Below are 57,378 nucleotides of genomic sequence, written 5' to 3'. Positions count from 1 at the left end.
AAGCTCAGTTATAGAATTCTTCGTTTCATTGTTCAGCACAAAAAAAGCAACAACCTTCAAAAGAGTTCACGTAAATTCCAAAAAACCTATTGAAAAAAGAAATAGTAAAATTGTTACCAAAGATAAAACGCAGCAACAAATTGACGAAATCTTAGATAAAATCAGCAAATCGGGTTATGACAGCTTGACCACAGAAGAGAAAGAGTTTCTTTTTAGGACTGGCAAGTAGTTTTATTCTTTGCATATTTGTTTAGTTTTTTTATATTGGAATTTGTAATTTTTAAATTGTAATTTTTTTTGAAAAAATTGTCGTGGTTTAATAAAGTGGTATTCGCATTCAATATAGTGTTGACTGTATTGACTTTTATTGCTTATGTGTTACCATTTTTGGCACCAAAATTATTTCCATTACTTTCGGTTTTGACCTTAATTTTGCCTTTGTTTCTCATTTTAAACGGCTTGTTTTTTCTCTATTGGTTGCTTCAACTGAAACGACAAGTTATCCTTTCGGGAATGGTATTGTTACTCGGAATAACTTTCATCAATAAGTTTTATAAATTTTCCTCAACCAATTCAGCTGAAGAGGAAAAGGATTTCACAGTGATGAGCTACAATGTTCGACTGTTTAATATTTTTAAATGGATTCCCGATGAAAATGTTGGCGAAACTATTTTGACTTTTATCAACGAACAAAATCCAGATATTTTGTGCATACAAGAATATTCCGAAAATGCCAAAGTTGATTTGAGAGTCTACAAATACAAAGCCATATTTATGTCGGGCAAAAAAATCAAAACGGGTCAGGCCATTTTCTCTAAATTTCCAATTTTTAATCAAGGGGATTTTAAAATTCCCGAAGCCGGAAATAATATAATTTATGCCGATATTCGAAAAGGGAAAGACACCATCAGAGTGTACAATATTCATTTGCAATCGATAAAAATTTCCCCTGATGTTAATGAAATTGAAGATAATGTCGATGTAATTGACCAAAGTAAATCCCAACTGCTTTTTGGTAGAATTCGAGACGCTTTTAAAACACAAGAGCATCAAGCAGAGATTTTAGTCAAGCATAAAAAGGAGTGTCATTATCCTATTATTATATGTGGCGATATGAATAATAGTCCGTTTTCGTACGTTTACAGAAACATCAAATCCGATTTAAACGATTGTTTTGAAGAAGCCGGAACTGGTTTTGGTCAAACATATAAGTTTAAATATTATCCAGCACGAATTGATTACATCTTTGCCGAAAAGAAAATGAAAGTAAAAAGTTTTACCAGCTTTTCCCAGTTTGAAAACTCCGACCATTTTCCTATAATGACACGGCTTTCTTTTATAGAGTAGTAAATTCCTGCCGCTTCAAATACGCCAAAGCATGCCTCCCTTCGTTAAACAACAAATCCAAAATAGAGAGATTATTCAGATAACCGTGCTTTTCACCAAAAACTTGAGTGTATTTTTCAAAAGTTGAAGTATCTTTTTTTCCATTCACCAAGTAGCGCAAATCCTTTTTATGAGCCACTTCGTGAAAATATTCAGTTGTTTCAGTATAGTCAAAATCCAAACCCAAACACTTAGAAACTACCGACATAGTTTCTAGGTTTAAGTCCATCAAAAAAGTATGTTTCTTTTGAAAAATGGGCAGAATAGCATCTTCAAAATATTCAAAGAAAGGAGAAGTTCTATAAGCCGCCTCAAGCGATTTGAAATGTTGCTTTTGCCAATCAAAAGCCGTTTCAAGTTTGACATCTTTCGTTTTTTGATGCCCTGTTTTGGAATGTTTGATAGGAATATTGAGCAACTGAACACCATTCGGACTGTAAATATACATTCGGTTCCTATTGGTTTGTTTTTGAAAATGATCATCCATTTCAAAAGTCACTAAGCCACTTTGTGCAATGGCCACAAAATGACTGATAGAGGGAAAGTAGGAGGGATGGATTAAAAGGTTCATTTCGGTTTGTTTAAAATGGTTTAAAGTTGTTTGATATGGTTTAAGGTTGTTTTACGGTAACATTCAACAATTTAAACTTTTAAACAACTTTAAACTTTTAAACAACTTTAAACTCTTAAACTATAAACATTTAAACTTTACTTGCTTTTCTCTTTTTCCAAAAATATTCCCCCACAAAATACAATACCAGTAAACCAAGGAAATACTTAAAGTAGGATTGAGGTTGACCATCGCCACTTACAGTTGTAAATAATCTGTCCCAACGAATTTTGTTGATACCTTTTCCGTTTGTATCCCAACTCATCCAAATAAAAACAGGTTTCCCTACGATATGATCATCGGGAACATACCCCCAATAGCGACTATCTTCTGAATTGTTTCTGTTATCTCCCATCATCCAATAGTAATTTTTTTGGAACGTATAGGAAGTCACTTTTTTATCATTAATGTAAATATCATTTCCAACAACCTTTAAATCATGTTTTTCATAAACCGAAATAATTCTCTTATAAAATGGTAGTGTTTGAAGATTTAAGGCTACTGTTTTTCCGGCTTCTGGAATGTAAATAGGGCCAAAGTTGTCACTATTCCAATTTGGATTATGACTAAAGATATTACTTTCACCTTCTTTTGAAATCGCTTGTGTCACTGATTTTATTCCCGGAACATTTCGCAAACGGTTAGCACCTTCGGCTGTCAACGCTCTTAAATATAAAGTGTCTCGAGCTTCATTTTTAAATCCTGCACCATCTGTAGAACCAATATCTTTTAATAAAAATTCAAAATCAATAGGCACATTCATATCATAAGTTACAAAATAGGAATACTGCGTTTTTGCTCTTTCAGGTAAAATTAATTCCTTTCCATTAATATATACTGTTCCGTTTTTGATTTGCAAAGAATCGCCTGGTGTTCCTTGACAACGTTTTACATAGTTTGATTTCTTGTCAATAGGTTTTAAAATACTTCTTCCTGAAGTGTCAAAGAACTTGTAAACTGTGTCTGCTGGCCAGTTGAAAACAACAATATCATTTTTCTGAATTTTTTGAAAACCAGGAAATCTAAAATAGGGTAGTTGAGGCCAACTGGAATAGGATTTTATTTTAACTAATGGCAGTGTGTCATGAACCATTGGTGCAGCTACAGTTGTCATAGGTGTTCTAGCGCCATAATGAAATTTACTCACAAAAAGAAAATCACCAACCAATAATGATTTTTCCAATGAGGAAGTTGGAATGGTATACGGTTGCATCACATAAGTATGCACCAAAGTAGCCACAACAATCGCAAAAAGCAAAGAGCTAATTGTGTCGCCAGTTTTGGTTCTAGCCATTAAACTTCTATCGGTAATGAGAGTTACGTCTTGAGTATAGTTGATATAATAGATATAAAATCCAAAAGTAAAAATTCCTAAAAGTGTATCCATTGTTGAGTTTTTGCCAAAACTTCGTAATGTTTCTACCCAAACCACCGGAAACATTATTAAGTTGATAATAGGAATAAACAATAAAACGGTCCACCATGTTGGTCGATTGATGATTTTCATTAATACGATGGAATTGTATATAGGAACAAAAGCTTCCCATCTTTTTCTTCCTGCTTTTTCATATAATTTCCATGTTCCTAATCCGTGAATTAGTTGCACTATAAGGAAAAATATAATCCAGTGATATGTTGTCATGATGTTATTTTTAAAAGGTTATAAGTGTATAAGTTTGTTTATGATAAAATTTGTTACAGTTTTTGTTATTTGGAATTTGTTATTTGGAATTTAAATCAAGTACATCCTTCATCGAAAAAACACCTTTTTTACCAATAATCCATTCGGCAGCAACGACAGCACCTAAAGCAAATCCCTCTCGATTGTGAGCCACATGTTTGATTTCAATAAAATCCACTTCAGAATTGTAAGTAACAGTATGTGTTCCTGGCACATTTTCAATTCGTTTGACGTCAATAAACAAATCATCTTCTTTTGGGTTTTCGATAGCCCAATTGTTTTTATCGGAATGATTGATAACCGCATTCGCCAATGAAATAGCGGTTCCGCTGGGTTTGTCAAGTTTTTCGGTGTGATGAATTTCTTCCATAGAAACCTTATATTCTTTGAACTTCGACATTATTTTAGCCAGATAATCGTTCAATTCAAAAAACAAATTTACACCCAAACTAAAATTGGAACCATAAAGAAAGGCGGCATTTTTTTCTTCGCAAAGTGAAACCATTTCATGATAATTTTCTAGCCAACCTGTAGTTCCCGAAACAATAGGAATTCCAGCATTAAAACAGGCAGAGATATTGCTTACAGCTGCATTAGGAACACTAAAATCAATAGCAACATCGGCAGATAATAGTCCTTCAAAAGTATTGGTGTCGTCTTTTCTCAGAACAATTTCGTGTCCTCTTTCCAAAGCAATTCTTTCAATCACTTTACCCATTTTACCATATCCTAATAAAGCTATTTTCATTTAGAATTTGTAATTAAAAGTTAGACCTATGTTCGGTTTTGCCGTAAATTCATTTTGATAAATATCGGGTGCGAGTGATAATTTTTCACTTACATTGAATTGAGTTAAATGGGCATCAACATTGGCATCCACAATGTTTAAAACGTAAAAAGCGATGGTCACCAATAAAGATAAATCTCTATTTCGTTGGTAAAATCGTTGTGCTGCTATTAGTCTTGAGTCATCAAGGTAATCATATTCATCTTGAAGTCCGAGTAATCTCTTTTTATAAGCATCACGGTAACTATGGTATTTTTTATTGTTATCCAAATAAAAATACATACTAGTTCCAATAGCTCCGTAAACTAGAGGTATTTTCCAGTATTTTTTATTATATGCTTGGCCCAATCCAGGTAAAATGGCTGAATAAAACGCCGCTTTGGAGGGTCTTAGTGGATCTATTTCTTGAAGTTTTGTGGTGTCTTTTGCAATGATAACATCGCCGATTTCTTGAGAAAAAACATTTTGATTTCCAAATAGAATAAAAAATAGAGCTATGTAAAGTAACCTATTCACTAACCTTTTATTAATTTGATAATGCGGTTAAAATCTTCCTCCGAATGAAATGGAATGGTGATTTTCCCTTTTCCATTTCCAGCTACTTTTACGTCTATTTTGGTACCAAAGAAATTTCCAAACGCCTTCTTTTGCTCATCATCAATAGTAAAAGTAGTGTTTTTTTTAGCTTTAGCTGGAGTAGGTTTTATACTGTCTTGATAATTTTTTACTAAAGCTTCTGTTTCACGAACAGATAGATTTTGACTGACTATTTTTTGGTAAATATCGGTTTGAACCTCTTGGTTATCGATATTGATAATGGCGCGACCATGACCCATGCTGATAAAACCATCACGAATTCCGGTTTGGATAATCGGGTCTAATTTCAACAATCGAAGATAGTTAGCAATAGTTGAACGTTTTTTTCCAACTCTATCGCTCATTTGTTCTTGTGTCAGTTGGATTTCGTCAATTAATCTTTGGTAAGAAAGCGCAATTTCTATAGGGTCTAAGTCATGACGTTGTATGTTTTCTACTAATGCCATGATTAATGAATCATTGTCATTGGCAATTCTAATGTAAGCTGGAACAGTAGCAAGTCCAATTAATCTAGAAGCACGCAAACGTCTTTCTCCTGATATTAATTGGTATTTGTTGAAATCCAATTTTCGTACAGTAATGGGTTGTATAACTCCTAATTCTTTGATGGAAGAAGCTAATTCTTGTAATGAATCTTCATTGAAATTTGTTCTCGGTTGAAACGGATTAATTTCAATCGCATCAATATCTAGTTCGATGATATTCCCAACAACTTTATCGGCATTTTTATCACCTATGGATTTAATATCATTTTCAGGATCTTTTAATAGAGCAGATAATCCTCTTCCTAACGCTTGTTTTTGTATCGCTTTTGCCATGGCTTATTTGCTGTTTTTTTTGATAATTTCTTGTGCCAAACTTAAGTAATTTGAAGCACCTCGGCTTGTTGCGTCAAAGTTAATAATACTTTCTCCAAAACTTGGCGCTTCGCTCAATTTTACATTTCGTTGAATAATAGTTTTGAAAACCATATCGTTGAAGTGTTTTTGCACTTCTTCCACCACTTGATTCGACAAACGCAAACGCGAGTCAAACATGGTTAGTAAAAGACCTTCAATATCTAAATCGGCGTTGTGAATTCTTTGTACACTTTTAATCGTGTTTAATAATTTGCCCAAACCTTCCAGAGCAAAGTATTCACATTGAATTGGAATTAGAACACTATCGGCAGCGGTTAAAGCATTTAAGGTTAGTAAACCCAATGATGGTGCGCAATCAATAATGATATAATCGTATTGGTCTTTGATGGTTTCCAATGCTTGTTTGAGCATGTATTCGCGGTTTTCTTTATCTACTAATTCAATTTCTATCGCAACCAAATCAATATGCGCTGGAATTACCCAAACATTGGGTGAAGAACAAGCAATAATGGCCTCTTCGGGAATATTACTATGTTCTAAAATCTGATAAGTACCAATGGTAACATTTTCCACATCAATGCCCAATCCCGAACTTGCATTGGCTTGTGGATCTGCATCAATTAATAACACTCTTTTTTCTAAAACTCCCAGTGATGCTGCAAGATTAACCGAAGTGGTTGTCTTCCCAACACCGCCTTTTTGATTGGCAATAGCAATGATTTTACCCATTTATTTTTTGTAGATTTTGAGCCGTAAAAATACAATTATTTATGGCTTTGCCAACGGAATTTTGTTAACAATGTGGTAAATTTACGAGTTACGAGTTAAAGGTTTCGAGTTGTCAATTGATTGTAAAGATTTTGAAGTTTTTTAAACTCGCAACTTGTAACCCGAAACCAAAAAAACTATTTATTCCCTTTATTCTTAATCATTACTTCCAGCATATCCCACATTTCCTGAGGGATTTTTTCAAGGATATTAAATTGTCCCGCGCCTTGCAACCATTCGCCACCATCAATAACAATCACTTCACCATTGATATAGGCAGAGAAATCGGAAACTAAATAGGCAGCCAAATTGGCTAATTCTTGATGGTCACCAACTCTTCGTAACGGCACTTTTTTCGCCATGTCAAATTTTTCGGCTAAATCGCCGGGTAATAATCGGTCCCAAGCGCCTTTGGTAGGAAATGGTCCAGGAGCAATGGCGTTCATTCGAATACCATATTTTGCCCATTCTACCGCCAAACTTCTCGTCATCGCTAATACTCCAGCTTTGGCTGTAGCACTTGGTACTACATAACCCGAACCTGTCCAAGCATAGGTAGTCACGATATTCAAAACATTGCAGTTGGTTTGTTTGGTTGCTATCCAATGTTTTCCGAAAGCCAAAGTACAGTTTTTGGAACCTTTCAGGACAATATCAATAATGGTATCAAAGGCATTGGCCGATAATCTTTCGGTAGGTGAGATGAAGTTTCCAGCGGCATTGTTCAGTAAAACATCAACTTTACCAAAGGTTTTTAATACTTCGGCAAGCATAGCTTCTACTTGGTCATAATGACGAACATCACACTGAATAGGGAGGCATTTTCCACCCGTTTGTTTTTCGAGTTCCGATGAGGTGATTTTTAATTTTTCTAAATCTCTAGAAGTGATGGCCACTTTGGCACCAAGTTCTAAAAAATATTGGGTCATGGCTTTGCCCAAGCCACTTCCGCCACCAGTTACTACTATTACTTTGTCTGATAAAGCATTATCACGAAGCATTTTTGCTGAAAAATTCATAAGTTTTATTTTTTAGTAAAGATATAATTTTAATTATAATTTTCGCAATCGTTCTGCGGCTTGTATCAAGGTTTTATCGTCTTTGGCAAAGCAAAATCGTATGTATTTATTGTCTTTATTATTGGCATAAAAAGTTGAAATAGGGATAGTTGCCACACCAAATTCGGTAACCAATCGTTTGGTGAAATCTATATCATTTTCATTTGAAATTGAAGCATAAGAAGCCACTTGAAAATAGGTGCCTTCGCAAGGCATAAGTTTCAATTTAGTGTCTTTAAGTAGGTTTTGGAAGAAATCTCTTTTTTGTTGGTAAAACTTTCCAATGGCATTCACATCGACCAAATTGATATATTCATTGATGGCATGTTGAGCAATACTGCTAACGCTAAAAACCAAGAACTGATGTACTTTTTTAATTTCTATCATTAAGTTTTCGGGAGCAATAACATAGCCGACTTTCCAACCCGTAATATGAAATGATTTTCCGAAAGAGCCAATGATAATGCTTTTCTCCCAAAGTTTAGGACGATGATGCACCGAAATATGTTTTTGTTCAAAAGTGATGTATTCATATACTTCATCCGAAAGTACGTGTAGGTTAGGGTAGGCATCCACTAATTTTTCTAGTTGTAAAAAATCATTCTCTGTCCATGTTTTTCCAGTTGGATTATGCGGATTGTTGATAATAATGAGTTTGGTATTTTTATTGGTAGCATTAGCTATTTTTTCCCAATTGGGCGTAAAATCATCACTAAGTGAAATCCGAATAGGTTTGGCATTACTTAATAAAATAGGGGCTTCATAGCAGTCGTAACAGGGGTCAAGGATAATTACTTCGTCGTTTGTTTTTACCAAAGCTTGAATGGTGGCAAAAATTCCTTCGGTAGCACCAGCAGTAATTAGAATTTCTTCTTTCGGTGAAATAATTCTCTGATAAGATTGATTTGTCAGATTGGTTATTTTTTCCAAAAGTGAAGGCAAACCACTCATGGGAGTGTATTGATGAATATTTTCTTTGGCTAAACCAGTAAGAATTGAGGTCAATCTTTCGTCAACTGGAAAATTGGGAAAACCTTGCGAAAGATTGATAGCATTATGTTCTGAAGCCATTTGCGACATTACGGTAAAAATGCTTGTGCCAATATGTGGAAGTTTAGACATATATTGTAATTGGTTTTAAAAGTACTATTTTTATTAATTTGGAACAAAAAAAGCACCTCATTTTAGAGATGCTTTTTTTAGTAAAAAGAATATTTGCTTTTTAAATTATTTTTTTTCTTTTTCTGCTTCTTCCTTACTTTCTAATCTTCTATCTGATGCAGACATATCTCTAACGCAAAGATATTTACCATCTATTTTTTCAAAAACAGCAATATAATTTCCAGTATACAAAGCTGTGCTTGTTGAGTCTGAAACTCTATAGTTACCTATTTCCACCACTTGTATTCCATCAGAGGAAGGAAAAATTTCATTTACTACAAACGCAATTTGGTATCCTTTTGGAAAACCAGCTAGGTCTTCTTTAATAGATTTCTCGATATCAAATCTTCCAACAATTGGTGGTTTGTTTTGAGAAAAACTTACGGCATTTACATCATAGTAATGAGACGCATTTACATTTCGATCATTAAACATTTCTGCCATCTTGTTTTCGATGGCTTGTATTTCGTTTTTAATTTGTTCTTTATCTATTCCAATTGGTTCTTCTTTTTTGGGTTGACAGGCAATAAAAAGAATAGTTAATGAACATAAAATCATCCTTTTAAAAATTTTGTTTTTCATAATAATAGAGATAGATTAATACTAATTTTAGATTACTTACAAAGTTTTACAAATGTTAAAGATAATAAAATTTGTTTTTGTTTAAACTAATTTTTAATATTTTTATTCTGCTAATAGCACTTCCAAAATAGTTATAGCTGCTTCACTAATTTTTGTTCCAGGACCAAATACAGCAACAGCACCAGCATCAAAAAGGAACTGGTAATCTTGGGCAGGAATTACGCCGCCAACAATCACCATCATATCTTCGCGTCCGAATTTTTTTAATTCTTCAATGACTTGTGGAACTAATTTTTTATGTCCGGCTGCCAATGAGGAAACGCCAAGAATGTGCACATCATTTTCTACAGCTTGTTTGGCAGCTTCTGCTGGAGTTTGAAATAATGGTCCAATGTCTACATCAAAACCTACGTCGGCATAACCGGTTGCAACTACTTTAGCACCCCGATCATGTCCGTCCTGTCCCATTTTGGCAATCATAATTCTAGGACGACGACCATCTTTCTTAGCAAAAGCGTCGGCTAATTGTTTTGCCTTTTCAAAACTCTCATCATTCTTGATTTCTTTACTATACACGCCGCTAAAACTTTTAATTTGTGCTTTATATCTTCCGAAAACTACTTCCAAAGCATCACTAATTTCACCCAATGTGGCTCTATTTCGTGCTGCTTCTACAGCCAAAGATAATAAATTGTCATTCAGATGACTATTAGAATCTGTAGTGTTTTCCGTTGACTTCTTTGCAGAAGCAGTTAATTTTGTCAAACATTCGGCAACTTTTGTGTTGTTTCGAGTGGCTTTTATTTGGGTTAAACGCTCAATTTGTTGCTTGCGCACCATATCGTTATCAACATCTAAAATTTGTAATGGATCTTCTTTGTCCAAGCGGTATTTGTTGACGCCTACAATAATATCTTTACCACTGTCAATTCGAGCTTGTTTTCTTGCTGCTGCTTCTTCGATACGTAATTTTGGAATTCCGGCTTCTATGGCTTTCGTCATGCCACCTAGTTCTTCTACTTCTTCAATTAATTTCCAAGCGTTTTGCGCAATTTCGTTTGTCAAACTTTCTACATAATAACTGCCAGCCCAAGGATCAACAGTTTTGCAAATTTTAGTTTCTTCCTGTAAAAATATTTGAGTATTTCGGGCAATTCGAGCTGAGAAATCGGTTGGTAAAGCAATTGCTTCGTCTAACGCGTTGGTGTGTAACGATTGAGTTCCTCCAAATACCGCTGCTGCTGCTTCAATTGTAGTTCGAGCCACATTATTAAAGGGATCTTGTTCGGTTAAACTCCAACCCGAAGTTTGGCAATGGGTTCGAAGCACTAGGGATTTTTCATCTTTTGGATTGAACTGTTTTAATAATTTTGCCCACAACATTCTACCTGCTCGCATTTTGGCAATTTCCATAAAATGATTCATCCCAATTGCCCAGAAAAAAGATAGGCGAGGTGCGAATTCATCGATTTTCATTCCTGTTGATAAGCCAGTTCGAATGTATTCTAAACCATCGGCTAGGGTGTAAGCCAATTCAATATCGGCAGTGGCTCCCGCTTCTTGCATGTGATATCCCGAGATAGAAATTGAGTTGAATTTTGGCATTTTTTTGCTGGTGTATTTAAAAATATCAGCAATGATTTTCATGGAAGGCGTTGGTGGATAGATATAGGTATTGCGCACCATAAACTCCTTCAAAATATCGTTTTGTATCGTTCCCGAAAGTAATTCTGGAGCAACACCTTGTTCTTCGGCAGCTACAATATAAAAAGCCATAATGGGTAAAACCGCACCATTCATGGTCATGGAAACCGACATTTCGCCCAATGGAATTTGGTCGAAAAGAATTTTCATGTCCTCTACGGAATCGATAGCAACCCCCGCTTTTCCTACATCGCCAAAAACACGTTCGTGATCAGAGTCGTAACCTCTATGTGTAGCTAAATCGAATGCTACAGACAATCCTTTTTGTCCAGCTCCTAAATTTCTTCTATAAAATGCGTTACTTTCTTCGGCAGTAGAAAATCCCGCATATTGACGGATGGTCCAAGGACGACGAACATACATCGTGGCATAAGGACCGCGTAGGTTAGGGGCAAAGCCAGCACCGAAACCGATATGTTCCAACCCAACTATATCTTCTTTTGAATAGTTGGATTTGATCTCAATATTTTCAGCGGTTAAAAAATGGTCATTTCCAGAAACTTCTGACTTCTGACTTCCGACTTCTAGCTTTAAATGTTGGATGTTTTTTCTCAATTTAATAATCGGTTTTATTTTTCCAGTTTTTAGTATCTCTTGACGTGTGAATTACTGCTTTTATTAAAATTTCATTGTCAATAATTTCATAATGAATTAAATAAGGAAATTTTTTAATTAAAACAACTCTTGTCGTATCATATCTTATCTGAAATGAAATCGGATTGCTTTTTACAACTTTCATTTCTAAGCTTACATTTTTTAAAAATCTCTTGCCTAATCCCTTTTGAATATCTTCATACCAAGATGAAATTTCACTTAAATCAGATTTAGCTTTTGGAAATATTTTTAACTTATAAATCATTTTCTAAATCTTTCATAACATCATCAAAATCTAAAGCTATAGATGGGTTTTTGAAAAATTCAAGAGTTCTTTCTCTAACTTCATTAATTTGCCATTGTGGAATTGAATACTCATTATTTTGAGATGGCAATATAATTACATCCACTAAATCGGCATTAAAATCTTCAGGTAAAATAATATTAATGGTATGGTTTTTAACTTTAACAGTTTGTCTTATCGCTTCCATAGTTTCTTTTTGATAAAGTTATGAATTATTCTGATGCTAATCGCTCTTGTTCTAATTTCTCAGCCAATCGCTTTTCTATAATCGGTGTAATTAACGTTTTGCGAGGATTTTGTTTGACAAAAGGGTACAATTCCAAATCGTTTTTCATGCTATCGTTTTTGTTTGGATATTTGTTGGTTCCTAATAAATTTTCTTTTCCACTGTCAAACAGTTCCTGTTCTTTGGTGGCACTTTCACTGATTTTCTTTTGAATGTTGCCTTCGATTAATTGAGTGATGAAACCACCATTAGCTTCAATTTCTTTAAATAATAGTAATGCTTTTTCGGCCAATTGCTCAGTTAGGTTTTCAATATAATAAGCACCATCAGCTGGATTATTGACTTTGTCAAAATAGCTTTCGTGTTTTAAAATCAACAATTGATTTCTAGCGATTCGATCACCAAATTCATTGTCCTTGTGGTACAAAGAATCATAAGGAAGATTGGCAATACTATTGGCTCCGCCCAAAATTGCCGACATGCATTCGGTTGTGGTTCGCAACATATTTACGTTGTAATCGTATAATGTTTTGTTTCGTTTTGTTGGAGTTAAAATAATGTGACAATCTAAGTTATGATTATATTCTTTTGCCAAAGTTTTGAACAATAAACGTAGAGCTCGAAGTTTGGCAATTTCAAAAAAGTAATTGGTTCCAACAGAAACTTCAATAGTAATAGCTTGATTTATATTTTGAATTCTATTGAAGTATTCGTTTACATGGGCCAAAGTATACGCTAATTGTTGGACCATATTGGCACCTGCGTTTTGGTAAATTCCGCTATTTATAGTTAAAAAAGGAATAGAAATTTTGTTGCTAATTGTATTCAGTTTTTCAAAATCTTTATCTAAGTTATCAAACCAATTTCCATCTTTAGCTAATTGTCCAATAGGATCAATTTGAATGTGACATTTAGCATGATTTTTGGTAACAAACGCATTGATTTTATTGACGAAATCAATGGAAAGGAATGGCAAATAAAAAAAATACTGTGTATTTTTTAAAGGAAGTTTATCCATTAAATCTTCAATAGAAACAGTATCCTTTTCTATTGTAAATCGAATACTATCGGCACCGCGATTTAATGTATCGAAAGCTCTTTTGTTGGATAAGGCAACATCGTGTACGTAGATGTTTTGCAGAATGGAAAAACTATTTTTTGTAGTGTTGATGTCAAATTTTACTATATCTTCATCATTATGATAAAATGGTTTTACTTTAATGCCTTCAGGACTTTCCCAAACCAAAGTATCGTTATAATCAGCACCTTTAAGTTCGTATTGAATGAGTTGTTTCCATTGTTTGGAAGACACAGGATTGAATTCTTCAAATAAATGCTCTGCCATGGTTTTTATTTATAAAGATTTTGATTTTGATTGTTCTTCGTTTAAAGAGTCATCTTCAAATTCAATGATGTAAATATCTTCACTGTCGCGTTTCATATAATATTTCTCGCGAGCATATTTTTCTATCTGGTCAGGATTTTTGAGAAGTTTGATATTTTCATCATCTTTTTTAATCTCATTTTGATAATACTTTTTGTTATCTTCAAGTTCATTTAACTGCTTGTTTAAAATGCGTTGTTCCATATAAGAAGTATTGTCTAAAAAAAGCATCCAAACGATAAAAAAAGCTAACACAATGACATATCTATTTCCAAGAATTTTCAAAATAGGATAGGTGTCTGTTAGATTTTTTAAAAAACTCATAAATTCTATTTTAAGTAATTCTTTGATTGATAACCGCCCTAACTACATCAATGGCTACGGTATTGTATTTGTCATTAGGGATAATAATATCGGCAAAAGCTTTGGTAGGTTCAATGAATTGTTGGTGCATTGGTTTTAATGTCGTTTGGTAACGGTTTAAAACTTCTTCCATATCGCGACCACGCTCGGCAATATCTCTTTTTAATCTCCTAATTAATCGCTCATCAGAATCGGCATGAACAAAAACTTTTATGTCAAATAAATCACGTAATTCGGGATTAGTCAAAATCAAAATTCCTTCCACAATCATCACTTTTCTTGGATGCGTTATGATAGTGTCATCGGTTCGATTGTGGGTTATAAAAGAATAAACGGGTTGTTCTATTATTTTTCCTTCTTTTAAATCTTTGAGATGCTGAACCAAAAGTTCAAAATCAATGGCTCGAGGATGGTCAAAATTAACTAATGCTCTTTCTTCAAAACTTAAATTATCATTTTCTTTGTAGTAAGCGTCTTGAGACAAAACACCTACTTCTGTTTCGGGTAATTCATTCATGATTTGATGAACAACAGTAGTTTTACCGCTACCTGTACCACCAGCAATACCTATAATTAACATAGTTACAGTGATTGTTAAATTTATAACAAAAATAGCAATTATATCGGAAGTTTGAAGAGAAAAGAAAATAGAATTAAGAAAAAAGAGATGGGTGATTGTTGAAATATTACATGACTGTGAAAAAAAGTAAAAAGCTTTTGATTGCTAATTAATAATTCTATATTTGCACTCTTGTTTTCGGGGTGTAGCGTAGCCCGGTTATCGCGCCTGCTTTGGGAGCAGGAGGCCGCAGGTTCGAATCCTGCCACCCCGACAAAAAGACTATCCGTTGATAGTCTTTTTTCATTTCATGAAATTTTATACTATTTTTTATTCAAATATTACATTTACTAATTACAATCCAAATATATATTTCACTTAAAAGTTTACCTTTGCAACCAAAATTAAAAAACAAAATATGTCAGATACAATTGAAAAAGTAAAATGCTTAATTATAGGTTCTGGTCCTGCAGGATATACTGCAGCAATTTATGCGGCTAGAGCTAATATGAACCCTGTTTTATATCAAGGAACGCAACCTGGTGGACAACTTACAACAACCAATGAAGTGGAAAATTGGCCTGGAAATCCTGAAGGAATAACTGGCCCAGAAATGATGGTTGGTATACAAGCGCAAGCGCAACGTTTTGGGACTGATGTTCGTGATGGTTGGGTTACTAAAGTTGATTTTTCTGGTAGCATTCATAAAGTTTGGATTAATGACTCCAAAGAAATTCATGCTGAAACTGTAATAATTTCTACAGGTGCAACGGCCAAATATTTAGGAATACCCTCAGAACAACATTATTTACAAACCGGTGGTGGTGTATCTGCTTGTGCGGTTTGTGATGGCTTTTTTTACAGAAATCAAGAAGTGGTAATTGTTGGTGCAGGAGATTCTGCATGTGAAGAAGCACATTATTTATCAAAATTATGCAAAAAAGTAACCATGCTTGTTCGAAGTGATAAATTTAGAGCTTCAAAAATTATGGAAGCTCGTGTCCGCAAAACAGAAAATATAACTATTTTAATGAATCACGACACGGTTGAGGTTCTTGGCGATGGACAAGTCGTGACTGCTGTTAAAGCCAAAAACAAAACTACTGGAACTATTTTTGATATTCCAGCTACTGGTTTCTTTGTCGCTATTGGTCATAAACCGAATACAGATATTTTTGCTGACTATATAACTTTGGATGAAACTGGTTATATTGTTAATATTCCGGGCACTTCAAAAACAAACGTACAAGGGGTTTTTGTTTCTGGTGATGCTGCCGATCATGTATATCGTCAAGCGATAACTGCAGCTGGAACGGGTTGTATGGCCGCACTTGATGCAGAAAGGTATTTGGCTTCTTTGGAGTAGAATATTCGTTTAAAGCAAAGAAAAAATCCTGTCTTTTTCATTGGATTAGATGGGATTTTTTTATTTTGGAGTTGGTTTTTTTAAGAGTGAAGCACTTTCTGTGAAGCGATTTATTTCAATTTTGGTAGGTTCACCATACAATTCTATTTCGCTATTTCCAGATGCGTCTATGGTTGCAATGTTGCTGATAGTTATAGAATTTTTTGAATAACCATTGGTTTCAAGTAATGCATTTTTAGCTATTAACTTTTTACCTATAAATTCGGTATTATTATCTAATCGAAGTTTTAAATTTATAATATCACCCTCCACTTCGGCAGATGATTTTTGGTACATATCAAATCGCATGTCAATTGATGAAATTAATCCTTTTACATAAGCATTTTTACTTACATCAATAGTAGTTTTATCTGAATTTAGGTTTAATTCTACTTTGGATTTATCATTAGCCATCAAGGTAAAATCTTTTGTTTTTGCATTCAAAAACAATTTGGAATAATCATAACATTTAAAGGTGATAGTATTCAAAACTATATCCGATAAAGCCGTCACATTGGTTTCGTCTTTGGTAATTACCAAGTTAAATGTATCAGTGTAAGTTATACGAACACTCAATTTCTTATAGCTTGAAAGGTCTTTTGATGTTGAAATTCTGAGATTTTTACCAGTAAGTTTGTATTCAACAAATTCGATTAAATTGTCATCGGCTTCTATTTCAAGACCGCATTCTTTTCCTTTAACCAAAAAAACTTCTAGGTTATCATCTATTTCAATGCTTTCGAAGTTTTCGACTTGTTTTTGTTCTAGTTTAACAATTTTGGAACCTTTTACTTTTTCTTTTTGTTGACTAAAGGTCATCGCAGATAATAAAAGGAAAATAAGTATAATGATTTTTTTCATAAATATCGGCACTTATAGTTTTTACTTTGTACAGTACGTCTCGTCTTCTGAACAGGACTCGAGTGTCAAAAATATAAAAAAAAACATCCCAATTTTCATTGAGATGCTTTATTAACTTATTCTTTTGAAACGCTTCCGCCTGAGCTTTCTTCTTTTGTGACTGTTTTAGGGGTAGAATTATATTCTATAGAACTTCCGCTAGATGCTTTTGCTTTTAAGCTAACTAATGGATGAACATTCGTTGAACTTCCACTTGTTGACTCTGAAACAACATCATTTACTAATAATTCATTGGCTTCGATAGTACTTCCGCTAGATGAGTCAGTTTTTAGGAGCAATGCTTTTCCATTTATACTAAGTGAACTTCCACTGCTTGCCTCGCAACTGATAGTGTCAAATTCTAAAGTGAGTTTTGTTTCACTTCCACTAGTAGTTTCTATCGAAATTTCAGTTCCTTTTAGTATTCCATTTGAACTTACAGATGAACCACTTGCAGTTTCTACAGTCGTTAGTTTGGGGAGTTTTACTCTAATGTTTTTAGCTTTGGCTTCATCAATATTTTCATCAGAAGTGATAAATAGTGTTCCGTTTTCGACCTTAGTAATTATGTGTGATTGCAAATTTTCATCGGCTTCAACTTCTACGAAATAAGTAGTAGCTTGTTCTATTGTTACATTTAATCCACGACTGACATCAATTTTTGAAAAATTATTCTCAACGTTACGGGTTTGTGTAGTAACATTCCCATTACCATCTATACCATCACCTAAGTTTATGTTAGCGTTGCAAGCGCTAAATAATAATGAAGCAAAAACGGCTACAAAAATTTTGGTGCTAATTATAGTGTATTTTATCATGGTTTTTCAGTTTTAATGATTATTCCGTCTTTGTTAACTTCTAAACTTCCTTTTTTTTCTGATTTGGTTTCAATGACTGTTTTACCATTTACTTTTACGGTTACCACATCAGTGCTATCGTTTTCATTTGTTATAATTTCGGTCGTACTGTCTTCCAAATCTTTATATTCATTTTCATCAGCTGGGCAATTCAAGCATTTAACTTCTGAATTTTCTACTTTATAAATATAGTCTTTTGAACTAAAATGTAAATTGAAAAAATCATTATCTGTACTGTCGTAGTCTTGCACATTTTCATCGGCTTTAAACAAAGTTCCTTTTGGTAAATACAAGAACAGTGCTACTCTTTGGCCTCTAAATTTGTTCTCAGCATCTGTCAATAAGTAATTATCCAAAATTAATTGATTTCCTTCAATTTTATAGCTGTATCTAATTTTTTCTGCACGATTTCTGGCATCTTTTGCCGATTTACCAACTGTTAATCTTTCGATTTGGATATAAGGCAAAGTTTCCTCAGTTGGCATAATCTCTATTGTAACATTATTAGAATAGATGATTTCTTTGTTATTCTCGTCTAGAGTTAGTCTGAAATCGATTTTGTCATACTTGTCTTTTGAATAAAAATCGTTGTTTTTAAATTTGATTTTCAAGGTATCTGTAGGAGCAATGTTGATTACCTCTTTTTTAACTTCTTTACCATCAAAGGCAATTTGTATAGCTTCATTTATTCCTAATGAAATTAAGATACCAACCGCAATGATCCAAATGGCCAATAAACTGTATTTAGCTATATTTCCAATCGATTTCAAATTGGTTACTAATAGTTTTAAACCCAATATTATGAAGAAAAACATTGGAATTCCAGCTGCTAAAAGAAACAATATTCCTTGAACCCAGATAGGTGTTTCTAATCCAATTGGTGTATCGATGTGGTTCAGAATAAAATTGTTAGGCATTGATGAAGAAAAAATTAAAATAATGGAAGTAATACAAATTACAAGTAATAACAACGAGGAGAAAATTATGATAATTGTGCCTAAAATTTTTGCAAATACTTTGAAAATACTTATTAAAACATCACCAATTCCACCAGCAACTCTTTCAGCACCATTCTTTACTTCGTTTCCCATTTTGTCATAGTTGACGTTTTTTAGTTTGTTTGAAACGCTATCAAATTCTTCTCTTACTTTTTTTTCAATGTTAGAAATCGTTACAGGTTCTCCAGTCATTTCCAACTTTTCAGAGGTTGTTACGGCTTTTGGCATGGCTATCCAAAGTACAAAATAGGCAATGATACCAAAACTTGTAAATGCCAAAATCAAGAATAAGATTTTTACCCATACGGCATCAATCCCAAAATAGTGACTTAAACCAGTACAAACACCGGCAATAGTTCCACGGTCTTTATCGCGATACAGTTTTCTAGATTTTGTATAAGGATAAAATGGTTCTTTAGGTTTGTCGTCTGAGTCTTCATCTATACGATAATCTTCAGGTTGGCCCATAACCACAATTACTTCGTCAACATCTTTAGTATTGATTACATGCTTGTCGCTTTTTTGTTTTTCTGTTAGCAATTCAGCTACACGCATTTCTATATCTTTCATGATTTCTTCTTGTCCAGAGGAATTGGAAAGAGAACGTTTTATCGCCTCAAAATAGCGAGTTAATTTTTGGTATGCATCTTCATCTATGTGAAAGAATAAACCACCTATATTAATATTTACTGTTTTGTTCATGATTATTATTTTTGATTAGTTATAATGTTTACAGCATCAGAAAGTTCTGTCCAAGTACTGTTTAATTCAGTTAAAAATGTTTTGCCTAATTCGGTTAAACCATAATATTTTCTGGGTGGTCCCGATGTTGATTCTTCCCAACGATAGTTGAGTAAACCGTCATTTTTCAGTCTTGTTAATAGTGGATAAACTGTTCCTTCTACGACAAGTAATTTAGCGTTTTTTAAAGTGTCTAATATTTCAGAAGTGTAGGCGTCTTTCTCTTTAAGGACAGACAAGATACAAAATTCTAAAACACCTTTACGCATCTGGGCTTTTGTGTTTTCAATATTCATAATACCTAATTTATTTTTTTAGTTACTGATACGTTTCATGGTTAATGATTGAAAGATTTTTAATTTTCAGAAACACTAACAATCATATTTGACTGTTTATTTCCGTGGAGCAATATGGTATATTTTTCATTTTCTTCCATGCTAAAAGCAATTTTGTTATTGCCTTTTTTGCGGTATACTTTTGAAAAAACTACTTGGTCTTGTTGATTGGTAACAAGAACTTTTACCTTGTCCTCTAATTTTAGATTAAATTTCAGATTGACATCTACATTTTCATTGGCTACAATTTCGAACTGATGATTTTCTTTTTGTACTTCAGAAGTAGGTTTTTGAGAATTTTTGATTTCAATAGCATTCTCTTGTTCTAATAATTTAGTTGTCATTACAACTAAAAGCGATGTGATTAAGATTAACTGTTTCATTTTTTGATTGATTTAAATTGATTATTGATGATTTACTTTATTGATTATTTAAAAAACGATATGCTTAGCGGGTAGTTGTAACGATCTCCATTTGATGCTTTTACAGCGGCGTGTATGATTAATACAAACTCGATTATTTTTATAAAAATAATTATTAAAACCCCCACAATTCCTATGATTGCCCAACTGCTATTTTCACCAAATAAAATTCTTTCATATATAAAATCCTCCGATTCAAAATTAGCGTTTAGCGGAAGGTTCTTGAAAAATGCATAAAGCAAAATGGGAATTGCAATTGCGCACAGTACGATAGTATAAATAAGGATACTCAGTTGAAAATTCAAAACTTGTTTACCATTATAATCTACAAACTCTGATTCGTTTTTCTTCGCACTCCAAATCATGGTTGGAAAAATATAATTTCCAAACGGAACTATATATTGTGCCAATGCACTCAAGTGGATTAATGTTGCCGTGTTTTTTTCGTTAGATGTTGTCATTATATTTGATTTTTAAATTGGATGATTGAAACTCAAATTAATAATACTATTGATAGACCATTAATTTCTTATACAAAGATAAAGTTAAAAAAAGATACTGTGCAATACAAAGTACTTAAATTTAACAAAATATTAACGTTTAATAAAGTTACAAAACCAATTCACTTTTTTGTATTTTTACTGCAAAATCAAGCTCTAATGGAATTTTCTCCTTCAAAATTTAATAGTTTTTTATTTTTTAAATTACCATCTGCATTTTGGTGTGGTGTTAGGGTAAAAACACTTTCTGAGCAACAATGTGTGGTAACGGTAAAGCATCGTTGGTTAAATCAAAACCCTTTTAAATCGATGTATTTTGCCGTACAAGCTATGGCAGCTGAGTTAACAACAGGCGCTTTGGTAATTATGAAAATCAAAAAAAGCGGAAAGAACATCTCCATGTTGGTTGCCAATAATACTAGTAATTTTTCAAAAAAAGCAACTGGCAGAATTACCTTTACTTGTAATGATGGACATTTGATAGATGATGCCGTTGTTAAAACCATAACTACTGGTGAAGGACAAACCATTTGGATGAAATCGATTGGTGTTAATGAAAAAGGGGAACAAGTTTCTGAATTAAACTTTGAATGGAGTATAAAATTGAAGTAATAAACAAAAGTTAAACCCTTTATAATTGGGTTTAATTTATGACACTTTGATTATAACTTTGATAAAAATTATTCAAAATGAAAATTCTAATTACAGGTGCAACAGGATTAATAGGAAGTGAATTGGTAAAATTATTACTATCAAAAAACCATTCCGTTCATTATTTGACTACCTCAAACGCCAAAATTAAGGAAGAACCAAATCACAAAGGTTTTTATTGGAATCCACAAGAAGGTAAAATAGATGAAAGATGTATTGACGGAGTAGATGCAATAATTCATTTGGCTGGAGCCAATATTGCGCAACGATGGACAAATAAATACAAACAAGAAATTATAGAAAGCCGAACATTGTCTAGCGAATTGCTTTTTAATCTGATAAAAAAATCTCCAAACCAAGTAAAACAAATAGTATCCGCGTCAGGAACCGCTATATATCCAGAAAGTATTTCCCAAGTTTATGATGAAACTACAACAGAATCGGAAGATAGTTTTCTTTCCAATGTAGTCAAAAAATGGGAGGAAAGTGTCGATACTTTTCAAGTACTGGGAATAAAAGTTTGCAAACTCCGAACCGGAATTGTACTTTCCAATAAAGGTGGTGCTTTACCAGAAATGGTGAAACCAATAAATTTGGGATTTGGAGGAGCCATGGGAACTGGAAAACAAATTCAATCCTGGATACATATCACTGATTTAGTTGCGATGTATTATTTTGCAATAGAAAAACAATTAGAAGGAATTTTTAATGCTGTTTCTCCTCATCCAGTTAGCAATCAAGAATTAACAAAAGTCATTGCCAAAACATTGAAAAAACCATTATGGCTTCCGAATATTCCAGAATTTGTTATGAATCTAATACTGGGTGAAATGTCCTATTTACTATTCTCAAGTAAAAATCTAAGTTCAATAAAAATCACAAACTCTGGTTTTCAATTTCAATTTCCTAAAATTGACAAAGCAATCAATGATTTATATGCATAAAAAAAAGTGCTGTTGTTTAACAGCACTTTTCTTGACTATAAAGATTGTTGAATTAATAATTATTTACAGCTGTAAGCTAACCTAAATGATTGTTGTTATGTTTTATTGATACAAACATAATCAAAACGAAAACGTAATAGTCTTAAAATTTTATTAAAATTTGGTTAAATTATTATTACTTTCTAAGATACTATTTTCAATCCCCCTTTTTTACTAAACAAAAAATAATGACAATATGACATTTTTAAAGAAATGGCAGTACTTTTGCATTCCGAGAGTTTGGAATAAATAAAGAATATGAAAATCAAAAATATTTTTAAAGATAAAACAGAAATGAATACTGAAAATACGGAAAAGGAACACATCGAAAGCGACGTTGAAAGTGTTGTTAATGAAATAGAAACAGCAGAAGAATTAAGTGTTGAAGCCAAGTTAGAAGAAAATTTAGCTATCGAAAAAGATAAGTTTCTTCGCTTGTTTGCTGAATTTGAAAATTTCAAAAAAAGAACTGCCAAAGAGCGTATTGATTTGTTCAGAACTGCCAATGAGGAAGTATTGCAAGCCATGTTGCCAGTGTTGGATGATTTTGACAGAGCTATGGTTCAAATTTCTAAGTCAGAAGATGAGGTATTGTTGAAAGGTGTAGTATTAATTTACGAAAAATTAAAAAGTACTCTTGTTGCTAAAGGTTTAGAACAACTTGATATCAGAGCTGGTGATGTTTTTAATGCCGATTTTGCCGAAGCAATTACACAAATTCCAGCGCCAACGGATGATTTAAAAGGTAAAATTGTTGATGTAATTGAAAAAGGATATAAATTGGGAGACAAAATTATTCGTTTCCCTAAAGTGGTTATTGGTCAATAAAAAAGTAGTATGAGCAAAAAAGATTTTTACGAAATATTAGGCGTATCCAAAAGCGCTTCTCCAGAAGAAATTAAAAAAGCATACCGAAAGAAAGCGATTGAATTTCACCCTGATAAAAATCCCGGGAATAAAGAAGCCGAAGAAAAATTCAAAACAGCTGCCGAAGCTTATGAAGTGTTGAGCGATGCTGATAAAAAAGCAAAATATGATCAATATGGTCATGCTGCTTTTGATGCTGCTAGTGGATATGGTGGTGGGCATCACATGAATATGGATGATATTTTCAGTCAGTTTGGTGATATTTTTGGTGGTGCATTTGGAGGTGGTGGTTTCAGTGGTTACGGAGGGAATTCTGGAGGACAACGTAGAGTGAAAGGAAGCAATCTTCGTATTAAAGTGAAATTAACTTTAGAAGAAATTGCCAATGGTGTTGAGAAAAAAGTTAAAGTAAAGCGCAAAGTACAAGCTGCTGGCGTAAAATATAAAACTTGTTCAACGTGTAATGGTCAAGGACAAGTATTGCGAGTAACCAATACTATTTTAGGCAGAATGCAATCGGCTACAACCTGTAATGTTTGTGGTGGTACTGGGCAAACTATTGAAAGCAAACCCAACAATGCCGATGCACACGGAATGATTTTAGAAGACGAAACAGTTTCTATTAAAATCCCGGCTGGAGTAGTTGACGGAATGCAATTGAAAGTTTCTGGAAAAGGAAATGATGCACCAGGAAATAGTATAGCAGGCGATTTAATCGTAGCTATTGAAGAACTAGAGCATGCGTTTTTAAAACGTGAAGGTGAAAATTTACACTATGACTTGTACATAAGTATTGCAGAAGCAGCTTTGGGAGTTTCTAAAGAAATTGATGCGGTCAATGGTAAAGTGAGAATTAAACTGGAAGAAGGAATTCAATCAGGTAAAATTCTTCGGCTGAAAGGAAAAGGAATTCCAAGCTTGAATAGTTATGGTAGCGGTGATTTATTAGTACATGTGAATGTTTGGACACCAAAAACATTATCTAAAGAACAACGTCAATTCTTCGAGAAATCATTATCCGACGAAAACTTTATGCCAAATCCTGAAAAAGGTGACAAATCTTTTTTTGAAAAAGTAAAAGATATGTTTTCATAATTAAAAAATAAGTTTTACATTTGGCTATTACTTGGAAACAAGTAATTTCTTTTTCATAGCAATTTTTCCCATCCTCGTGTAAAAATTAGGGTGGGTTTTTTGTAACTTTTATTTTCCTTTAGTTACTTATTCAGTACTTTTACCGAATTCAATAGCAATAACAATAGCAATATCAATTGCAATAAAAAAAGCAATAAAAAAAGCAATAACAATAAAATAAGCAATAGCAATAACAATAGCAATAACAATAACAATATCAATTGCAATAAAAAAAGCAATAACAATAAAAAAAGCAATAACAATAAAATAAGCAATAGCAATAACAATAGCAATAACAATAGCAATAACAATATTATGAGATTTACATGGCTATTGAATTTTGACTTTGAATTTTGACTTTGAATTTTGACATTGAACTTGACATTGAACTTGAACTTGACATTTAAATTTAATTTATGAGCAATATACTTGAAGTAAACAAAGTCGTTAAGCAATATGGCGATTACACCGCGCTAAACGAAGTTTCTTTAACCGTTCCAAAAGGCAGTATTTATGGACTTCTAGGTCCAAATGGCGCTGGCAAAACTTCCCTTATTCGCATCATCAATCAAATTACTATGCCCGATAGTGGTGACATTATTTTGGATGGCGAAAAATTAAATCCTTCTCATGTTCACAGCATCGGCTACATGCCCGAAGAACGCGGTTTGTATAAAACCATGAAAGTAGGAGAGCAGTGTTTGTATTTGGCACAGCTTAAAGGTTTGACCAAAGCCGAAGCCAAGCACGAACTTGATTATTGGTTTAAACGATTAGAAATTGAAGGTTGGTGGAACAAAAAAATTAATGAGTTATCCAAAGGAATGGCTCAAAAAGTACAATTTATTGTCACGGTTTTACATAAACCTAAGTTGCTAATTTTGGACGAACCATTTTCGGGTTTTGATCCTGTGAATGCCAATTTGATTAAGGATGAAATTATCGAGTTGAATAAACAAGGAACATCTGTTATTTTCTCCACGCACCGAATGGAAAGTGTGGAAGAAATGTGTGACCATATTGCGTTAATTCACAAATCGAATAAACTTATCGAAGGAAAACTATCCGATGTAAAAAGACAATTTAGAACCAATGATTATGAGGTGGGAATTGTAACGGATAATGTTGAAGGATTAATGTTTGACTTGTCTCAAAAATTTACCATCGCACAAACCAATTTTAAATCCTTGCACGATGAGTTAAAACTCAAAATCAATATTGGTACTGTAACACCAAATGAATTACTAAACACCTTAGTACAAAGAGGTCAAGTAACCCATTTTGTGGAAAAAATCCCGAGTGTGAATGATATATTTATACAAACAGTAACAAAGTAAAATAACAAAAAAAACTATTGGAACCTGCCTGCCGGCAGGCAGGTTTGGAATTTCTAATATTGGAATTTAAAAAAATTATGAGTAAATTAAGTTTGATTATCAAAAGAGAATTTATCGCCAAAGTGCGCAATAAATCATTTATTGTAATGACTTTTTTAAGTCCGTTATTGTTTGTAGGTATTGCTGTTTTTGTGGGCTATTTAAGTGCTATGAAAGCCGATTTAAAAACCATTGCTATTCATGATGAAACGGGTTTGTTTGCCCAAGAATTTAAAAGTGATGACGAATATAAATATGTTGATTTATCATCGGTTAACACCAAAACTCTAAAAGATAGCATTGTCAGCGAAAGTTATGAAGGCCTTTTAGTCATCCCAAAAGTAACCGATAACAAAGCGCTCGAAAAAAGTATTCAATATATTTCCAATGACAGCCCGAGTGTCATGTTTATTGACGATATCGAAGACATTGTAGCCGAAAAGCTCACGCAAGAAAACTATATCAAATCGGGTTTAGATACGTTAGCGATTAAAAATGCCAATGCTGCCGTTGACATCAAACTCACCAAAGCATCAGGTGAAGCAGCTTTAAAAGGGTTAAACGAAATCAAAATCGCTATTGGTGGTGCTTTTGGTTACCTCATTATGATGTTTATTGTAATTTATGGTAATATGGTCATGCGTAGCGTTATCGAAGAAAAAGTATCTCGAATTATTGAAGTCATAATCTCCTCAGTAAAACCATTTCAATTGATGATGGGAAAAATAATTGGCACGTCATTGGCTGGAATTTTGCAGTTTTTCATTTGGGCAATCCTCGGGTTAACCGCCATGTTTGTATTGTCTTCCATTTTTGGTGTGCAAATGGGTGCAACTTCGGGTATTCAAGGACAAGCCATGCAAACGGCACAAAGTGAAATGGGAGGAACCATCCAACTTTACATTAAAGAACTTTGGAACTTGCCCATAGCTACTATACTCATTTCGTTTGTCATTTATTTTATTGGTGGTTATTTCTTATACAGCTCGTTTTATGCTTCTATTGGTGCTGCAGTGGATAACGAAACCGACTCGCAACAATTCTTGTTACCTATTATCATGCCTTTGATATTAGGTGTTTATATTGGGTTTTTTACCGTAATGAATGACCCTCACGGAACGGTAGCAACAGTTTTCTCTATGATACCATTGACCTCACCCATCGTAATGATGATGCGAATTCCGTTTGGTGTTCCGCTGTGGCAAATCATCGTTTCCATGGTGTTGTTATTCGCTACATTCTTTGGGGTAGTTTGGTTTGCTGCCAAAATCTATCGAGTTGGAATTTTAATGTATGGCAAAAAACCAACATGGAAAGAACTCTACAAATGGTCTAAATATTAGCAATATGAAAAAAATACTGCTAGTAGTCGTTTTATTATGTGTTGGAATTGTCAATGCACAAAAGGAGCAAGTGCAAAAAACTATTGAGACTTTCTTCGAAGGGTTTCATACCAAAGACACCATCAAAATCAAATCGACTTGCAGTAGCACCATGATTTTGCAATCAATTTCGGAAAACACCAAAGGGAATAAACTTTCTGATGAGAAACCAGCAGCGTTTTACAAATCTATCGCTTCCATTCCTGCCGATATTAAATTTGAAGAAAGAATACTGAGCTACAACATCCAAGTTGATGGATCGATGGCACACGTTTGGACACCTTATGAATTTTATGTCAATGGAAAGTTAAGCCATAAAGGTGTTAACGCTTTCACCTTGTATTTTGAGGTAACTACTTGGAAAATAATACACCTCATAGATACTAGAAGGAAGTAATGAAGCGTTTTATAATAATTTTTTGCATTGGATTTTCTGCTTTTGCTCAAGAAAATAAAGACCTAAAACTATCCTTTTCGGGATTTTTAGAAACCTATTACAGCTATGATTTCAATACGCCAAATTCCGAACAAAAACTTCCGTTTATGTACAATTATAACCGGCATAACGAGTTTAATGTAAACATCGGGCTACTAAGAGCTAAAGCAGAATATGATAATGCTTATGCAGTATTGGCGCTACAAGCTGGAACCTATGTAGAAGATAATTATGCTAACGAAACCACTAAAATCATTAATGAAGCTTATGTGGGTTTGTATCTCGATAAAGCAAAAAAGTCAACCATAGAGTTGGGAATTTTACCAAGTTATATAGGATTTGAAACCGCAAACAATTCTTCAAATGTAACCTTAACCCGTTCGTTATTAGCCGATAATTCTCCTTATTTTATGACAGGTATAAAGTATACTTTTACTGCTAATGAAAAATGGACTTTCTCTGGTTTACTAACCAATGGATGGCAACGCATCAACAAACCCGATAAGAATGTTGGACCTGCTTTTGGTTCACAGATTATCTATAAACCATCTACAAATTCATTGTTTAATTGGAGCACTTTTATGGGCAAAGAATGGTATAATGACCAATGGGGAATGCGTTATTTTAGTAATTTGTATTGGGACAATAAATGGAATTCCAAGTGGCGAACTATTATTGGTTTTGATGCAGGAATGCAAACTGATGTAACAAATAATAACAACAAATTATATTGGATGAGTCCCGTGTTAATAATGCAATATACGTTGGCACCCAAATGGCAAACGGCTTTCCGAGCCGAGTATTATCAGGATAAAGATGCTGTTATTATTGCTATAAATGATGAATTTAAAACACTCGGTACGTCTTTAAATATAGATTATCTTTTTAATTCTAAAGTAAAATTGAGAACCGAAGCACGGTATTTAAACAGCCAAGAAAAAGTATTCTCAAAAGATGAAATCCCTGTTAACAATAACTTTTTTATAACGTCTAGTTTGTCTTTTGAATTCTAACAATCCGCCATATTCCGATAGCGGATTTGTAAACTATACCCACGTTCGAGAGCAATCACAAACCCACTAGTTTTTTTAGCTGGCAATAAAGTTGCATGGTGATTTTGATTATATTTGAAGCGACAGTTAAAAAAAAACTCATTGCGCTACTCCTCAATTCCGATAGCTTTCGGAATTGCGCAGTGGGGCTCTAGCAAGGAAACGTTAGCCGTAATGGATGGCGTCCGACCGTCCTAGAAACAACAAATTGAAGCATAATGAAAAACCTAATTAAATTAATATTTTTCTTTATTATATTAGCACTTCATTCTTGCAATGAACCAACTACAAACAAAACCGTTAAAAAAATAACCCTAGCAAAGTATATAGCACTAAACTTATCTGGACAAGTTTATTTTTATGCACCAGAACTTGACAAGAATACTTGCGAAGCATTTGGAGAATGCGATTGTTGTTCTGGTAGTCTTTTATTTCTTAATGACAATGACTTTTTGACCATAGACGTTTGTGAATCGGACGATTGGTATTACAAAGGGAAATATAAAATTAAGAATGATATTGTAGTTCTTACCTATGACAGTTTGATGGTTGAGAAAAACTATAACTGGGAAAAAGAAACCGATACAATTGGGACTGTAACAACTGAATATTTTATTAAGACTTCAAAAACTGATAAAAGGACTTCAGTTTTGAAACGTATTTTTTGTGATAAAAATATATGCTTCAAAACTGACGATAAGCGAACAAACTATGTTACTCTCAATAAAAAACAGAAACTCTCGGACTTAATTAAGCAACTCAAGGACGAGGGCATTTGGGAGAAACTTGAAATAAAATAAACAACTCCACAAAGAATTCTATAAAAGCTGCGCAATTCCGATGGCTATCGGAACCGGACTTTGCAGGGTAAGCAAATATAATAAATTGTAACTTTTTACGTTTATATATCGAATATATGTTTTGTTATAAATTTTTAAAACAACAATTATGTAAAAATTTAACGGAATTTTATAACTTATTAATATAGTTTGTTAATAACTTTGTATTTAATATTAAACTAAATATTACAAAAAATAAGCAAAATTACATTTCATCGATATTATTTGTATTTTAATAGACTAAAAAAATTAAATTTAATGTTTTGTTTATACATTTGTAATATCAAAAAAACCAATGAAAATTACTCCAAGTGAAATTTACTGAAGCAAATATTGAAATTAATAGACTTGATGGAAAGCTATCTTCTATAACAATTGATATGCCTATATGGGATAAAATTGTTGAGGATGAATTTATGTCGGTTAACATTCCTTTTTTAGGTATTAAGACCTTTGCTAAAGATGAGTTAGATGCCCAAGAAGCCATTAAAGAGTGTGTAAATCTTTTTTGTGTAACAAGTGAAAAATTCGGTAGCGGATTGGAAACTGAACTAAGGTTATTAGGTTGGGAATTTATATCAGAAGATAAAGGGTCTGTAATAATGTCATTCAACACTTCGAATGTAATATTTGACCAAATTATGGAAACAGGTGACAAATTTGTTGAAACACTTGAATTAACCTGTTAAATGTCACATCCCACAGTAGACATTAGCTTTATCGATGAACAGATAAGAGCTAAACAAGTACTTGAGCCAAACGGATATTTTAAGATCGGTAGGTCTCACGCATACATAATTACTGGTCATAAACCTCTCCATAAACGCAGAATTGTGATAAGAGAATTTGAAGATGATAAATATGATGAACCACAAGTAAATTTTATGCAAGCCACAGGAACTGCTATAGTTTGGGGATTTATGCGAGAATTGTTGGATTGGTATGAGGAAAATAGAGATTGGAAAGAGGGAGGTCATTTCGTTCCACATTAAAAATAATAAAAGCCCCTTAACTGGGGCTTTTTTGTTTAAATATCCTTGTCCTCAAATAAATCCCCTTGATATGTTTGCCCTGCTCCACAAAGAGTTCTATAAAAGCTGCGCAAATGTCTCTTTGCTTTTTTGACCACGGAAAACTTGTCATTCTTTTAAATGGGTTTCAAAAGAAAACGCAGAAGACACCGAAAAATGAAATGGAAAAAGCATTGAAATTAATGACTAAATATTACACAGAAAAAAAATCTAAATAACTATGGAAACTAAAAGCTGGAAAGAAATTAAAAATAATGTTTACGGTGAAATAGGAACCGAAAGACGTGACGAACTTGAAAGAGAATTCCAAGGTTTTAAAATTGGTTTACTCTTAAAAAAAGCTCGTGAAGAAAAACACCTAACTCAAACTGAGCTTGGGAATTTAGTGGACAAGAAAAGAGAATATATTTCCAAAATAGAAAATAACGGAAGTAATTTGACTCTCAAAACTTTGTATGATATAGTGGAAAAAGGGTTAGGAGGAAAAGTGAAAATTCAAATCGAATTATAGCTACTTCGGCTTACAGCAGTTTCAAGAAATGCCGAAAAATGCGCAAAATTCACATTTTTCTTTCTCAAAAATTATTATCCCAGCTTTACAAAGAGTTCTATAAAAGCTGCGCACCCAAGCAAAGCGAACGGACGAAGTAAATGTCTCAGACCTATATACAAGTTATGCAACATTTTCGAAAAAATCCTGTTTATATGAAAACTTATCAAATGAATACTTATCTTTGACGTTAGTATCGAAAAGAGTATGATTGTTTCATTTAAAGATAAAGAAACTGAAAAAATTTGGAATGGAATTGTGTCAAAGAAACTTCCTAGAGAAATTCAAGATACGGCGAGAAGAAAATTGAGAATGATTAATAACTCAATTGATGTTAGCGATTTAAGGATTCCTCCAGCAAATAGACTAGAAAAACTAAAAGGCAATTTGAAAGAATTTAACAGTATAAGAATAAATAACCAATGGAGAATTATTTTTAAATGGGATAACGGTAATGCTTTAGAAGTTGGAATTATAGATTATCATTAAAAATATAGAAAAATGGAAAAGCTAAAAAACATAACACCTGGAGAAATTTTATTAGAAGAATTTTTAATTCCTTTACAAATTACGCAATACAGACTTTCTAAAGACTTAGATATTCCGCAAACAAGGATTTCTGAAATAATTAAAGGTAACAGAAGAATTTCTGCTGATACTGCTGTAAGATTGAGTGCATATTTCGGAAACTCGGCAAAATTTTGGTTGGGTATTCAAGATGACTATGATATAGAAAATGAATTGATTGAAAAACAAAGCGAAGTAAATAGAATTAATAGTATCAGAAAAGAAAAAAACGTTGCATAATAGCCGTTTCAAGAAATGCCGAAAAATGCGCAAAATTCACATTTTTCTTTCTCAAAAATTATTATGCCAACTCCACAAAGAGTTCTATAAAAGCTGCACAATTCAGATAGTTATCGGAACCTGACTTTGCACTTTTTTTATTCACTTTAAAATCAGATTTAAAACGAAGCTTTTGGGTGGTTTAGCAACAAATTAACAATCCGCCATATTCACCGCCACAGCCAATCCGCCTTCGGAGGTTTCTTTGTATTTAGAGTTCATGTCTTTTGCCGTTTGCCACATCGTATCAATTACTTTATCCAATGGTACTTTGGCATTTTTAGCATCAGTTTCCATGGCGAGTTCTGCCGCGTTAATGGCTTTGATAGCTCCCATAGTATTTCGTTCTATACACGGAATTTGAACCAAACCGCCAATCGGGTCGCAGGTTAGCCCTAAGTGATGTTCCATAGCGATTTCGGCAGCCATTAAAACTTGTTCTGGTGTGCCACCCATAACTTCACAAAGTGCAGCAGCAGCCATAGCAGACGAAACGCCAATTTCTGCCTGACAGCCACCCATAGCAGCCGATATGGTAGAACCTTTTTTAAAGATACTTCCAATTTCACCCGCTACCATCAAGAATTGTTTTATTTCTTTTTCTCCAGCTTGATGATTTTCAATTACTAAATAATACATTAGAACGGCTGGTATCACACCTGCACTTCCATTAGTCGGAGCAGTGACTACTCTTCCCAATGCAGCATTAACTTCGTTTACTGCTAAGGCAAAACAGGAAACCCATTTTAAAATTTGTCTAAACTTCACTTCTGTTTTTCGAATAGTTTCTAACCATTCTTGTGGATTGGTATAATTGGCTAAACCAATCAAACCTTGATGCATATCAAAAGCGCGTCGTCTTACATTTAAACCACCAGGCAAAATACCTTCGGAGTGACAACCGATATACATACATTCGAGCATGGTTTCCCAAATACGAATTAGTTCGTTATGCACCTCGGCTTCGGGACGCATGGAGATTTCATTGGCATATACAATCTCCGAGATTAATTTATTCTCAGTTATAGCATATTGCAGCAAATCAGCGGCATTTTCAACAAGAAAAGGAAAGGCGCATTTTATGACTAGTTTCTTTTTGGCATTCACCCTTTCTTCTTTGACTACAAATCCGCCACCGATAGAGTAGAAGGTAGAGGTATATTCTGTAACATCCATCAAATAAGCTGTAAAAGTCAACCCATTAGCATGAAACGGCAAAAAGTTTTTATTGAAAACAATATCGGTTTCAGCATCAAATGGTATCATTAGTTCGTTAGCTAATTTGATTTGATGTGTTTTTTTTATGGTTTGTACAATATTATCAATATTTTTTACTGGAATGTATTCTGGGTCTTGACCACTCAGTCCAAGCATCACAGCATAATCTGTAGCATGTCCTTTTCCGGTGAGGGAAAGCGAACCGTATAAATCAATTTTTACTTTGGTAGTTTTGTCTAACAGGTTTTCTGCTTTTAGTTCGTTGAGAAAACGTTCTGCGGCTCGCCATGGTCCGAGAGTATGGGAACTTGATGGTCCGACACCTATTTTTAGCATATCAAAAACGGAGATGCATTCTTCCATTACTATATCGATTTAGTTAGGCAAATATAGATAAATTAAGATTTTGCTATCGCTTTTTATTATCATAATTAATCGTATTTTTGACTTATAAAAATAAATTATGAAAATCGTTATATCTCCAGCCAAATCTTTAAACTTTGAAAAAGCATTACCGACTATGAGTTTCACTGAACCACAGTTTTTAAAACAAGCTGCTACTATTCAAAATACGTTAAAAAAGAAAAAACCAAAGCAACTTTCTGAGTTAATGGATATTTCAGAGAAATTGGCCGAATTAAATTGGCAACGCAATCAGGAATGGGAAACACCTTTTACTTTGCAAAATTCCAGACAAGCTGTTTTTGCTTTTGATGGTGATGTGTATGCAGGATTGGATGTTTATAGTTTACCATTAGACAAATTAGCCGTTTTGCAGGACAAACTCCGAATTTTATCAGGATTGTACGGTTTGCTTAAACCGTTGGATTTAATGCAGCCGTATCGATTAGAAATGGGAACTTCAATGGCGATTGGCAAAAACAAAAACTTATACGAGTTTTGGAAAAAAACCATTACCAAATCTTTAAATGATGAATTACAAAAAGATGAACTGTTTATCAACTTGGCTAGTAATGAGTATTTCAGTGCGGTAGATTCTAAGACTTTGAAAGTTCAAGTAATTACTCCAGAGTTTAGAGATTATAAGGACGGTAAACTTAAGATGATTAGTTTTTTTGCTAAAAAGGCGAGGGGAATGATGGTTCGTTATATCATTGACTCCAATGCAAAAACTATCGACGACCTAAAAGGATTTAACTATGAAGGGTATACTTTTGACGCAAACTTGAGCAAAGAAAATTCGATTGTGTTTACAAGATAATTTAGGTGTATAAATATTCTTGATGCTCTCTAACAGTTTCTTTGGTAGCTTTTTTTTGTTCCCTAGCTATTTCTCGAATGGCTTCAACACCTTTTTTGGCACAACGTTTTACTTTGTACAGCCGAGAAGAAAAGGAGTGAAGCTTCTCTAAATCTTGGGGTGAAAGTTTAGTTTCTATTTCGTTTACAAAATCATTAAACTCTTTAATAACAATTTTGTTTTCGTCATAATCAGTTTTTAAATCGTCAAAGAGTTCGTCTATTTCTCTGCTAACGTCTTTGCCTATTTCTTCACTCTTTCGGCAGAGTTCGGTGATTACTTTTTTTTCATGAGTATTAAAAAGTCCCATAATAGTTTGGTTTTAGTTGTTGGTTTGACAAGTAAAAACAAATTTAGGAAAATGTATAGTAACAATTGCAAAATTGTTGATAACTAACTAATTAGCTAAATAAAATTAATACAATTATCAAAATAAGAACAGTATAAGTGAAATCTATAGTAAATGTTTAATTATTTGTATATCAATTTATTATTTTATTTTACTTAAAGTGAATTATACATATTATTTTTATTAAAATGAAATCCGTTCTTTGAAATGTATTGGACAGAACTACCGCCAATAAAAGCGCCTTTTTGATGTTTTATTGCTTATTCTGAAGCCAGTTATTTTAGGATTTTTCAAATTTATATTATCAATTCACTCAAAATAGTTCATTTGATTTTCATCAAAACTATCCTTATTTTCATCGCACTACTACTTAATTAATATTGTAAACTAATACTGCTGGTTGTGGTATTTAATATCAAGAATATCAGTAATTTTAGATTAATTTATTATCCAATTTTTTAAAATTTGTTTACCAAAAGGTGTTAAAATACTTTCGGGATGGAATTGCACTCCTTTTACATCAAGAGTTTTGTGACGCAACGACATGATTTGTCCGCTTTCATCTGTTGAGGTGATTTCTAGAACATCTGGAAAATTATCATTATTGACTACCCAAGAATGATAGCGACCCACATCAAACTCGTTTGGTAGTTTGTCAAATAAAGCTTCATCAGTAACCGATTTTGTTACTTTGGTAGCAACACCATGAAAAACCTTATCCAAGTTGATTAAAGTACCGCCAAAAACTTCGGCAATGGCTTGTTGCCCTAAACAAACACCGAGAATACTTTTGCTTTCGGCATATTTTGAAATAACCGCTTTTAATAATCCAGCTTCATCGGGAATTCCGGGTCCAGGTGAAAGTAGAATTTTGTCAAATTTTACTAATTCATCCAATTCAAATTCATTGTTTCTAAAGACAGTTACTGATACATTCAAATCTTCTAAAAAATGAACCAAGTTGAAAGTAAAACTGTCGTAATTGTCAATAATTGCAATTCTTTTCATGGTATAAAGTTAACTACATTAAATTAAAACAAGAAGTATTGAGCTTGGATATGATCATGTATTCATTAAAAAACCTCGAAAATGGCTTTCCGAGGTTTGAATTTTTTAAAAATTATTAAATCTAATTAGAACTGTAGGGTAACAGCTAATTCGAATTCGTCATAAATAGCTTTATCTCCAATGCTTTCAAAGAAGCTTTTTGAACCATATTTGATGTCATATTTTGTTCTGTCTACTTTGAACGTGGTTGAAGCAGTATTTCCCTTAACATTCATATCAAAAGTTACAGGTTTTGTAATTCCTTTGATGGTTAAATCGGCTGTAACAGTGTATAATTCTTTTGATTTTGTAGCAATAGTTTTAAATTCAATTTTTGCAGTATTAAATTTATCAGTTCCAAAAAAATCATCTGCTTTCAAGTGATCTTCTAAATCTTCTTTTCCTTCTCCTGGTTCTAAATCGGTAACAGTAATGGAAGCCATATTTACTGTGAAAATTCCACCGGCAAGTTTGTCTTTTTGGAATACTAAAACACCATCTTTGAAATTAATGGTACCCGAATGTTTTCCAGTTACTTTTTCTCCAACCCAGTTGATTTTACTTTTTTCAAGGTTGATTTTTTTGTTTTGTGCAGAAACAGCAGTTGTTCCAAAAGCTACTAATAATGCAATTGCAATTGTTTTTAGATTTTTCATTTTTTTAATTGTTTTAATTATTGATTATAAATTGATAAATAGTTCTTCATTTGATTTACGTACTTTGACATAATTTTGTGTCGCATCATCTTTATGACGGTATCCAATAGTTGCTAATACACTAGCGTTTAAACCTAATTGTTTTAACCCAAGAATTTCATTCACTTTATCGGGTTCAAAACCTTCGATAGGCGTAACATCTATTCTTAATTCGGCTGCTGCATTTAACAAATTTCCTAGTGCTAAATACGTTTGTTTAGAAGTCCAAGTATTTCTAACGTCTTCTGAAAGTACACCAATTTTTGACTTCATAAAATCGCCATAACCTTTCAGCGCATCAGCTGGCAAACCTCTTGTTTCAGTAGTTAAGGATAAACTAACATCAATATCTTTATCACTAAAGTTTGTCATATTTGCAAATACAATTAGTTGCGAAGCATCTACAATTTGAGATTGTCCCCATGCTGCAGGTTGAATTTTTGCTCTTAATTCAGGGTTTTCAATTATAAAAACCTTGTAAGGTTGTAAACCATATGAAGAAGCTGATAGACGAATGGCTTCTTTTAAAGTTTTTAGGTCTTCTGTTGATACTTTTTTTGTACTATCAAATTTTTTGGTAGCATAACGCCAATTGGCATCATTAATAAAATTGCTCATTTTGTAATTGTATTTATTTTATGTTTCTATATTTTTCTAGTAAATAGTTTAATTTCTCCAGCTCTTCTGCTTCTAAATTAGCTGCAAAAAAATGTTCGTGTTCTTCAACTTTTGGATCTAAGTCGGTAAGAATATCTAGCCCTTTTTGGGTAATTAATACTTCAATTTTCCTCCTATTATTTGGGCAAACTTCTCTCGTTACATACTTTTTAAGCAATAGTTTGTCAATCAATCGGGTAGTGTTACTATTTTTAGCAAGCATTCGCTCTTGTATCACACACATGTTAGCAGGAGAACCTTTTTGACCACGAAGAATTCTTAATACATTGTATTGCTCACTCGATAAATCATTAGGTTTTAAAATCTCATTAAACTTATCATTGATAACATTTTGAGTATACAAAATGTTAAGAATTACTTTTTTAGCATCCTTTAATGTTATGTTTGATTTTATTATTTCTTCAATTTTCATTATAACCATACAATAGTTGTAGATACAAATGTAAATAGTTTTTTATTTGTATATACAAGTGTTATGTTATTTTTTTGTTAATCTTTTAAAAGATGCTATTTTGAGGCATGACCAATCCAATTTAAACTAGTAAAATCGTTATATTTGTTTCTCAAAAAAAATAGAAAATGAATTTATCACAACAAGATTGGAAATCAAGATTAGAAAGAGATACGAACTCGGTAGTTTTGGATGTTAGAACGCCAGACGAGTGCAGCGATGGTATAATTCCTAGTGCTATAAATATTGATATTTACAAAGGACAAGGATTTATACATGCAGTTGAAGAGTTGGATAAATCCAAGAATTATTACGTGTATTGCAAGGCAGGAAGCAGAAGTGCTCAAGCTTGTCAAATAATGAATGAAATGGGTTTTGAGCACACTTTCAATCTCGAGGGAGGATTTATGAACTGGAAAGGCGATGTTGCTTTTTCTATTGAAGAATAACTTTTAATTATGAATATTCCAACTTCCAAAAAACCACGAGTTATAATTATTGGTGGTGGTTTTGCTGGTATTGCCTTAGCCAAAAAACTTAGGAATAAAAACGTTCAAGTGGTTTTACTTGACAAACACAATTACCATACATTTCAGCCGCTATTATACCAAGTGGCAACAGGTGGTTTGGAAGCAGGTTCTATTGCCTATCCCATTCGGAAAGTGATTCAAGAGTACAAAGATTTTTATTTTCGATTGACTTCGGTCAAAGAAATTGATACAGTAAATCAAAAAATAATTTCAGAGATTGGCGATTTGCATTATGATTATTTAGTAATTGCCACAGGTTCAAAAACCAATTATTTTGGGAATAAAGATATTGAACGCTATTCGATGTCCATGAAAACTATTCCACAATCCTTGAATATTCGGAGTTTGATTTTAGAGAACTTTGAACAAGCTGTTTTGATAAAAGATGAGGTAGAACGAAGCATGTTAATCAATTTTGTGATCGTTGGTGCTGGCCCAACAGGTGTTGAACTTGCTGGAGCTTTGGCGGAAATGAAAAAAGCTATTCTACAAAAAGATTATCCCGATTTGGATATTGCCAAAATGCAAATTAATCTCGTCCAAGGAGATGGAAGAGTTTTGGACACAATGAGTGAAAAATCGTCAGCCGCAGCTGAGAAATTCTTAGTTGATTTAGGTGTAAAAGTTTGGAAAAATGTACGTGTTACCAATTATGATGGAAAAACAGTGACCACCAATTCTGATTTGACTTTTGAAACCGCTACCGTTATTTGGGCAGCTGGAGTTCAAGGGGCAAAAATTGCTGGTTTGGATTCAAAATCATTAGTGGAAAGAATTGAACGAATTCGTGTTAATCAATACAATCAAGTTGCAGGTTATGAGAATATTTTTGCCATTGGCGATATTGCTTCCATGGAAACCGAATTATTTCCTCATGGTCATCCCATGATGGCGCAACCTGCCATTCAACAAGGGAAATTATTGGGTGAAAATTTGATTAAACTTATAAATAAAAAACCAATGACGGCTTTTGAATACAATAACAAAGGATCAATGGCAACCATTGGACGAAATCTCGCCGTGGTCGACTTGCCACGTTATCATTTTAGTGGTGTTTTTGCTTGGTTTGTATGGATGCTTGTACATTTATTTTCCTTGATAGGTTTTAAAAACAAAGCGGTAGTTTTCCTCAATTGGGTTTATAATTACATCTGGTTTGATCGAGAAGGCCGATTGATAATTCGTCCTTTCAAAAAGAAAAATTTTAATTCGTTTACGAGTGATGAGGTTTAATATCGTGAAAAAAATAATACTTATTTCTATTTTATTAGTTGCTATTAGCAGCTTTTCGCAAGAGAAGTTATTGGATTATTTTGTCGATAAAAAAGGAGATACTATTTATGGAATAATTCGGTCTAATCATACAGAAATTGGTATTGGCGTTAGACCTAAATCCGCTCCACAAGGAAACGGTTACCCAATTTGTTTAATAGAAGAAAATAAGTCGAACCAGAAAAATAATTATTTATCACATAATTTAAAAAAGACAACTTCTTTTAGATATAGAGGAAAGGTTTATAAATTCGAAAAGAAAGAAAATAATGATGGGATATATTTTTTGGATAAAAAAGACACAACATCAATAAACATTGAATATGGAAATTTTATTTGTAGACAGCAAAGATTGAAAGACTATATTGTTACTTTATCAAAAGATACTATTTACGGAGATATTATTAATCCATTAATTGGAATACCATTCATAGAATTTCATGGAAAAAAAATTAAAATTAATAAGGATGAAATAACGGCATACAGATATAGAAATGAGATTTTCAGATTCAAACAGAAGCCCAGAGTAGAAATATTTGATAATAAAGAAGATTATATTAGGTTGTTAATAGATGATGAAATAAAGCTTTATGATGATATTTTAAATAAGAACACTTCATCCTTTATTAAACAAAATTATAATAATTATGAGCATAAATTTATGGTTAACAGATTTCTTTATATTGAGAAAAAAGGAGAAATGATATATATAAATCAGATAAAATTTTCAATAAAGGCAAGAGAAGTTTTCTCTGATTGTCCGCAAATAATAGAAAAAATTGCCAAAGGTTATTATGTTTATGAAGATTTATATTCTATGGTAATACTCTATAATTATTATTTGAAGCATAAATGAAAAGTCTAACTAAAATATCATTTCTTCTAATTCTATCTTTGCTATTGTCCTGCAAATCAAACTACCTTAATTCCAATAAATCAGCTGTTCTACTAGATATTTCAAAAGAAAAAAACAGCAATGCGTTTGTAAATCTCAAAAACTACAGTAACGATTTTGTGTATGATATGAAATACGCCACAGCCGATAATTTCCTCAAAGAAAAAGTGTATCCGTGTGCCGAATGTTTCTTGAGAGTAAAAACAGTAAAGTCATTGCTCGAAGCCAATAAAATGTTTTTGGCAAAAGGGTACAAAATAAAACTATACGATTGCTACCGCCCAAAAGCCATTCAGAAAAAGATGTGGAAGCTAGTGCCCAATGCTAATTTTGTTGCCAATCCAAAGAAAGGTTCTATTCACAATCGTGGTGGCGCAGTGGATATTTCATTAGTAGATTTCAATGGTATTGAACTAGATATGGGAACCAAATTTGACTTTTTCGGAAAAGAAGCCAGTCATAATTATTTGAGTCTCTCGGATACAATTTTGGCGAACAGAAAGTTATTAAAAGAAATAATGCTTCAAAACAACTTCAAATCTTTCGACTCCGAATGGTGGCATTACAATTTAAACGGAAGCAATACCGATAAAGTGGAGAATTTAAAATGGAATTGTAATTAGTCTTCGATGCATTTTAAATAGTTGATGAAATAATTCTCCGGTTCGTATTTCTTTTTATCCATTTCGGAAACAAATTCCGATTTAAAAGGATAATCTATCGTTTCTCCAGCAAATTTTACTCTCATAAAGGTTACAGGTGATTTTTTTAAATCCTCATAATTATCTTTGGAAAACACAAATAAACCACTTATAACTCTTGTATTTTTGTTTGCATCATTTCGAATTAATGAGCCACATGTATCATTTCCAACATATAGCAAAGTAATAATTTTTCCATTATTTAATTGAAGATAAATTTTTGAATTTTTATCAAAACATACCGCTTTAACAAAATCAAAACTGCTCGATAATTGCTGGGTTTCTAATCCTAAAACGCCATTATTGCTTGACAAGGCAAAGAAAATATTGGTAGAATTTCCGGCAAAGCTTCTCTCAAAAATCATGTGTTGTTTGGTTAATTTATATGTTCCCAAACTATCAGTTACATTAGTGTCAATTTCGCAAGGTTTTTGTGCCAAAGCAACTAAACTAGTAAACAGAAATAAAGTAAAAAACAGGTTCTTCATGGGTTATTTTAATTTGTTGCAAAGTAAAACTATTTTATTGTTATTCACATCCGTTGTAAAAAAACAATATACATTTCCTCCAGCCGCAATTTTCCATTTTTTTCTAATAGCTTCAACGGTGTCTGGAAAATTTCGGGTGGTTACATTTGCTTTGCTATTTTCTAAATGGAACTTCATTTCAGCTTTTGAATAATTGATGCATTTTTGGATTTCAAAAATTCTACCCGGAAAATCAATCAAATTATCCGAAGTATACAAATGAGAATGTTGATGCAGTTTGTCAATTTTATATTGCATCGCAATTTCATCAAAACCGCCCGATTTCATTATAGCTGCATTGGGTTCGTAAATATATTTTTTGGGCATATTATACGTTACCAATTTTTCAGAATCATACATAAATGAGAATGCTTCTGTTTTGTCTTTTAGAATATTGGCGGTAACAATTTTTATAGATTGTGAATAGTTTTTTTCTAAAATCCAAAGCAATTCTTTAACTTCATTTTCAACGGCTACAATATGAATTGCTGAAACACTTTTTAATTCAGTTAATCCAGCAGTGATATCAAGAATTGGCGCTGTTTTTATCATAATATTGGAAGTGTATTCAAAGTAGAAATCCAATAGTTCCGGAACATTGGGTAAACAATCTTTGAGCATAAAAACTTTTCCTTTAGAATCATTTCTTCGAGACGGATCAATATAAATCCAATCAAATTTTTGATGTAGAGTTGCTAAAGTCTCTAAACTTTCTCCTGGAAGACATTGAATGTTTGTTGCTTTTAGTTGCTCAAAATTATGCTTTACAATTTGGGTAAGTTCCTCATTAATTTCGCAATGAATAACTTCATTTATTTTCTTTGAAAAATAGTAATCATCCACACCAAAACCGCCTGTTAAATCGATTAGTTTTTCACCTGAAACGAGTTGCGATTTGTATTCCGCTGTTTTTTCGGAAGAGGTTTGTTCGATACAAATTTTAGCAGGATAAAGAATATTTTCGGTTACAAACCAAGTGGGTAGTTTGGATTTTGCTTTCTGCTTGCCGTTGATTTGGTTAAGAATTTGTATCCAATTTACATCGGGAAATGGATTTTTTTGCAACGCTATTTTTGAAATATCATTCTCAAGGTTACGGTTAATAAATTCTTGAATATCAGGATTTAAAACTGCTAAATCCAAAATTAGATATTTTTAGTAAGTAATTGTATTAACTTGTTTTCGGGAAAAAACTCTTTTCCAAATACCTTCAGAATGGTATAAAAAGGAATGGCGATTATCATCCCAGTAATTCCAAATAAGAATCCAATGATTAAAATTACTAGAAAAATTTCCAATGGATGAGAATTGACGCTTTTAGAAAAAATAAGTGGTGATGAAATGTTATTATCAATTATTTGAACCACCCAAAAACCAATCATTACGTAAATGGTAACGGGTAAAATTTCGGTTTGAAAATCACCTCCAAGATGGCACAACATCGTCAGTATAGCAGCAATAACGGATGCTATTAATGGGCCTATATAGGGAATAATATTTAAAACGGCACATAAAAATGCAATCACTAAGGCGTTTTCAACACCAAAAATCAGTAATACACAAAGATATAAGATGAAAACAATCAATAACTGTAATAGCAAACCAATGAAATATCGTGATAAAAGATGATTAATTTTGTTTAGCGAATTTAAAATTCTTTCTTCTTGATTATTGGGCATTAAATTTTTTGCATTGATGGCAAACAATCTGCGTTCTTTCAAAAAGAAAAAAGTAATGAACATTACGGAAGCTAGTCCAATTCCAAAATTACTTATCATTCCAAGGATTGAATTGAAAAAATTTGTTAGAAAACTAAAATTAAATTCAGAAGGAATATTCGCTTCACTAAAAAAACTGGTAGAGTCTATATTGTGAGATTCTAAGAAAGCGCCAAATTGATTTTTTAATACTATAATGTCTTTTTCAATTTCGGCTGTATTTAAAAGAGATAAATTTCGTCCTTGGTCCAAAATTAGCGGAACAAACAACATGATTAATCCAGCTATAATTGACAGAAAAAATAACAACGTTGTTATTGTAGCAGCTACATGGTTGAATTTTAATCGGTCTTTTAAAAAATCTAAGATAGGATTTCCGATAAGTGTTAATATTAAAGATACTACCAAATAGATGATAACAGATTGTATTAGATATAAAAAATACAAAGCTAAAGCAGCCAAAACAATAATCCCAACTCCTTTAACTATACCTAATGCAATTGTTTTTGAATTTACCATAGCTTTAATTTTTAAAAATATAATTCAAGATATTGGTTCCCATTTTCAATGCTTTTTCACGAACTTCTTTGGGGTCATTGTGCACTTCTGCATCTTCCCAACCATCGCCCAAATCACATTCATAGGTATAGAGCAAAACTAATCGATTATCAATAAAAATTCCGAAAGCTTGTGGACGTTTGTTATCGTGCTCATGAATTTTTGGTAAACCATTGGCAAAAACAGTTGGCTTTTGAAAAATAGGATGATTATCTGGAATTTCTATTAAATCGGTAGCAGGAAAAATTCGTTTGATTTCTCTTCGAATGTATTGATCCATTCCATAATTATCATCAGCATGTAAAAATCCGCCCGACATTAAATAATTTCTTAAATTGACAATTTCGGCATCATTAAAAACCACATTGCCATGACCCGTCATGTGTACAAATGGATAACCAAAAATATCGGGACTTCCAGGTTCTACGGTTGCTGGTTTGGATTTAATATTGGTGTTTATGGTTTGATTGGCGTACTTTATTAAATTGGTTAACGAAGTTGGATTAGCATACCAATCGCCACCGCCGCTGTATTTCAGCAAAGCAATTTCTTGTGAAAAGCTAATGGAAGTAATCAGTAATAAAAGGAATACTATTTTTTTCATATATCAATTTCAAAAATCAATATCAATTTCAAAAATCAAGTTCAATATCAATAACAATTTCAATAATCGTTAATCATCAATTTTCATTTTTGAAAACGACACTATGACAAGCCACTATAGCTGCTGTTTCGGTTCGTAAACGTGTTGCTCCCAAAGATACAGGAATAAAATTATTTTCGATAGCCAATTCAATTTCTTTAACAGAAAAATCACCTTCGGGTCCAATTAAAATGGTGACATCTTCATTTACTTTTAACTCTTTTTTCAATGATTTTTTATCGGTTGCTGAACAATGTGCTATGAATTTTTGTCCTTGGTGTTCTTGTTTTATAAAATCTTTGAAAGCAATAGGTTCATTTAATTTCGGCAAATAATAGTGTAAGGATTGCTTCATGGCCGTTTCCAAAATCTTCTGAAATCTATCGGTTTTAATTACTTTTCGCTCAGAATGTTCGCAGATTATCGGTGTGATTTCTTGTATGCCAATTTCGGTCGCTTTTTCTAAAAACCATTCGTAGCGTTCGTTCATTTTGGTTGGCGCAACAGCTAAATGCAAATGAAATTTCGGTTCCGCTTGTTTTTCAAAAGAGGTGATTGTAACAGTACATTTCGTATCAGATGCAACCGTTATTTGGGTTACAAACAAAAAACCTAAACCATTTGTAACATGCAAAATGTCGCTTTCTTTTTTGCGCAACACTTTGATGATGTGCTTGCTTTCTTCTTTGTCAAAAACAAAGGAAGTTGCGGTTTCGGTTATGGATGGATTGTAGAACAGTTGCATAATTTAAAACTCAATTCGTGCTTTTGAAATCGTTGATTGATCAACAAATTTATCGTGTAGAAATTTATGATAACCCACAATCCCAATCATAGCAGCATTATCGGTAGTATATTCAAATTTTGGGATAAAAGTTTTCCAGCCAAATTTGGTTTCGGTTTCTTTTAAGGTTTTTCTAATTCCTGTGTTTGCCGAAACGCCACCGCCAATAGCAATTTGGGTAATTCCAGTTTGAGCAACAGCCATATTTAGTTTTTCCATCAAAATTTCAATAATAATATTTTGTACAGAGGCGCAAATATCTTTTTTGTGTTCTTCGATAAAATTCGGATTTTCCAATACATTTTTTTGAACAAAATAAAGAATTTGTGTTTTCAATCCCGAAAAGCTAAAATCCAAATTGGAAACTTTTGGTTTGGTAAATGTATATTTTTTTGGATTTCCTTTTGCTGCAAATAGGTCAATTAATGGTCCACCGGGATAAGGAAACCCTAATATTTTGGCTGTTTTATCAAACGCTTCTCCCACAGCATCATCGGTAGTTTCGCCTATGATTTCCATGTTGAAAAAATCGTTGACTTTTACAATTTGAGTGTGTCCACCCGAAATTGTCAATGCTAAAAAAGGAAAAGTGGGTTTGTCAAAACCTTTTTCGTCAATAAAATGAGCCAGAATATGAGCGTGCATGTGATTAACGGCAATAAGAGGAATATCCAATGCCATTGCCAATGATTTTGCAAAAGACGCACCTACTAAAAGTGAACCCATCAATCCTGGACCTTGTGTAAAAGCAATGGCAGATAATTGATTTTTGGTAACATTTGCTTTTTTCAAAGCAATATCAATCACGGGAACTATATTTTGCTGGTGTGCACGCGAAGCCAACTCGGGTACAACGCCACCATATTCCACATGAATACTCTGCCTTGCCACAACATTAGATAGCACTTTATTGTTGCACAAAACCGCAGCTGCAGTATCGTCACACGAACTTTCGATGGCTAGAATAAAAACTTCTTTGTGATGCATAAAAGGCACAATATTTGGATTATATTTGACATTTTAATAAGAAAATCAAATGTAAAGATTTTTACAAAGGTAATTTTCTTTCCCAAGTCGTAATTATAATTGGAAAAAATTAAAACAAATAGCGGTTTTAAAAAATTTCGAAAAATTCTCTTTCGCACGATTGTTGTGCTGATTTTGCTATTGTTACTTATCGGCATTTCACTTTCGTTACCTTATGTTCAGACTAAAATTGCTCATTATGCAACCGATAAAATCAATAAAGAGTATGGAACCAACATCAATATTGACGAAGTGGCCATAACTGTTTTTGGTGGTGTAAAGATGAAGAAAGTATTGATTTTAGATCATCACAAAGACACTTTGATTTATGCTAAAAGAATTAAAACAACCATTTTAGATTTTAAAAATCTGATTGATGGTAAGTTACAATTTGGCGATTTGCATTTGGATAACTTTGAGTTGAATATTGTTAATTATAAAAAGGAAAAAGAAACCAATTTAGACAAATTTATTGCAGCATTTGATGATGGAAAACCAGGTTCTGGTAAGTTTTTATTTCAATCTAGCAATGTATACATAAAGGAATCTCGTTTCTCAATGATGGATTACAATAGAGAAAATCCTAAAGATATTGATTTTACTCAACTCAATGCCAATTTGAAAGATTTTAAAATTAAAGGCGCAGATGTTTCTACTAGTATTAAGCAACTGTCATTTAAAGATCACAGAGGATTATTTGTTAAAAATTTGATAGCTGATTTCACCTATAATAAGAAAATGATTGGGCTTGAAAATCTAAATTTAGAGACAAAAGAATCCGTTTTTAAAGGAAAAGTCATATTAAGTTATAACAGAGACAATAAAGATTTTAGCAATTTCAATAACAAAGTAATCTTTGATATTAACATTGAGGAATCCTTCCTGTCTACCAATGATATTCATTATTTTTATAAAGAGATTGGAGAAAATCAAACGTTCTTTTTGGATACCAAATTAAAAGGAACATTGAATGATTTTTATTTAACTGATTTGTATCTCTTGGATAAAAAAAATTCGGTTATAAAAGGCGATATAAATTTAAAAAATTTATTTTCTCGAAGTCCTGGTGCTTTTTATATGAAAGGAGATTTTAATAAAATCACCTCAAATTATTCTGATTTGACTAAGTTGTTACCTAATATTCTTGGAAAAAAACTTCCTAGTTCTTTGCAAAAATTTGGTCAATTTACATTTGTTGGAAATACTGAATTATCTCAAAAATACATTAATGCCAATTTTGTAATGAATACCGCATTAGGAATTATTGAATCCGATTTACAAATGTCGGATATTGATGCTATTGATAATGCCAAATACAAAGGAAATGTAATTCTTGATGGTTTTAATGTTGGTGCATTGCTGAACAGAAAAGATATTGGGAAAGTTTCATTAAATCTATCGATTGATGGAAAAGGATTTACTCAAAAATTATTGAATACCACCTTTGTTGGCGATGTCGATAGAGTAACCTATAACGGCTACACTTATACTAAAATTATTGTGGACGGAAGTTTTAAACAACCAATTTTTAAAGGAAAAGTATATATTAATGATCCAAATTTGTTTATGGATTTTAATGGTTTAGTTGATTTAGGTAAGAAAGCAACACGCATTGATTTTCAAACCAAAATTGATTATGCAAATCTTCAAAAATTAAATTTTATTACTGATTCCATCTCAATTTTTAAAGGAGATTTGACCATAAAAGCCAATGGAAATTCTATCGATAACATGATAGGTGATGTTGTCCTAACAAACGCCTCTTACCAAAACAAAAAAGACACTTATTATGTTGATTTTTTAAATGTTAATTCTGTTTTTGATGAAAAAAGAGAGCGAACTATCACTATAACATCTGATGATGCGATTGAAGGAAGTGTGGTTGGGAAATTTCAGTTCAATCAGTTACTCAAAGTAGTGGAGAATTCACTGGGAAGTTTATATACTAATTACAAACCCAATAAAGTTAGAAGTGGTCAATATATAAAATTCAATTTTACAATATTCAGTAAGATTATCGAAATATTTTATCCTGATATTTCGATAGCCACAAACACTATTTTGAAAGGAAATATAAGTTCAGAGGCAAAAGATTTTAAATTGACTTTTAACTCGCCTAAAATTAAATTTTCTGATAATGAAATGGATAACATTTTGTTAAAAGTAGACAACCAAAATCCGTTGTATAATACGTTTATTCAAATGGACTCTATTAAAACAAAGCAATATAAATTTAGAGATTTTAGTTGAATTAATACTATTTCAAAGGACACCTTATATTTTAGAACTGAATTTAAAGGAGGTAAGCAAGGACTTGATTTTTACAATTTGAATTTGTACCACACTATCAATAAACAAAATAAAAATGTGGTAGGTTTCAAAAAATCAGAGATGCAATTCAAAGATTATCTCTGGTATTTAAACGAAAAAGAGGATGAAGAAAATAACAAAATAGTTTTTGATAAGAAGTTGAGTAATTTTTCGTTTGAAAATATTATTTTATCTCATGAAAATCAAAATATTAATTTATCGGGAACCATTAATGGCAATAATTCAAAAGATTTGCAACTCACCTTTGAAAATGTAAATTTAAATAAAATCACACCCGATGTGGAAAAATTTAAGTTTGATGGTAATCTAAATGGAAAAATTAATTTTAAACAAAGTAGCACTGTTTTTCAGCCCACATCCACCTTAAACATAGGCAATTTGCATGTTAATGATGTTGAATATGGCGACTTAAATTTAGATATCTCTGGAGATGAATCACTAAGGAAGTTTTATGTCAATTCATCATTAGACAATAAAAATGTAGAGACATTTAAAGCAAGTGGAAATATTGAAATTGTAAACAGTCAGACATTATTAGATCTTGATTTCAGTTTTGATAATTTCAATTTAGGAATTTTAGGGAAAATTGGTGGCGATGTTATTACTAATATTCGTGGTTTTGTATCCGGAAATGCTAGAATTGAAGGAAACGTAGAACAATTAGATTACAACGGTAGATTATTTGTAAATGATGCAGGATTAACAATTCCTTATCTCAATACCGATTACAAGTTTATCGATAATACCATTGTAGATATTACCGAAAATAAGTTTATTATTAGAGAAACTTCTATTTCAGATACAAAATTCGATACAAAAGGAACTTTAAGCGGCATAATAAAACACAAACAATTTGAAGACTGGCAATTGGATTTATCTATAAACTCTAACCGACTATTAGCATTAAACACAGTAGATTATGAAGGTGCTGCTTTTTATGGAGATGCATTTTTTAATGGTTCGGCCAATATAAAAGGCCCAACAAGCGCTTTGATGATAACCGTTAACGGTGAATCTGCAAAAGGAACCGAAATTAAAATACCTATAAATGACGCAGTTGCTAGTGATGACAATAACTATCTGCATTTTTTAACTCCAGCCGAAAAGTTAAATAAGAAAAAGAACAAGATAACCGAAAACCGAAATTATGATGGGTTGGAATTGGATTTTAATTTTACAATAAACAATAATGCAAACGTTGAAGTAATTTTAGATAGAGAATCTGGACATGCCATGAAAGGGAAAGGAAATGGCACATTATTATTTAGAATAAATACGTCGGGGAAATTTGAAATGTTTGGAGATTTTTCTGCTACCGAAGGTTCTTATAATTTTAAATACGGCGGACTAATTGACAAAAAATTTGATGTAAAAAAGGGGAGTTACATAGTTTGGAATGGTGACCCATTAGCCGCAACGCTCAACTTAGCTGCAGTTTATAAAGTGATGGGTGGCGCAAACCCAGCAGTATTAATTGATAATCCATCCTTTAATAAAAAAGTAGACGTTGAAGTTGTTATAGATGTAAAAGGAAGTTTAACAAATCCAGAACCCGATTTTACTATTAATTTTCCCAACGTTGGTAGTTCACTTAGATCTGAATTGCAATACAAACTTGATGATAAAGACACAAGACAAATACAAGCGCTGTATTTACTCTCTACTGGAGGTTTTTTGAGTCAAGATGGAGTAAGCCAAAATCAATTATCCAATAATTTATTTGAAAAGGCAAGCAGTATGTTTAACGATTTGTTTGCTGGAGAAGATGATAAACTTCAATTAGGAATTGAATATGTAACGGGAGATAATAGTAATAATCCAGATTTTCAAACCGATGCGCGATTTGGTGTTTCTGTCTCTTCCAAGATTAACGACAGAATTACAGTAAACGGCAAAGTTGGTGTTCCCGTTGGTGGAATTACAGAAACTGCCATAGTAGGTGATGTTGAAGTGCAATATAGAGTAAATGAAGATGGTACGTTGAATTTGAGATTTTTTAATAAAGAAAATGATATAACCTACATCGGTCAGGGAATTGGATACACACAAGGAGTTGGTATTTCTTATGAAGTTGATTTTGATACTTTAAAAGAGTTGATAAACAAAATCTTTAAAAATGCAAAAATTGATAAAGTGACTACAAACAAAAGTGATGATTTGCACGATTCTGATATAGAAAATATAGATTTACCAAATACAGAAAAGAAAGATAAGGACAAGGATAAGAATAATGATATAGAAAACCCATCACCAAATAGAGAAGGTATCCCAGTTGAGGATTAATATAGAATTCCTTTAAATTTAATCTTTTTTTCAAAACTTATCAACGAAAACGATTGAATTTTGCTCCATATAATAACATCTCGATGATATCTATAAAAAACTGCTTCTCGTTTGCTAATTTTACGATTAAATAGCTGAAAAATGTCAAAAACTATAAAAAAGATTGGAGTTTTAACTTCAGGAGGTGATTCTCCAGGAATGAACGCAGCCATTCGTTCAGTAGTTAGAACTTGCGCCTACCACAATATAGAATGTATTGGAATATACAGAGGTTATCAAGGAATGATTGAAGGCGATTTCAAAGAAATGGGTCCAAGAAGTGTTAACAATATCGTCAACAAAGGCGGAACCATTTTAAAGTCGGCTCGTTCCAAAGAATTTATGACCATAGAAGGCAGACAAAAAGCACATCAAAATTTAGTTGCTGCAGGAGTCGATGCACTCGGAGTTATTGGTGGTGATGGTTCTTTTACTGGAGCAGAAATTTTTAATAATGAATATGATTATCCTGTAATGGGAATTCCTGGAACCATTGATAATGATATTTTTGGAACCAGTCATACTTTGGGATTTGACACGGCATTAAACACTGTAGTAGAATGCATCGATAAAATTCGTGACACAGCTAGTTCCCACAACCGCCTTTTTTTGGTTGAAGTAATGGGTCGTGATGCAGGTCATATTGCGCTAAATGCTGGTATTGGAGCTGGAGCAGAGGAAATTCTTATTCCTGAAGAAGATTTGGGATTAGAACGCCTTTTAGATTCGCTTCGCAAAAGTAAAGCATCAGGAAAATCTTCAAGTATTGTTGTCATTGCCGAAGGAGATAAAATTGGTAAAAATGTTTTTGAATTAAAAGATTATATTGAGGAAAATTTCCCTGAATATGATATTCGAGTTTCCGTGCTTGGTCACATGCAACGTGGAGGTGCGCCTTCATGTTACGATAGGGTTTTAGCCAGTAGATTAGGTGTAAAAGCAGTTGAATCTATCTTAGAAGGAAAATCAAATTTCATGGTAGGTATAGTAAATGACAAAGTGGCGTTAACACCATTAGAACAAGCTATTAAAGGACATTCAGAAATTGATAGAGAATTACTAAGAGTTTCAGACATTATGTCTACATAAAAAATTAAAAGATGTTTGTGGTGTAAAGTGCAAACCATAAACCATTAACTATAAATATAAAACACAAAAAAAATGTCAAAAGTAAAATTGGGAATTAACGGTTTCGGAAGAATTGGAAGAATAGTATTTAGAGAAACTTTAAATAGAGATAATGTTGAAGTTGTTGCCATCAACGATTTATTGGATGTAGATCATTTGGCTTACTTATTAAAATATGACTCAGTTCACGGTCGTTTTGCAGGAAAAGTAGAAGTGAAAGACGGAAAACTTTTTGTAAACGATAAACACATTAGAGTTACTGCCGAAAGAGATCCAAAACTAGTAAAATGGGATGATGCAGCTATTGATGTAGATGTAGTTGCAGAATGTACAGGTTTTTTCACTACTATCGAAACTGCAAAAGCTCACATTGATGGTGGTGCAAAAAAAGTAATTATTTCTGCACCATCTGCTGATGCTCCTATGTTTGTAATGGGAGTAAACCATACAGAAGCTAAAGCTACTGACTTAGTCGTTTCAAATGCATCTTGTACTACAAACTGTTTAGCACCATTAGCCAAAGTAATCAATGATAATTTCGGAATTATAGAAGGACTAATGACCACAGTGCATGCTACTACATCCACACAAATGACTGCTGATGGACCATCAAGAAAGGACTGGAGAGGTGGAAGAGCAGCTTCGGTAAATATCATTCCATCATCAACAGGTGCTGCAAAAGCAGTTGGAAAAGTAATTCCTGCATTGAATGGAAAATTAACTGGAATGTCGTTTCGTGTTCCTACTATTGATGTTTCTGTAGTTGATTTAACTGTAAAAGTTGCCAAAGAAACTTCCTATGAAGAAATCATGACGGTGTTGAAAAAAGCTTCTGAAAACGAAATGAAAGGAATTCTAGGTTATACAGAAGACGATGTGGTTTCTCAAGATTTTATATCGGACACAAGAACTTCTATAGTTGATGCAAAAGCTGGAATTGGATTAAATTCTACTTTCTTCAAAATAGTTTCTTGGTATGATAACGAATATGGTTATTCTAGCAAATTAATTGATTTAGCGATTCATATAGCAAATTTAAAATAAAGAACATAGAAAATAGAATATAGAAAATAGATTAAACAATATCGTTACTCTATTTTCTATATTCTATTTTCTTTTCTCTAAAAAAATAAATTATGAAATTATTAGTTGACAGTGGATCTACAAAAGCCGATTGGATTGCTATTGATGACAACGGAAAAGTATTATTCACGACACAAACATTAGGTTTAAATCCCGAAGTTCTTGATAGAGAAGAAATTATATCACGTCTTGACGACAAGTTTGATATAGAACATAACAAAGCGAAAGCCAAACAGCTTTTCTTTTATGGTGCTGGTTGTGGAACTGATAGAATGAAATATTTTTTATCAAAAGTTTTTCAAGAATATTTTCCAAATGCTACAGTTTCTGTCCATGAAGATACCTATGCTGCAGTGTATGCAACAACACCCAAAGATGAGAAAGCAATAGTTTGTATCCTTGGAACAGGATCAAATTGTAGCTATTTTGATGGAAAAGTATTGCATCAAAAAGTGCAATCCTTAGGATATATTGTTATGGATGATGGCTCAGGAAATCGTTTTGGAAGACATTTGCTTCGTGGTTATTATTTTAATACCATGCCCAAAGAATTAGCCAAAGAATTTGAAGAAGAATACAATCTTGATGCCGATTATATCAAAGCTAATTTGTATAAAGAAGCCAATCCAAATGCCTACTTAGCTACTTTTGCTAAATTTATTATTAAGCATAAAGACAACGAATTTTGCAAAAAAATTATTCGTAGAGAGTTAAAAGACTTTACCAAAAATTATATCATGCAATATGAAAATTGTCATGATGTTCCAGTCCATTTTGTAGGTTCGATAGCTTTTTACTTGAAAGATGAATTAGAACAGATACTCAATAAATATGATATTAAAATGGTCAATGTGTTGCGAAGACCCATTGATGGTTTGATTGCATACCATGTTTTGAATAAATAAAGTCCCGACTTTTTTTTATTTCACCGCTATCATCGAAATCTCAACATTCACACCTTTGGGTAAACCAGCAACTTGCACGGTTTCGCGAGCCGGAGCTGTTTTTTCATCAAAGTAACTGCCGTAAACGTTGTTTATTCTTGAGAAATCATCCATGTTCATAATGAAAATAGTGGCTTTTACTACGTTCTCAAAAGTCATATCGGCAGCTTCGAGAACAGCTTTCATGTTTTCCATTACTTGCTTGGTTTCGGTTTCTATATTATCAAGAACCAATTCCATGGTAGCAGGATGGAGTGCAATTTGACCAGAAGTATATAAAGTGTTGCCAACCAAAACCGCTTGGTTGTAAGGTCCAATTGGCGCTGGAGCTTTATCGGTAAAAATTATTTTTTTCATATTAAAATAGGTTTCAAATTATCATTAGTAAAATAAACTTCCATCTCCCAACTCCCAACTCCCATCTCCCAACTCCCAACTCCCATCTTCCAACTCCCAACTCCCATCTTCCATCTCCCAACTTCCATCTTCCAGCTTTTAATTCAAAGTTCTATCTGGAAGCGAGCGTTTATCCCACTTGATATCGCTCAACACACCCGATTTTATTCCTATAAAAAATCCCCAATAGGCGTTATCACCAAAAGGTACCCAGTTGAAATCCATTCGCCAGCTTAATAAATCTCTTTCAAATCGGAACTGTGTAAACGTAACTCCTTTTTGTACAAAGTCATACCCTGTTGAAACACCCACTTTCCATTTTGGGGTTAAATCAGTATTTACAGAAAGCATTAAAGAATTTCCAGTTATTTTTTGCTCTCGATTATTGTTGGAATAGGTTAGTGCATAGGCAAGATTCATGTCCCATGGTAATTTATATTTAAAAAATTCGGTTATATTTTCTTTACTTTCATCATCTTCAGTAAACTGGCTCTGTCGCCTATCACTCAAATCGGTATTGGTTCCAAATAAATCATCTTCACGTCCGCCATTTCTTGTTCCTTGCTTATTTTTACTAGCTGACCCATCAAAATCGGTACTGGCAAAAGCATAGTTGATTGTTATATTGGCACTTGTCATTCTAAATAAACTTCCGCCATTATCAATATTCCAGGTATTTACACGTTGCCCAGAATTATTTATAGCATACGGATCAAGTGTTGCCGCAATATTCACATTCATCTTTTGATTTAACAATAGTGTTCCACCGCTAACACGCATTGGAGACCATTTTAGCGAATCGGCTGTCATATCATAACTAGTGCTAAAATTCAAGTTATTCAAAAGCATTATTTTTTTAGGTTCTGTTTTGGTGGAATCTTTATCAGTAACTTTAGCTTCAAATGTATTGCTTAAATTGAATCCAAGATTATTTGACATATTTTGCCCTGGCGCTCCAAAAATACCTCCTTCAAATCGGGTATATTCTTTTTGAATAGTACCCGTTCCATCAGTATCGTAAGTGTCATAATATTTTTCAAAACTCGGGGTATAACTATAGGTAATATTTGGTCTTACAACATGTCTTATGGATTGAATTTTTTTGTCTTTGCCAAAATCAAAGGTTCCATAAACTGTAGTTCCTATACCTGTCGAAAAAGAATAGGTTCTGAAAGCATCAAAACCTTGAACATCTCTTGTTATTACTTCATTTTGAACTGAATTAAATTCTTTGTTAATGGTTTTAAAATACCAAACTTCGTTGTAGTTTATAGAAGTTGTGGCACTGAAATATTTAAAAACTTTAAAATTGGTACTTATCGGAATACTGTGTTGGAAACCTGTTTTGGCATCTCGAAACATTTGTGGTTTGAAGAAAAGGGAATCGGTGGTTTCAATTCGGTTTTCTCCTCTTAAATTGTATTGTAAATTAATATTCTTAAAAAATCCTTTTTTGATTCCATCTTTTGGTGCAAAAGGGAATATTCTGTCCACACTAAGTTGTAGTGTTGGTAAGGTCATATTAATTTGTTCAGTGTTAGTGTTTTGAGAATGTGTAGCTGTTAGTGATAAATTTACTTGAGGTACTGAGTTAAATGTTTTGGAATAGGAAATAGAGGAACTTAGCGTATTATTTAAATTAGAACCCACATTTACCTGGTTTAAGGATTGACGGAAATAAGTACTACTTCCTAAATTTACCGAAGCTGAAAATCTGGAATTTGGATTGGATTTACTGTCTTTAGAGTGTGACCATTGGATGTTATATATTGTTGTTTTTGAATAGTCAGGATAACCTCTTTCGCTAGTGATTAAATTTTCATATCTTAGATTTATATTCCCGCTGAAACTATAGCGCTTGCCATAGGACGTTTCGAAACGCAACCCATAACTTCCATTAGTATAATAATCTCCTAAAACCGATAAGTCATAACTATCACTTAAAGCAAAATAGTAGCCGCCATTTTGCAAAGAAAAACCTCTTTGAGCACTATCAGTATATGTGGGAACAATTAATCCGGATCTGCTTTTTTCTGTCATTGGAAAAAACGCAAAAGGCAATGCCAAAGGCGTTGGGACATCCGCAATTACCATGTTTGTTGTACCTACAACTACTTTCTTACCAGGAACAAGTTTTACTTTATTGGTTTGAAAATAATATTCGGGATCGTCAATATCTTTTGCAGTAGTAAAACGTGCTCCTTTCATAAAATAAACCGAATCGTTTTCTTTTTTGGTAAGGGCTGCTTTAACTTTAAATTCCCCTTGGTCGGTTCTAGAATTCCAAACTAATGCTTTCTTGGTTTTGAAATTAAAACGAATAGAATCAGGTTCAACAACGTTTGCGCCTTGTTTGAAAACGGGCAATTGAGTATATTTTCCGGTTGAGTCTTTTATCCTTCCGGCATATATTTCATTTTTTTCATAATCAATTACAATAATCCCCGATTTTAATTCAATATCTTCATAATACACTTCGGCTTTATTGTAAAGTGTAATTTTCTTTTTCTTTTGGTCCAGTTTTTCATAATCAACCGCTTTCCTTTTTATCTTACTTTCTAATATTTTTTTTTTCTTGATAATGCTATCAGTTTTGATTGTATCCACAACAGGAACAAGGTTTTCTGTCTTGGTTTTAGTTGTATCTATTTGATTTTTAGTTGGAAAAGAATCGGTTTTGAGAGGTATCTCCTGAGAATATATTTTTTGGTTTCCTAATGTTAGGAAAATTGTTAAAAAAACGATATAAAATAAGTTTCTTTGCAATGGTTTAATGCTATTTTTGTAGAAATATGGCTTGATTTTTAACGAGACAAACTTAACCATTATTTCGGTCAAAAATAAAGAAATATTGTGTTTATAACCTTGTGGTTTTTATTTAAATTAACTTTT

63 protein-coding genes, 1 tRNA gene and 1 pseudogene (1 of these 65 only partly in view) are annotated in these 57,378 nt (G+C 32.8%); 29 read left to right on the top strand and 36 right to left on the bottom strand.

Annotated features, from left to right (window positions below; all coding sequences use genetic code 11):
* Positions 1-229 carry the 3' end of a rhomboid family intramembrane serine protease gene (locus ACK5ON_RS05330; protein WP_409820582.1) on the top strand. Its footprint begins 635 nt before the window's first position, so the window shows 229 of its 864 coding nt (coding positions 636-864); its start codon lies off the left edge, out of view; its stop codon occupies positions 227-229.
* A 68-nt stretch (positions 230-297) separates the two neighbouring features.
* Complete coding sequence (locus ACK5ON_RS05325) at positions 298-1,347, top strand: endonuclease/exonuclease/phosphatase family protein (RefSeq protein WP_396176738.1); 1,050 nt, start codon at positions 298-300, stop codon at positions 1,345-1,347.
* On the opposite strand, the gene ACK5ON_RS05320 is transcribed toward ACK5ON_RS05325, so the two are convergent.
* The 15 genes from ACK5ON_RS05320 to udk form a co-directional block, all read right to left on the bottom strand.
* The gene (locus ACK5ON_RS05320; protein WP_409820578.1) at positions 1,337-1,957 is read right to left on the bottom strand and encodes a WbqC family protein; all 621 of its coding nucleotides are present in this window, start codon (positions 1,955-1,957) and stop codon (positions 1,337-1,339) included. The two genes, ACK5ON_RS05325 and ACK5ON_RS05320, sit on opposite strands and share 11 nt — an antisense overlap.
* A 130-nt stretch (positions 1,958-2,087) precedes the next feature.
* Positions 2,088-3,638, bottom strand: coding sequence for a signal peptidase I (lepB, locus tag ACK5ON_RS05315; protein WP_409820576.1), 1,551 nt, complete (start codon positions 3,636-3,638; stop codon positions 2,088-2,090).
* Between the two features lie 79 nt (positions 3,639-3,717).
* Entirely contained in the window at positions 3,718-4,425 is a 708-nt protein-coding gene (gene dapB / locus ACK5ON_RS05310; protein ID WP_409820574.1) for a 4-hydroxy-tetrahydrodipicolinate reductase, read from the bottom strand.
* A complete protein-coding gene (locus tag ACK5ON_RS05305) occupies positions 4,426-4,980 on the bottom strand; it encodes a DUF5683 domain-containing protein (RefSeq protein ID WP_396175804.1) in 555 nt (184 codons plus the stop codon).
* Positions 4,980-5,879, bottom strand: coding sequence for a ParB/RepB/Spo0J family partition protein (locus tag ACK5ON_RS05300; RefSeq protein WP_396175802.1), 900 nt, complete (start codon positions 5,877-5,879; stop codon positions 4,980-4,982). Before ACK5ON_RS05300 ends, ACK5ON_RS05305 begins: the two co-directional genes overlap by 1 nt.
* A gap of 3 nt (positions 5,880-5,882) precedes the next feature.
* Positions 5,883-6,650, bottom strand: coding sequence for a ParA family protein (locus ACK5ON_RS05295; RefSeq protein WP_396175800.1), 768 nt, complete (start codon positions 6,648-6,650; stop codon positions 5,883-5,885).
* Positions 6,651-6,826: 176 nt separating this feature from the next.
* Entirely contained in the window at positions 6,827-7,708 is an 882-nt protein-coding gene (locus ACK5ON_RS05290) for an SDR family oxidoreductase (protein ID WP_409820570.1), read from the bottom strand.
* Between the two features lie 33 nt (positions 7,709-7,741).
* Positions 7,742-8,869, bottom strand: coding sequence for a methionine aminotransferase (locus ACK5ON_RS05285; protein WP_409820568.1), 1,128 nt, complete (start codon positions 8,867-8,869; stop codon positions 7,742-7,744).
* A gap of 105 nt (positions 8,870-8,974) precedes the next feature.
* Positions 8,975-9,490, bottom strand: coding sequence for a nuclear transport factor 2 family protein (locus ACK5ON_RS05280; protein WP_396175794.1), 516 nt, complete (start codon positions 9,488-9,490; stop codon positions 8,975-8,977).
* A gap of 102 nt (positions 9,491-9,592) precedes the next feature.
* Positions 9,593-11,749, bottom strand: coding sequence for a methylmalonyl-CoA mutase (gene scpA / locus ACK5ON_RS05275; protein WP_409820565.1), 2,157 nt, complete (start codon positions 11,747-11,749; stop codon positions 9,593-9,595).
* Position 11,750: 1 nt separating this feature from the next.
* Positions 11,751-12,053 (bottom strand): type II toxin-antitoxin system RelE/ParE family toxin, encoded by a 303-nt coding sequence (locus tag ACK5ON_RS05270; protein ID WP_409820563.1) that lies wholly within the window; start codon positions 12,051-12,053, stop codon positions 11,751-11,753.
* Positions 12,043-12,279, bottom strand: coding sequence for a hypothetical protein (locus ACK5ON_RS05265; RefSeq protein WP_409820560.1), 237 nt, complete (start codon positions 12,277-12,279; stop codon positions 12,043-12,045). The genes ACK5ON_RS05270 and ACK5ON_RS05265 overlap by 11 nt, the downstream gene beginning before the upstream one ends.
* A 25-nt stretch (positions 12,280-12,304) precedes the next feature.
* Positions 12,305-13,663 carry a methylmalonyl-CoA mutase subunit beta gene (locus tag ACK5ON_RS05260; RefSeq protein WP_409820558.1) on the bottom strand — a complete coding sequence of 453 codons (1,359 nt, stop codon included), beginning with the start codon at positions 13,661-13,663 and terminating at the stop codon, positions 12,305-12,307.
* Between the two features lie 9 nt (positions 13,664-13,672).
* Positions 13,673-14,026 (bottom strand): FtsB family cell division protein, encoded by a 354-nt coding sequence (locus tag ACK5ON_RS05255; RefSeq protein ID WP_409820555.1) that lies wholly within the window; start codon positions 14,024-14,026, stop codon positions 13,673-13,675.
* Between the two features lie 10 nt (positions 14,027-14,036).
* On the bottom strand, positions 14,037-14,645 hold the full coding sequence (gene udk, locus ACK5ON_RS05250; RefSeq protein WP_409820554.1) for a uridine kinase: 609 nt from the start codon (positions 14,643-14,645) through the stop codon (positions 14,037-14,039).
* Positions 14,646-14,823: 178 nt separating this feature from the next.
* Here udk and ACK5ON_RS05245 point away from each other — a divergent pair.
* Both ACK5ON_RS05245 and trxB read left to right on the top strand, forming a co-directional pair.
* Positions 14,824-14,898, top strand: a tRNA-Pro gene (locus tag ACK5ON_RS05245).
* Between the two features lie 144 nt (positions 14,899-15,042).
* Positions 15,043-15,990 carry a thioredoxin-disulfide reductase gene (gene trxB / locus ACK5ON_RS05240; protein ID WP_396175480.1) on the top strand — a complete coding sequence of 316 codons (948 nt, stop codon included), beginning with the start codon at positions 15,043-15,045 and terminating at the stop codon, positions 15,988-15,990.
* 60 nt (positions 15,991-16,050) lie between these two features.
* Here the strand turns inward: trxB and ACK5ON_RS05235 are convergent, their stop codons facing one another.
* The 6 genes from ACK5ON_RS05235 to ACK5ON_RS05210 all read right to left on the bottom strand — a co-directional run bounded on the left by ACK5ON_RS05235 (position 16,051) and on the right by ACK5ON_RS05210 (position 20,743).
* Complete coding sequence (locus ACK5ON_RS05235) at positions 16,051-16,890, bottom strand: GIN domain-containing protein (protein WP_409820551.1); 840 nt, start codon at positions 16,888-16,890, stop codon at positions 16,051-16,053.
* Positions 16,891-17,006: 116 nt separating this feature from the next.
* Complete coding sequence (locus ACK5ON_RS05230; protein ID WP_409820549.1) at positions 17,007-17,747, bottom strand: head GIN domain-containing protein; 741 nt, start codon at positions 17,745-17,747, stop codon at positions 17,007-17,009.
* Entirely contained in the window at positions 17,744-19,486 is a 1,743-nt protein-coding gene (locus ACK5ON_RS05225; RefSeq protein ID WP_409820547.1) for a PspC domain-containing protein, read from the bottom strand. Before ACK5ON_RS05225 ends, ACK5ON_RS05230 begins: the two co-directional genes overlap by 4 nt.
* A 5-nt stretch (positions 19,487-19,491) precedes the next feature.
* Positions 19,492-19,821 (bottom strand): PadR family transcriptional regulator, encoded by a 330-nt coding sequence (locus ACK5ON_RS05220; RefSeq protein ID WP_396175488.1) that lies wholly within the window; start codon positions 19,819-19,821, stop codon positions 19,492-19,494.
* Positions 19,822-19,880: 59 nt separating this feature from the next.
* Positions 19,881-20,243, bottom strand: a complete 363-nt coding sequence (locus ACK5ON_RS05215) for a hypothetical protein (RefSeq protein WP_396175490.1) — start codon at positions 20,241-20,243, stop codon at positions 19,881-19,883.
* A gap of 44 nt (positions 20,244-20,287) precedes the next feature.
* Positions 20,288-20,743: a DUF4870 domain-containing protein gene (locus ACK5ON_RS05210; protein WP_409820545.1), complete on the bottom strand. Its 456-nt coding sequence runs from the start codon at positions 20,741-20,743 to the stop codon at positions 20,288-20,290.
* A gap of 198 nt (positions 20,744-20,941) precedes the next feature.
* On the opposite strand from ACK5ON_RS05210, the gene ACK5ON_RS05205 reads away from it, so the two are divergent.
* The 15 genes and pseudogenes from ACK5ON_RS05205 (at position 20,942) to ACK5ON_RS05135 (ending at position 31,890) form a co-directional block, all read left to right on the top strand.
* Complete coding sequence (locus ACK5ON_RS05205; protein WP_409820543.1) at positions 20,942-21,394, top strand: DUF4442 domain-containing protein; 453 nt, start codon at positions 20,942-20,944, stop codon at positions 21,392-21,394.
* A gap of 77 nt (positions 21,395-21,471) precedes the next feature.
* A complete protein-coding gene (locus tag ACK5ON_RS05200; protein WP_409820541.1) occupies positions 21,472-22,377 on the top strand; it encodes a TIGR01777 family oxidoreductase in 906 nt (301 codons plus the stop codon).
* 297 nt (positions 22,378-22,674) lie between these two features.
* A complete protein-coding gene (locus tag ACK5ON_RS05195) occupies positions 22,675-23,244 on the top strand; it encodes a nucleotide exchange factor GrpE (RefSeq protein ID WP_409820539.1) in 570 nt (189 codons plus the stop codon).
* Between the two features lie 9 nt (positions 23,245-23,253).
* Positions 23,254-24,378 carry a molecular chaperone DnaJ gene (dnaJ, locus tag ACK5ON_RS05190; RefSeq protein WP_409820536.1) on the top strand — a complete coding sequence of 375 codons (1,125 nt, stop codon included), beginning with the start codon at positions 23,254-23,256 and terminating at the stop codon, positions 24,376-24,378.
* Between the two features lie 455 nt (positions 24,379-24,833).
* Positions 24,834-25,754: an ABC transporter ATP-binding protein gene (locus tag ACK5ON_RS05185; RefSeq protein WP_409820534.1), complete on the top strand. Its 921-nt coding sequence runs from the start codon at positions 24,834-24,836 to the stop codon at positions 25,752-25,754.
* Positions 25,755-25,831: 77 nt separating this feature from the next.
* Complete coding sequence (locus ACK5ON_RS05180; RefSeq protein ID WP_409820531.1) at positions 25,832-27,136, top strand: ABC transporter permease; 1,305 nt, start codon at positions 25,832-25,834, stop codon at positions 27,134-27,136.
* Positions 27,137-27,140: 4 nt separating this feature from the next.
* The gene (locus ACK5ON_RS05175; RefSeq protein WP_409820528.1) at positions 27,141-27,572 is read left to right on the top strand and encodes a nuclear transport factor 2 family protein; all 432 of its coding nucleotides are present in this window, start codon (positions 27,141-27,143) and stop codon (positions 27,570-27,572) included.
* Positions 27,572-28,624, top strand: coding sequence for an outer membrane beta-barrel protein (locus ACK5ON_RS05170; RefSeq protein WP_409820525.1), 1,053 nt, complete (start codon positions 27,572-27,574; stop codon positions 28,622-28,624). Before ACK5ON_RS05175 ends, ACK5ON_RS05170 begins: the two co-directional genes overlap by 1 nt.
* A gap of 257 nt (positions 28,625-28,881) precedes the next feature.
* A complete protein-coding gene (locus ACK5ON_RS05165) occupies positions 28,882-29,463 on the top strand; it encodes a hypothetical protein (protein WP_409820522.1) in 582 nt (193 codons plus the stop codon).
* A gap of 350 nt (positions 29,464-29,813) precedes the next feature.
* A complete protein-coding gene (locus ACK5ON_RS05160) occupies positions 29,814-30,191 on the top strand; it encodes a hypothetical protein (RefSeq protein ID WP_409820520.1) in 378 nt (125 codons plus the stop codon).
* Positions 30,192-30,335: 144 nt separating this feature from the next.
* On the top strand, positions 30,336-30,494 hold the full coding sequence (locus ACK5ON_RS05155) for a hypothetical protein (protein ID WP_409820517.1): 159 nt from the start codon (positions 30,336-30,338) through the stop codon (positions 30,492-30,494).
* Between the two features lie 122 nt (positions 30,495-30,616).
* Positions 30,617-30,751 (top strand): annotated as a pseudogene (locus tag ACK5ON_RS05150) (type II toxin-antitoxin system RelE/ParE family toxin); the annotation flags it as partial.
* 2 nt (positions 30,752-30,753) lie between these two features.
* Positions 30,754-31,044, top strand: a complete 291-nt coding sequence (locus tag ACK5ON_RS05145) for a helix-turn-helix domain-containing protein (protein WP_409820515.1) — start codon at positions 30,754-30,756, stop codon at positions 31,042-31,044.
* 246 nt (positions 31,045-31,290) lie between these two features.
* Complete coding sequence (locus ACK5ON_RS05140; RefSeq protein WP_409820512.1) at positions 31,291-31,572, top strand: type II toxin-antitoxin system RelE/ParE family toxin; 282 nt, start codon at positions 31,291-31,293, stop codon at positions 31,570-31,572.
* A 12-nt stretch (positions 31,573-31,584) separates the two neighbouring features.
* Entirely contained in the window at positions 31,585-31,890 is a 306-nt protein-coding gene (locus ACK5ON_RS05135; RefSeq protein ID WP_396176112.1) for a HigA family addiction module antitoxin, read from the top strand.
* Positions 31,891-32,082: 192 nt separating this feature from the next.
* Here ACK5ON_RS05135 and ACK5ON_RS05130 read toward each other — a convergent pair whose 3' ends face one another.
* Positions 32,083-33,510 carry an L-serine ammonia-lyase gene (locus tag ACK5ON_RS05130; protein ID WP_409820509.1) on the bottom strand — a complete coding sequence of 476 codons (1,428 nt, stop codon included), beginning with the start codon at positions 33,508-33,510 and terminating at the stop codon, positions 32,083-32,085.
* A 100-nt stretch (positions 33,511-33,610) separates the two neighbouring features.
* Here ACK5ON_RS05130 and yaaA point away from each other — a divergent pair, with 100 nt between their 5' ends.
* A complete protein-coding gene (gene yaaA, locus ACK5ON_RS05125; RefSeq protein WP_409820506.1) occupies positions 33,611-34,369 on the top strand; it encodes a peroxide stress protein YaaA in 759 nt (252 codons plus the stop codon).
* 1 nt (position 34,370) lies between these two features.
* On the opposite strand, the gene ACK5ON_RS05120 is transcribed toward yaaA, so the two are convergent.
* From ACK5ON_RS05120 to ACK5ON_RS05100, 5 genes are all read right to left on the bottom strand, one after another.
* Positions 34,371-34,718 carry a hypothetical protein gene (locus tag ACK5ON_RS05120; protein ID WP_409820504.1) on the bottom strand — a complete coding sequence of 116 codons (348 nt, stop codon included), beginning with the start codon at positions 34,716-34,718 and terminating at the stop codon, positions 34,371-34,373.
* Between the two features lie 477 nt (positions 34,719-35,195).
* Positions 35,196-35,765, bottom strand: a complete 570-nt coding sequence (locus ACK5ON_RS05115) for an anthranilate synthase component II (RefSeq protein WP_396173962.1) — start codon at positions 35,763-35,765, stop codon at positions 35,196-35,198.
* A gap of 125 nt (positions 35,766-35,890) precedes the next feature.
* The gene (locus tag ACK5ON_RS05110; RefSeq protein ID WP_396173964.1) at positions 35,891-36,460 is read right to left on the bottom strand and encodes a YceI family protein; all 570 of its coding nucleotides are present in this window, start codon (positions 36,458-36,460) and stop codon (positions 35,891-35,893) included.
* A gap of 24 nt (positions 36,461-36,484) precedes the next feature.
* Complete coding sequence (locus tag ACK5ON_RS05105) at positions 36,485-37,117, bottom strand: NAD(P)H-dependent oxidoreductase (RefSeq protein WP_409820502.1); 633 nt, start codon at positions 37,115-37,117, stop codon at positions 36,485-36,487.
* A 13-nt stretch (positions 37,118-37,130) separates the two neighbouring features.
* A complete protein-coding gene (locus ACK5ON_RS05100; protein ID WP_409820628.1) occupies positions 37,131-37,589 on the bottom strand; it encodes a MarR family winged helix-turn-helix transcriptional regulator in 459 nt (152 codons plus the stop codon).
* A 167-nt stretch (positions 37,590-37,756) separates the two neighbouring features.
* Between ACK5ON_RS05100 and ACK5ON_RS05095 the strand changes: the two genes are divergently transcribed.
* From ACK5ON_RS05095 to ACK5ON_RS05080, 4 genes are read left to right on the top strand one after another with little or no spacing between them, the layout of a single operon-like run.
* Positions 37,757-38,077 (top strand): rhodanese-like domain-containing protein, encoded by a 321-nt coding sequence (locus ACK5ON_RS05095; protein WP_409820500.1) that lies wholly within the window; start codon positions 37,757-37,759, stop codon positions 38,075-38,077.
* Between the two features lie 9 nt (positions 38,078-38,086).
* Entirely contained in the window at positions 38,087-39,391 is a 1,305-nt protein-coding gene (locus ACK5ON_RS05090; RefSeq protein ID WP_409820498.1) for an NAD(P)/FAD-dependent oxidoreductase, read from the top strand.
* Between the two features lie 4 nt (positions 39,392-39,395).
* Complete coding sequence (locus ACK5ON_RS05085) at positions 39,396-40,286, top strand: hypothetical protein (RefSeq protein ID WP_409820495.1); 891 nt, start codon at positions 39,396-39,398, stop codon at positions 40,284-40,286.
* Positions 40,283-40,948 (top strand): M15 family metallopeptidase, encoded by a 666-nt coding sequence (locus ACK5ON_RS05080; RefSeq protein ID WP_409820493.1) that lies wholly within the window; start codon positions 40,283-40,285, stop codon positions 40,946-40,948. The genes ACK5ON_RS05085 and ACK5ON_RS05080 overlap by 4 nt, the downstream gene beginning before the upstream one ends.
* Here ACK5ON_RS05080 and ACK5ON_RS05075 read toward each other — a convergent pair.
* The 6 genes from ACK5ON_RS05075 to tsaD form a co-directional block, all read right to left on the bottom strand.
* Positions 40,945-41,514, bottom strand: coding sequence for a hypothetical protein (locus ACK5ON_RS05075; RefSeq protein WP_409820491.1), 570 nt, complete (start codon positions 41,512-41,514; stop codon positions 40,945-40,947). The two genes, ACK5ON_RS05080 and ACK5ON_RS05075, sit on opposite strands and share 4 nt — an antisense overlap.
* Positions 41,515-41,517: 3 nt before the next feature.
* Positions 41,518-42,696, bottom strand: coding sequence for a THUMP-like domain-containing protein (locus tag ACK5ON_RS05070; RefSeq protein ID WP_409820489.1), 1,179 nt, complete (start codon positions 42,694-42,696; stop codon positions 41,518-41,520).
* Positions 42,697-42,698: 2 nt separating this feature from the next.
* Positions 42,699-43,790: an AI-2E family transporter gene (locus ACK5ON_RS05065; protein WP_409820486.1), complete on the bottom strand. Its 1,092-nt coding sequence runs from the start codon at positions 43,788-43,790 to the stop codon at positions 42,699-42,701.
* Positions 43,791-43,794: 4 nt separating this feature from the next.
* Positions 43,795-44,433: a DUF4159 domain-containing protein gene (locus tag ACK5ON_RS05060; RefSeq protein ID WP_409820484.1), complete on the bottom strand. Its 639-nt coding sequence runs from the start codon at positions 44,431-44,433 to the stop codon at positions 43,795-43,797.
* 76 nt (positions 44,434-44,509) lie between these two features.
* On the bottom strand, positions 44,510-45,217 hold the full coding sequence (locus ACK5ON_RS05055; protein ID WP_409820482.1) for a 16S rRNA (uracil(1498)-N(3))-methyltransferase: 708 nt from the start codon (positions 45,215-45,217) through the stop codon (positions 44,510-44,512).
* Positions 45,218-45,220: 3 nt separating this feature from the next.
* Positions 45,221-46,243: a tRNA (adenosine(37)-N6)-threonylcarbamoyltransferase complex transferase subunit TsaD gene (tsaD, locus tag ACK5ON_RS05050; protein ID WP_409820480.1), complete on the bottom strand. Its 1,023-nt coding sequence runs from the start codon at positions 46,241-46,243 to the stop codon at positions 45,221-45,223.
* Positions 46,244-46,417: 174 nt separating this feature from the next.
* On the opposite strand from tsaD, the gene ACK5ON_RS05045 reads away from it, so the two are divergent.
* The 5 genes from ACK5ON_RS05045 (at position 46,418) to ACK5ON_RS05025 (ending at position 54,051) form a co-directional block, all read left to right on the top strand.
* On the top strand, positions 46,418-48,532 hold the full coding sequence (locus ACK5ON_RS05045; RefSeq protein ID WP_409820479.1) for a hypothetical protein: 2,115 nt from the start codon (positions 46,418-46,420) through the stop codon (positions 48,530-48,532).
* Positions 48,533-48,673: 141 nt separating this feature from the next.
* Complete coding sequence (locus ACK5ON_RS05040; protein ID WP_409820477.1) at positions 48,674-50,896, top strand: translocation/assembly module TamB domain-containing protein; 2,223 nt, start codon at positions 48,674-48,676, stop codon at positions 50,894-50,896.
* A gap of 141 nt (positions 50,897-51,037) precedes the next feature.
* Positions 51,038-52,024, top strand: coding sequence for a 6-phosphofructokinase (pfkA, locus tag ACK5ON_RS05035; protein WP_409820475.1), 987 nt, complete (start codon positions 51,038-51,040; stop codon positions 52,022-52,024).
* Positions 52,025-52,096: 72 nt separating this feature from the next.
* Positions 52,097-53,107, top strand: a complete 1,011-nt coding sequence (gene gap / locus ACK5ON_RS05030) for a type I glyceraldehyde-3-phosphate dehydrogenase (RefSeq protein ID WP_409820473.1) — start codon at positions 52,097-52,099, stop codon at positions 53,105-53,107.
* Positions 53,108-53,199: 92 nt separating this feature from the next.
* Positions 53,200-54,051 (top strand): BadF/BadG/BcrA/BcrD ATPase family protein, encoded by an 852-nt coding sequence (locus ACK5ON_RS05025; protein WP_409820470.1) that lies wholly within the window; start codon positions 53,200-53,202, stop codon positions 54,049-54,051.
* A 15-nt stretch (positions 54,052-54,066) separates the two neighbouring features.
* Here ACK5ON_RS05025 and ACK5ON_RS05020 read toward each other — a convergent pair whose 3' ends face one another.
* Genes ACK5ON_RS05020 through ACK5ON_RS05010 form a run of 3 tightly spaced genes read right to left on the bottom strand, consistent with a single transcriptional unit; the run spans position 54,067 to position 57,312 of the window.
* Positions 54,067-54,447: a RidA family protein gene (locus tag ACK5ON_RS05020; RefSeq protein ID WP_409820468.1), complete on the bottom strand. Its 381-nt coding sequence runs from the start codon at positions 54,445-54,447 to the stop codon at positions 54,067-54,069.
* Entirely contained in the window at positions 54,444-54,575 is a 132-nt protein-coding gene (locus ACK5ON_RS05015) for a hypothetical protein (protein WP_409820465.1), read from the bottom strand. Before ACK5ON_RS05015 ends, ACK5ON_RS05020 begins: the two co-directional genes overlap by 4 nt.
* A gap of 10 nt (positions 54,576-54,585) precedes the next feature.
* Positions 54,586-57,312: a putative LPS assembly protein LptD gene (locus ACK5ON_RS05010; RefSeq protein WP_409820463.1), complete on the bottom strand. Its 2,727-nt coding sequence runs from the start codon at positions 57,310-57,312 to the stop codon at positions 54,586-54,588.
* Between the last annotated feature and the right edge of the window lie 66 nt (positions 57,313-57,378).

Source organism: Flavobacterium sp., assembly GCF_046317795.1.
Classification (GTDB): Bacteria; Bacteroidota; Bacteroidia; order Flavobacteriales; family Flavobacteriaceae; genus Flavobacterium.
Note: the sequence above shows the minus strand (reverse complement) of the source record. Positions and strands in the feature narration are given on the sequence as shown.

What these genes read in the sequence shown, in the direction of transcription:
- ACK5ON_RS05320 (WP_409820578.1), bottom strand. Translation starts at nt 1,957, where the DNA reads ATGAACCTTTTAATCCATCCCTCCTACTTTCCCTCTATCAGTCATTTT.
- lepB (WP_409820576.1), bottom strand. Translation starts at nt 3,638, where the DNA reads ATGACAACATATCACTGGATTATATTTTTCCTTATAGTGCAACTAATT.
- dapB (WP_409820574.1), bottom strand. Translation starts at nt 4,425, where the DNA reads ATGAAAATAGCTTTATTAGGATATGGTAAAATGGGTAAAGTGATTGAA.
- ACK5ON_RS05300 (WP_396175802.1), bottom strand. Translation starts at nt 5,879, where the DNA reads ATGGCAAAAGCGATACAAAAACAAGCGTTAGGAAGAGGATTATCTGCT.
- ACK5ON_RS05295 (WP_396175800.1), bottom strand. Translation starts at nt 6,650, where the DNA reads ATGGGTAAAATCATTGCTATTGCCAATCAAAAAGGCGGTGTTGGGAAG.
- ACK5ON_RS05290 (WP_409820570.1), bottom strand. Translation starts at nt 7,708, where the DNA reads ATGAATTTTTCAGCAAAAATGCTTCGTGATAATGCTTTATCAGACAAA.
- ACK5ON_RS05285 (WP_409820568.1), bottom strand. Translation starts at nt 8,869, where the DNA reads ATGTCTAAACTTCCACATATTGGCACAAGCATTTTTACCGTAATGTCG.
- ACK5ON_RS05280 (WP_396175794.1), bottom strand. Translation starts at nt 9,490, where the DNA reads ATGAAAAACAAAATTTTTAAAAGGATGATTTTATGTTCATTAACTATT.
- ACK5ON_RS05270 (WP_409820563.1), bottom strand. Translation starts at nt 12,053, where the DNA reads ATGATTTATAAGTTAAAAATATTTCCAAAAGCTAAATCTGATTTAAGT.
- ACK5ON_RS05265 (WP_409820560.1), bottom strand. Translation starts at nt 12,279, where the DNA reads ATGGAAGCGATAAGACAAACTGTTAAAGTTAAAAACCATACCATTAAT.
- ACK5ON_RS05260 (WP_409820558.1), bottom strand. Translation starts at nt 13,663, where the DNA reads ATGGCAGAGCATTTATTTGAAGAATTCAATCCTGTGTCTTCCAAACAA.
- ACK5ON_RS05255 (WP_409820555.1), bottom strand. Translation starts at nt 14,026, where the DNA reads ATGAGTTTTTTAAAAAATCTAACAGACACCTATCCTATTTTGAAAATT.
- udk (WP_409820554.1), bottom strand. Translation starts at nt 14,645, where the DNA reads ATGTTAATTATAGGTATTGCTGGTGGTACAGGTAGCGGTAAAACTACT.
- trxB (WP_396175480.1), top strand. Translation starts at nt 15,043, where the DNA reads ATGTCAGATACAATTGAAAAAGTAAAATGCTTAATTATAGGTTCTGGT.
- ACK5ON_RS05235 (WP_409820551.1), bottom strand. Translation starts at nt 16,890, where the DNA reads ATGAAAAAAATCATTATACTTATTTTCCTTTTATTATCTGCGATGACC.
- ACK5ON_RS05230 (WP_409820549.1), bottom strand. Translation starts at nt 17,747, where the DNA reads ATGATAAAATACACTATAATTAGCACCAAAATTTTTGTAGCCGTTTTT.
- ACK5ON_RS05225 (WP_409820547.1), bottom strand. Translation starts at nt 19,486, where the DNA reads ATGAACAAAACAGTAAATATTAATATAGGTGGTTTATTCTTTCACATA.
- ACK5ON_RS05220 (WP_396175488.1), bottom strand. Translation starts at nt 19,821, where the DNA reads ATGAATATTGAAAACACAAAAGCCCAGATGCGTAAAGGTGTTTTAGAA.
- ACK5ON_RS05215 (WP_396175490.1), bottom strand. Translation starts at nt 20,243, where the DNA reads ATGAAACAGTTAATCTTAATCACATCGCTTTTAGTTGTAATGACAACT.
- ACK5ON_RS05210 (WP_409820545.1), bottom strand. Translation starts at nt 20,743, where the DNA reads ATGACAACATCTAACGAAAAAAACACGGCAACATTAATCCACTTGAGT.
- ACK5ON_RS05205 (WP_409820543.1), top strand. Translation starts at nt 20,942, where the DNA reads ATGGAATTTTCTCCTTCAAAATTTAATAGTTTTTTATTTTTTAAATTA.
- ACK5ON_RS05200 (WP_409820541.1), top strand. Translation starts at nt 21,472, where the DNA reads ATGAAAATTCTAATTACAGGTGCAACAGGATTAATAGGAAGTGAATTG.
- ACK5ON_RS05195 (WP_409820539.1), top strand. Translation starts at nt 22,675, where the DNA reads ATGAAAATCAAAAATATTTTTAAAGATAAAACAGAAATGAATACTGAA.
- dnaJ (WP_409820536.1), top strand. Translation starts at nt 23,254, where the DNA reads ATGAGCAAAAAAGATTTTTACGAAATATTAGGCGTATCCAAAAGCGCT.
- ACK5ON_RS05185 (WP_409820534.1), top strand. Translation starts at nt 24,834, where the DNA reads ATGAGCAATATACTTGAAGTAAACAAAGTCGTTAAGCAATATGGCGAT.
- ACK5ON_RS05180 (WP_409820531.1), top strand. Translation starts at nt 25,832, where the DNA reads ATGAGTAAATTAAGTTTGATTATCAAAAGAGAATTTATCGCCAAAGTG.
- ACK5ON_RS05175 (WP_409820528.1), top strand. Translation starts at nt 27,141, where the DNA reads ATGAAAAAAATACTGCTAGTAGTCGTTTTATTATGTGTTGGAATTGTC.
- ACK5ON_RS05170 (WP_409820525.1), top strand. Translation starts at nt 27,572, where the DNA reads ATGAAGCGTTTTATAATAATTTTTTGCATTGGATTTTCTGCTTTTGCT.
- ACK5ON_RS05165 (WP_409820522.1), top strand. Translation starts at nt 28,882, where the DNA reads ATGAAAAACCTAATTAAATTAATATTTTTCTTTATTATATTAGCACTT.
- ACK5ON_RS05145 (WP_409820515.1), top strand. Translation starts at nt 30,754, where the DNA reads ATGGAAACTAAAAGCTGGAAAGAAATTAAAAATAATGTTTACGGTGAA.
- ACK5ON_RS05140 (WP_409820512.1), top strand. Translation starts at nt 31,291, where the DNA reads ATGATTGTTTCATTTAAAGATAAAGAAACTGAAAAAATTTGGAATGGA.
- ACK5ON_RS05135 (WP_396176112.1), top strand. Translation starts at nt 31,585, where the DNA reads ATGGAAAAGCTAAAAAACATAACACCTGGAGAAATTTTATTAGAAGAA.
- ACK5ON_RS05130 (WP_409820509.1), bottom strand. Translation starts at nt 33,510, where the DNA reads ATGGAAGAATGCATCTCCGTTTTTGATATGCTAAAAATAGGTGTCGGA.
- yaaA (WP_409820506.1), top strand. Translation starts at nt 33,611, where the DNA reads ATGAAAATCGTTATATCTCCAGCCAAATCTTTAAACTTTGAAAAAGCA.
- ACK5ON_RS05120 (WP_409820504.1), bottom strand. Translation starts at nt 34,718, where the DNA reads ATGGGACTTTTTAATACTCATGAAAAAAAAGTAATCACCGAACTCTGC.
- ACK5ON_RS05115 (WP_396173962.1), bottom strand. Translation starts at nt 35,765, where the DNA reads ATGAAAAGAATTGCAATTATTGACAATTACGACAGTTTTACTTTCAAC.
- ACK5ON_RS05110 (WP_396173964.1), bottom strand. Translation starts at nt 36,460, where the DNA reads ATGAAAAATCTAAAAACAATTGCAATTGCATTATTAGTAGCTTTTGGA.
- ACK5ON_RS05105 (WP_409820502.1), bottom strand. Translation starts at nt 37,117, where the DNA reads ATGAGCAATTTTATTAATGATGCCAATTGGCGTTATGCTACCAAAAAA.
- ACK5ON_RS05100 (WP_409820628.1), bottom strand. Translation starts at nt 37,589, where the DNA reads ATGAAAATTGAAGAAATAATAAAATCAAACATAACATTAAAGGATGCT.
- ACK5ON_RS05095 (WP_409820500.1), top strand. Translation starts at nt 37,757, where the DNA reads ATGAATTTATCACAACAAGATTGGAAATCAAGATTAGAAAGAGATACG.
- ACK5ON_RS05090 (WP_409820498.1), top strand. Translation starts at nt 38,087, where the DNA reads ATGAATATTCCAACTTCCAAAAAACCACGAGTTATAATTATTGGTGGT.
- ACK5ON_RS05080 (WP_409820493.1), top strand. Translation starts at nt 40,283, where the DNA reads ATGAAAAGTCTAACTAAAATATCATTTCTTCTAATTCTATCTTTGCTA.
- ACK5ON_RS05075 (WP_409820491.1), bottom strand. Translation starts at nt 41,514, where the DNA reads ATGAAGAACCTGTTTTTTACTTTATTTCTGTTTACTAGTTTAGTTGCT.
- ACK5ON_RS05065 (WP_409820486.1), bottom strand. Translation starts at nt 43,790, where the DNA reads ATGGTAAATTCAAAAACAATTGCATTAGGTATAGTTAAAGGAGTTGGG.
- ACK5ON_RS05060 (WP_409820484.1), bottom strand. Translation starts at nt 44,433, where the DNA reads ATGAAAAAAATAGTATTCCTTTTATTACTGATTACTTCCATTAGCTTT.
- ACK5ON_RS05055 (WP_409820482.1), bottom strand. Translation starts at nt 45,217, where the DNA reads ATGCAACTGTTCTACAATCCATCCATAACCGAAACCGCAACTTCCTTT.
- tsaD (WP_409820480.1), bottom strand. Translation starts at nt 46,243, where the DNA reads ATGCATCACAAAGAAGTTTTTATTCTAGCCATCGAAAGTTCGTGTGAC.
- ACK5ON_RS05040 (WP_409820477.1), top strand. Translation starts at nt 48,674, where the DNA reads ATGCAATTCAAAGATTATCTCTGGTATTTAAACGAAAAAGAGGATGAA.
- pfkA (WP_409820475.1), top strand. Translation starts at nt 51,038, where the DNA reads ATGTCAAAAACTATAAAAAAGATTGGAGTTTTAACTTCAGGAGGTGAT.
- gap (WP_409820473.1), top strand. Translation starts at nt 52,097, where the DNA reads ATGTCAAAAGTAAAATTGGGAATTAACGGTTTCGGAAGAATTGGAAGA.
- ACK5ON_RS05025 (WP_409820470.1), top strand. Translation starts at nt 53,200, where the DNA reads ATGAAATTATTAGTTGACAGTGGATCTACAAAAGCCGATTGGATTGCT.
- ACK5ON_RS05020 (WP_409820468.1), bottom strand. Translation starts at nt 54,447, where the DNA reads ATGAAAAAAATAATTTTTACCGATAAAGCTCCAGCGCCAATTGGACCT.
- ACK5ON_RS05015 (WP_409820465.1), bottom strand. Translation starts at nt 54,575, where the DNA reads ATGGAAGTTGGGAGATGGAAGATGGGAGTTGGGAGTTGGAAGATGGGA.
- ACK5ON_RS05010 (WP_409820463.1), bottom strand. Translation starts at nt 57,312, where the DNA reads ATGGTTAAGTTTGTCTCGTTAAAAATCAAGCCATATTTCTACAAAAAT.